We start from the raw sequence: 57,028 nt of genomic DNA, 5'->3' as shown, positions 1-57,028 counted from the left end.
CCTCGCCCGCAGCCTGGCCGCTGCAATCAGCGTCGGTGAAGCCCAACTCGGCCCCGATCACAAAGCCTGGCAGTGGGGCAAACTGCACCAGATCACCTGGACCGCCCAAAGCGCCCAACTTACCGCCGCGCTGGGCGGCAACAAGGCGAGCGTGCTCAAAGGCCCGATCGCCACCGGCGGCGACCACACTACGCTCAACGCGTCGGGCTTCCACTGGGGCCAGGACTTCAACGCCGCCGTCGTCCCGGCCATGCGCATCATCGTCGACTTCGCCCAGCAGGAACCGATGATGGCGCAAAACGCCGCCGGCCAATCCGGCAACCCGGCCAGCCCGTACAACGCCAACGGCATCGAACCCTGGATGAAAGGCCTCTACATGTCCGTGCCGATGCAACCGGAAAACTTCGAAAAAGCCTACGGCAAGCAGCGCCTGACACTGACGCCCGGGAAGTAATGGTCGAGCCATCCATGATGACGCGGAGCGTCGCGGGATGCATTCCCACGCAGAGCGTGGGAACGATCAGGTGGTTGATGCCTGGGAAGAAGTGGCGCCTGAAATGGCCTCTTCCCGGCTGAAGCCGGTCCCACTAAAAGCGATGCGCGCATCCAAGATTGATGGCGTCCAAACCGGCCCCTTCCTGGCTGAAGCCGGTCCCACTAAATAGCACACCGCGTACCCTCAGTGGGACCGGCTTTAGCCGGGAAGCTTTTGATCTGCTTGGACGCGCTTTTGATCTTCATACGCAAAAGGCTCAAACACCACAAATCGCGACTTGGGTGCAGGCTGAACGCAGGTCTCGCTCCGTGGGCCGAGCGGCATGGATGCCGCGAGAGCCGCCCCCCGCCATGGATGGCGGATGGCGGCGGGCCCACGGAGCGAGACCGGAGTGAGGGAACCCGACGAAGGAGGGCCAAACCAGGAGCAAGCACCCTTGGTTACTTGGGGTGCTTTTCCAAGTAACTCGCCGAAGGCGAAACAGTCGAGCCGTTAGGCCGACGCTCTTGACCCTGATCTTGATCTTGATCTTGATCTTGATCCTGATCCTGATCTTGCTTCAAAACCCCGAACTTCTAAGCCCCGCCACCGCTCTACCTGACAAGTCCCCAAACCCGGTCAAACCATGGATCTCGTCATTGCCCGCCCCGAAGGCCTCTACTGCCCGCCCGGTGATTTCTACATCGATCCGTGGCGCCCGGTCGAACGCTCCGTCATCACCCACGCCCACGGCGACCACGCCCGCACCGGCAATGAACACTACCTCGCCGCCGCGCCCGGCGAAGGCATACTGCGCTCCCGACTGGGCCAGGACATCAACCTCCAGACCCTCGCCTATGGTGAAAGCATCACCCACCACGGCGTCAAACTCAGCCTCCACCCGGCGGGCCACGTCCTCGGTTCCGCCCAGGTCCGCCTCGAATACCAGGGCGAGGTCTGGGTTGCCTCTGGCGACTACAAAGTCGAACCCGACGGCACCTGCGAACCCTTCGAACCCGTGCGCTGCCACACCTTCATCACCGAATCCACCTTCGGCCTGCCGATCTACCGCTGGCAGCCCCAAGCGGAAATCTTCGCCGGCGTCAACGAATGGTGGCGCGCCAACGCCGCCGCCGGCAAAGCCAGCGTCCTGTTCGCCTACTCATTCGGCAAAGCCCAACGCATCCTCCACGGCATCGACCCCAGCATCGGCCCGATCCTCGTCCATGGCGCCGTCGAACCGCTGAACCGCGTCTACCGTGAAGCCGGCGTACGCATCCCGGAAACCCACTATGCCGGCGACTTCAAAAAAACCGACCCCGCCTTGCGCAGCGCCCTGATCGTCGCACCGCCCTCCGCCGGCGGCAGCACCTGGATGCGCCGTTTTGGCGAGTTCAGCGACGCCTTCGCCAGCGGCTGGATGATGCTGCGCGGCACCCGGCGTCGGCGTGGTGTCGATCGCGGCTTCGCCCTCTCCGACCACGCTGACTGGCCGGGCTTGCTCTGGGCCATCGAAAACACCGGCGCCGAGCGGGTCATGGTCACCCACGGCTCGGTGGCCGTGCTGGTGCGCTATCTGCGGGAACTCGGCCTCGACGCCCAGGGTTTCAGCACTGAATACGGCGACGAGGAAGACGACGCAGCGGTCAAGACCGAGCCAGCATCCGAATCCGCATCGACAGGCGAGGCCTCCTCATGAAGGCCTTCGCCGAGCTGTATTCCGACCTGGACGCCACCACCTCCAGCAACGCCAAGCTGGCGGCCATGCAAGCCTATTTCAGCACCGCAGCACCTGAAGACGCCGCGTGGGCGGTGTACTTCCTGGCCGGCGGACGCCCACGGCAACTGGTGCCGACGCGGATGTTGCGTGAGCAGGCATTACTGCTGTCCGGCTTGCCGGAATGGCTGTTCGAGGAGAGTTACCAGGCGGTCGGCGATTTGGCAGAAACCCTGTCGCTGCTACTCCCGAAAGCCGAGAACAGCTCCGAAGAAGGCCTGGCCAGCTGGATGGAAAATCATCTGCTGCCCCTGCGTGGTCTGCCTCCGGAAGAATTACTCGAGCGCCTGCCAACATTCTGGTCACAGCTGGACCCGCAAAGCCTGATGGTCTGTCTGAAGCTGATCACCGGCAGTTTCCGGGTCGGTGTCTCGAAGCTGCTGGTGACACGCGCCCTCGCCGCGCTGGCCGATATCGACAGCAAGCGCGTGGCCCAGCGGCTCGTGGGCTACACCGATCTTTCCCATCGCCCCAGCGCCGAGGGCTATCTAAAACTCATCGCCGAAGAATCGGCCGACGAACACGCGCAACGCGGCGGCCAGCCTTACCCCTTCTTCCTTGCCCACGCGCTGCAGCAACCCGTCGATCAGTTCGAGAACCTGCTGGGCGCCGCCGAAAACTGGCAGGTGGAATGGAAGTGGGACGGCATCCGCGCCCAAGTGGTCAAGCGCGAAGGTCGCCTGTGGATCTGGTCGCGAGGTGAAGAACTGGTCACGGATCGCTTCCCGGAGCTGCACAGCCTTATCCAATGCCTGCCCGACGGCACGGTGATCGACGGCGAGATCGTGGTCTGGAAAGCCGCAACCCCTGAGAATCCCGAGGACGGCGAGTTTGCCCTCGACACCCCTGCGCCCGGCACCCCCGGCGAAGCGACACCGTCAGTGCAGCCCTTTGCCCTGCTGCAACAGCGCATCGGCCGAAAAACCCTGGGCAAGAAGATTCTGGAGGATGTACCGGTCGTCGTGCTGGCGTATGACCTGCTGGAATGGGAAGGTCACGACTGGCGCAGCCGCCCGCAACACGAACGGCGCGCGCAGCTGGAAAAGGTCATCGGCGACGCCCAAAGCCCGGTGCTGATGCCCTCTCCGGTACTGACCGGCACTGACTGGCTTGACCTCGGCCGGCAGCGCGAGGCGTCCCGCAGCCTTGGCGTGGAGGGGATGATGCTCAAGGCGCGGGACTCGCTGTACGGCGTTGGACGCACCAAGGACATGGGCGTCTGGTGGAAGTGGAAAATGGACCCGTTCAGCGTCGACGCCGTGTTGATCTACGCCCAGCGCGGTCACGGCCGCCGCGCCAGTCTCTACAGCGACTACACGTTCGCGGTCTGGGACGGCCCGCCGGAATCCAGCGAACGGACATTGGTGCCCTTCGCCAAAGCGTATTCGGGGCTGACCGACGAAGAGATGCGAAAAGTGGATGCAATCATCCGCAAGACCACGGTCGACAAATTCGGCCCGGTCCGAAGTGTTACCCCAACCCTGGTATTCGAGTTGGGCTTTGAAGGCATTGCACTCTCTAAAAGGCACAAGAGCGGCATCGCCGTCCGGTTTCCGAGGATGCTGCGGTGGCGCCTCGACAAACCTGTCGCCGAAGCCGACAGCCTGGCGACGCTGCAGGACCTGCTGGCCTGAGCACCGTCGCGGTGCGCAGGCCTGATGATCGCCCGCCCTATATGCACTGAGTTAGGGCGCTTTGAAACGTCACGGATCTCACGGCAGGCTTGGCCAAGCGTTTCGAATCTCCCCCACGCCGCAAAAACCATCGCTGGCCCTTTCATGGGCTGCAACTTTTTCGCCCACTCTCAACGGGATACCGCTACTCTGCCGGTGCCTGCGAGACCTCAAAAAAAGACAAAAGATGGCGCTGAGTCATCATTGCGACAACTCCGTACATTTAAAACGCGCGTTCGTTTGTTTGGTTCGGAAATTGCTGTCTATTTGCGGTCTGGCTTTTGCCGGTAGCAAGCCTTCGCGTGTTCCCAACGCTCAATTTGGTTTTAAGGACTGAACGATGAAAAAAGCATGGCTGACCCTTTCCGCACTCGCCATCTGTCTGGCCGCCGGTAACGCAATGGCCAAGGAGTACAAGGAGCTGCGTTTCGGCGTCGATCCTTCCTACGCGCCCTTCGAATCCAAAGCCGCTGACGGCAGCCTGGTGGGCTTCGATATCGACTTGGGCAACGCGATCTGTGCTGAACTGAAGGTCAAGTGCAAGTGGGTCGAAAGCGATTTCGACGGCATGATTCCAGGCCTGAAAGCCAAGAAGTTCGACGGCGTGATCTCCTCCATGACCGTGACGCCCGCTCGCGAGAAAGTCATCGACTTCTCCAACGAACTGTTCTCCGGCCCTACCTCGCTGGTCTACAAAAAAGGCTCGGGCTTGAGTGCTGACACTGCGTCGCTTAAAGGCAAAACAGTCGGTTACGAGCAAGGCACCATCCAGGAAGCCTACGCCAAGGCCATCCTGGACAAGGCTGGCGTGAAGACCCAGGCCTACGCCAACCAGGACCAAGTGTATGCCGACCTCGTTTCGGGTCGTCTGGACGCATCGGTTCAAGACATGCTGCAAGCCGAACTGGGCTTCCTGAAATCGCCACAGGGCGGTGATTACGAAGTCAGCCAGCCAATCGACGATCCCCTGCTGCCGGCCAAGACAGCCATCGGCATTTCCAAAGGTGACAAGGAGCTCAAAGCGCTCTTGGACAAGGGTATCAAAGCGTTGCACGATGACGGCAAGTACGCCGAGATCCAGAAGAAGCACTTCGGCGATCTGAATCTGTACAGCGGTAAATAAGCAAACAGACGCCCGTGAATTTCAGCCAGAATCGGCCGCTGAAGTTCACGGGCGTTTTTATTGACTGTATAGGTTGCACATGTTCGAAACTCTCCTGCAAAACCTGGGACTCTCGGCACTCAGCCTGAAAGGCTTCGGCCCGCTGTTGCTGCAAGGCACCTGGATGACCGTCAAATTATCGGTACTGTCGCTGCTGCTGGCCATTGCACTCGGCCTGCTGGGCGCCAGTGCCAAACTCTCGAAAGCCGCCGTGCTGCGCGTTCCGGCCCAGATCTATACCACGCTGATCCGTGGCGTACCTGACCTGGTGCTGATGCTGCTGATCTTCTACAGCCTGCAAACCTGGCTGACCACGCTCACCGAAGCGATGGAATGGGACTACATCGAGATCGACCCTTTCTCTGCCGGCGTCATCACGTTGGGCTTCATCTATGGCGCGTATTTCACCGAGACCTTCCGCGGCGCGATTCTCGCCGTACCGCGCGGTCAAGTCGAAGCCGCTACGGCCTATGGACTCAGCCGTTCGCAACGATTTCGCCTGGTGGTGTTCCCGCAGATGATGCGCTTCGCCCTGCCCGGCATTGGCAACAACTGGCAAGTGGTGCTCAAAGCCACGGCGCTGGTGTCGATCATTGGTCTGGCCGATCTGGTCAAGGCCGCGCAGGACGCGGGTAAAAGCACGTATCAGCTGTTCTATTTCCTGGTACTCGCCGCCCTGATCTATCTGGTCATCACCAGCGTGTCCAACTTCGCCCTGCGCTGGGCCGAACGGCGGTATGCCGCTGGCAGCCGGGAGGCGCAACGATGATCGAATTACTGCAAGAGTATTGGCGCGCCTTCCTTTATACGGACGGCCAGAACATCACCGGCCTGGCCATGACGATGTGGCTGCTCAGTGCCTCCATCGCCATCGGCTTTATCGTGTCGATTCCGCTGTCCATCGCCCGCGTGTCGCGCAATCCGCTGGTGCGCTGGCCAGTGCAGTTCTACACCTACCTGTTCCGTGGAACGCCGCTGTATATCCAGTTACTGATTTGCTACACCGGGATTTACAGCATCGCGGCCGTGCGTGAGCAGCCCATGCTCGGCGCGTTCTTCCGTGACGCGATGAACTGCACGATTCTCGCCTTCGCCCTGAACACCTGTGCCTACACCACCGAAATCTTCGCCGGTGCGATTCGCAGCATGAACCACGGTGAAGTCGAGGCGGCCAAGGCTTACGGCCTGACCGGCTGGCGCTTGTACGCCTATGTGGTCATGCCGTCGGCATTGCGCCGTTCGCTTCCTTATTACAGCAACGAAGTGATCCTGATGCTGCACTCGACCACCGTGGCCTTCACCGCCACTGTGCCGGACGTCCTCAAGGTCGCGCGCGACGCCAACTCGGCCACCTTCCTGACCTTCCAGTCGTTCGGCATCGCGGCGCTGATCTATCTCACGGTCACGTTCATTCTGGTGGGCCTGTTCCGACTGGCTGAACGCCGCTGGCTGGCCTTCCTCGGCCCGACTCACTAGGAACCCTGCATGCGACACCAGACCCATGATCTGCTGGCCCCGGTGCCCGGCACCGCGCGGCAGATCCACAGCTTTCACTACGGCCCGGAAACCGGCGCCTGTAAGGTTTACATCCAGTCGTCCCTGCACGCCGACGAGCTGCCGGGCATGCTGGTGTCCTGGTATTTGAAGCAACGGCTGGCCGAACTCGAAAACGCCGGTCAGCTGCTCGGCGAAGTCGTGGTCGTTCCCGTGGCCAACCCCGTCGGTCTGGAGCAGGTTCTGATGGACATGCCGCTGGGCCGCTACGAGCTAGAGAGCGGGCAGAACTTCAACCGCCGCTTCGTCGACCTCGGTCAGCAGGTGGGCGATGAAGTCGAAGCGCTGCTGACCGATGACCCCGAAGACAACGTCACGCTGATTCGCAAAACCTTGCTCGCCGCACTGAATAACTGCGTCGGCAGCACCCAGCTGGAGTCCCAGCGCCTCACGTTGCAACGGCTGGCCTGTGACGCCGACGTGGTGCTGGACCTGCACTGTGATTTCGAATCCGTCGAGCACCTGTACACCACGCCTGAGGCCTGGCCCCAGGTCGAGCCGCTGTCGCGTTACCTCGGCGCACAGGCGAGCCTGCTGGCAACCGATTCCGGCGGGCAGTCGTTCGACGAATGCTTCACGCTGGTCTGGTGGCAACTGCAGCAGCGTTTTGCCAAACGCTTCCCGATTCCGCTGGGCAGTTTCTCCGTGACCCTGGAGTTGCGTGGTCAGGGGGACGTCAATCACGCCCTGGCCAGCCGCGATTGTCAGGCAATCATCAGCTACCTGATGCACCGCGGCGCCATTGTCGGCGAGCCGGTTGTGCCTCCTGAACTGATTTACCCGGCGACACCGCTGGCGGGCGTCGAACCTGTCGCCACGCCGGTCGGCGGTCTGCTGGTGTTCTGCACACTGCCCGGCGAATACGTCGAGGCGGGGCAGTTGATCGCTGAGGTCATCGACCCGATCAGCGACACAGTGACCCCCATCCACACAGCCAACGCGGGCCTTATGTACGCCCGCTCATTGCGACGCATGGCGACCGCCGGCATGGTCATCGCCCATGTTGCCGGCACCGAAGCCTACCGCAGCGGCTACTTACTTTCTCCTTGAGGACTGCCCTTCATGTACAAACTGACCATCGATGGCCTGCATAAAAGCTACGGTGACCACGAGGTGCTCAAAGGGGTGTCGCTCAAGGCCAGCGTCGGCGACGTGATTTGCCTGATCGGCGCCAGCGGCTCGGGCAAGAGCACGTTCCTGCGCTGCATCAATTTTCTCGAGCAACCCAATGACGGCGCCATGAGCCTGGACGGCCAGCCTGTGCGCATGGTCAGCGACACCGGCGGCATGCGCGTCGCCGATCCGGCCGAGCTGCAGCGGATTCGCACGCGGCTGGCGATGGTGTTTCAGCACTTCAACCTGTGGAGCCACATGACGGTGCTGGAAAACATCACCATGGCCCCGCGCCGGGTGTTGGGCGTATCGAAGGTCGAAGCTGAGGCCCGCGCGCGCAAATACCTGGACAAGGTCGGGCTTCCCGCGCGCGTCGCCGATCAATACCCCGCATTCCTGTCCGGCGGCCAGCAGCAGCGCGTGGCCATCGCCCGCGCCCTGGCGATGGAGCCGGAAATCATGCTGTTCGACGAGCCCACTTCGGCGCTCGACCCTGAACTGGTTGGTGAGGTATTGAAGGTCATTCAAGGCCTCGCCGAAGAAGGCCGGACCATGATTCTCGTGACCCACGAAATGGGTTTCGCCCGCAAGGTCGCCAATCAAGTGGTATTCCTGCACCAGGGCCAGATCGAAGAAATGGGCCACCCGGACGACGTGCTGGGCAGCCCGAAGAGCGAGCGCTTGCAGCAGTTTCTGAGTGGAAATTTGAAATAGTCACTTGCTGTAGAGATACGGGGCTGACACCCCACTCTGGTTCAGCGCACGCGTAACCTGTGAGAGCGAGCTTGCTCGCGAAGGCATTCTGTCAGTCAGCTTCCTTGCTGCTGACCCACCGCATTCGCGAGCAAGCTCGCTCCCACAGGATTTGTCCTCACAGTCGACAACGCGGTCCAAGGGAAAAAACGAGTCACTCAAACCAATCCAAACGGACATCCCATCAAACTAATCCACCCTCCCAGCGGTCTCTGACTTAACCCCTCCCAGAGCCTGCGCATGCCAAAAGCTGTCAATTTCGCCAAGCGCTGGTTCGCCGAGCGTGGCTGGAAACCCTTTCCCTTCCAGAAAGAAGTCTGGGCCGCCGTGGCACGGGGCGAGTCGGGTCTGTTGCACGCCAGCACCGGCGCGGGCAAGACCTACTCGGTGTGGTTTGCCGCCCTCAACCAGTTCGCCCGGCCTGCACCTGAACCGACCGAGCTGAAGCCGCGCAAGCGCAAACCCGTCGCCGCGCCCCTCAGCGTGCTGTGGATTACCCCCATGCGCGCCCTCGCCGCGGACACCGCCCGGGCGCTGGAAGGTCCGTTGCAGGATTTGCAGATCCCGTGGAGCGTCGGCCTGCGCACCGGTGACACCAGCAGCAGCGAACGCGCCAGGCAGGGCCGCCGCCTGCCCTCCGCGCTGATCACCACGCCAGAGAGCCTGACGTTGCTGCTGACCCGCGCCGACGCCCAGGCGACGATGTCGACGCTGAAAATGGTCGTCGTCGACGAATGGCACGAGTTGATCGGCAACAAGCGCGGGATTCAATTGCAACTGGCGCTGGCCAGGCTGCGCCAATGGAATCCCGAGCTGGTCATCTGGGGCCTTTCCGCGACCCTCGGCAATCAAGATCACGCGCAACAGGTGCTGGTGGGCGATCACGGCACCACTGTTCACGGCAAAGTGGTCAAGGAATTGATCGTCGACACGCTCCTGCCGCCGTCCATCGAGCGCTTCCCCTGGGCCGGTCACATGGGGTTGCGCATGCTGCCTCAAGTGCTGGCCGAAGTGGACAGCAGTTCCAGTTGCCTGCTGTTCACCAATACCCGCGCGCAGTCGGAAGTCTGGTATCAGGCGCTGCTGGAAGCGCGGCCGGACTGGGCCGGGCTGATCGCGCTGCATCACGGCTCGCTGTCCCGCGAAGTCCGCGACTGGGTTGAACGCGCGCTGAAAGAAGGCCACCTGAAAGCCGTGGTCTGCACCTCCAGCCTCGACTTGGGCGTAGATTTTCTGCCGGTCGAGCGAGTGTTGCAGATCGGCTCGGCCAAGGGCGTCGCGCGGTTGATGCAGCGTGCGGGACGTTCGGGTCACGCGCCAGGCCGGCCGTCTCGGGTCACGCTGGTGCCGACCCATAGCCTGGAACTGGTCGAGGCTGCCGCGGCCCGCGACGCCGTCAACGCGCGTCTGATCGAACCCCGGGAATCACCCCACAAGCCGCTGGATGTCCTCGTACAACATCTGGTGAGCATGGCGCTCGGTGGCGGCTTTACCCCCGACGCGCTATTAGCCGAAGTTCGCACCGCATGGGCCTACCGCGATCTGACCGACGAAGAATGGGAATGGGCGCTGGCGTTCGTGCGCTATGGCGGCCTGTCGCTGACAGCGTACCCGGATTATCGTCGCGTCGAGCCGGACGAAGACGGTATCTGGCGCGTCCCTGATGCACGCCTCGCCCGCCGCCACCGCATGAGCGTGGGCACCATCGTCAGCGACGCCAGCATTAACGTGAAATATTGGAGCAAGGGCGGCGGAGGCGGATCCCTCGGCAGCGTCGAAGAAGGTTTCATCGCCCGACTGAAACCAGGAGACGGCTTTTTGTTCAGCGGCCGTTTGCTGGAACTGGTGCGCGTGGAGAACATGACCGCGTACGTGAAAAAGGCTACGGGCAAAAAAGCCGCCGTCCCACGCTGGAATGGCGGACGGATGCCGCTCTCAAACGAACTGGCCGACGCCGTTGTCGAGAAATTCGATGCGGCAGCGCGAGGTGATTTCAGCAGCCCCGAGATGCACATCGTCAGCCCGCTGCTGGAAGTGCAACGGCAATGGTCAGCGTTGCCGCGCAAGGACACGCTGCTGGCGGAAGTTCTTAAATCCCGGGAAGGCTGGCATTTGTTTCTCTACCCCTTCGCCGGGCGGCATGTGCACTTGGGGTTGGCGAGCCTGCTGGCGTGGCGGCTGAGCCGTGACACGCCGCTGACCTTCTCGATCGCTGTGAACGACTACGGCTTCGAGCTGCTCAGCGCCACCCCGATCGACTGGAATGAGCGCCTGACGACTCAGCTGTTTTCCGAAGACGAGCTGCTCGCCGATATCATCGCCAGCCTGAACGCCGGCGAACTTGCACTGCGCCGCTTTCGCGAGATTGCCCGGATCGCCGGGCTGGTGTTCTCCGGCTACCCCGGCGCTCCGAAGAGCAATCGACAACTGCAAGCCTCAAGCGGACTATTCTTCGAAGTGTTCAAACAGTACGACGCAAGCAACCTGTTGCTGACCCAGGCGCAGGAAGAAGTGCTGCGGCAAGAACTCGATGTAGCCCGGCTCGAACAGACCCTCAGCCGCATCAACAACCGGACCCTGGATTTGCACGTGATCAAACGCCCCACCCCGATGGCCTTCCCGCTGCTGGTAGAACGCATGCGCGAAAGCCTCAGCACTGAAAAACTTTCTGACCGTATCGCGCGCATGGTCAGCGACCTCGAAAAAGCCGCCGGGCCTGAGGTCATGACGTGAGGCCATATCTGTCGATTCAGCTGGCAGGTGCGGAATTGTGGTTGCTGGCAGATAAAGCGATTTATTACCCGGCAGAGCGCGCGCTGTTGATCGCCGACGCCCACTTCGGCAAGGCCGCTGCCTACCGGCGGTTGGGCCAGCCAGTGCCCCATGGCACCACGGATGCCAACCTTCAGCGCCTGGATGCTCTGCTGGCGAGCTATGACTGCGACCGGCTAATCTTTCTGGGGGATTTTTTGCACGCTCCGGAATCCCACGCGGCTGGCACCCTGGCGGCGATTCAGGCATGGCGTGACAGACACCATGACCTGGCGATCACCTTGATTCGGGGGAACCACGACAAGCGTGCAGGCGACCCGCCACCGGAGCTGCGCATGGAGGTCGTCGAGGAACCCATGTTTCTGGGGCCGTATGCGCTGCAGCACGAACCTGATCCCCACCCAGACTTTCACGTTCTGGCGGGGCATGTGCATCCGGCTTATCGACTATACGGACGAGGACGTCAGCGATTACGGCTGCCGTGCTTCTACGTGTTGCCACGGGTAAGCCTGCTGCCAGCGTTCGGCGCGTTTACGGGAGGGATGAATATTGATCGGGCTGAAAACAGCAAGATCTATGTCGTGGGGGATGGAGCGGTGTGGGAGGCGTTTTGAATGGTGAGGGAGGTGCTCCCGCCGATGCCAGGCACCGACGGGACATGAATCAGGCAACCGGCGCGGGTGGCGGCTCGTCCGGGATCGTCGGCACGCCACCTTCGTCAGGTTGAGGGTATTCGTTTGGACTGTCTGGGTCTGGCTGCCCGGGAATGCCCCCGGCGACCATGTTATCAAGATGTGGATGCGCTAACAGCGACCAAGCCAGCAACCCAACCTGATTGGGACTCGGGTCAGTTTGATTGCTGCTGGTGTTGATGTGTCTCTTCATAGGGCACTCCTGAGCGTTGGCCCCATCCGCATGGTGCGGATGGAAACAGTTCAGTCAGTAGAGTGCGGATTTCGAGACAAATTCAGTGAGTGGCAGACAAATGGCGTGATTACGTACGGGGCAGCGTCACGCCGCGTTGGCCTTGATACTTGCCACCACGGTCCTTGTAGGACACCTCGCACTCTTCGTCGGATTCCAGAAACAGCATCTGTGCAACGCCTTCGTTAGCGTAGATTTTCGCCGGCAGCGTGGTGGTGTTGGAGAACTCCAGCGTTACGTGGCCTTCCCATTCAGGCTCAAGCGGCGTTACGTTGACGATGATGCCGCAGCGGGCGTAGGTGCTCTTGCCCAGACAGATAGTCAGCACGTTGCGCGGGATGCGGAAATATTCGACGGTGCGCGCCAGTGCAAACGAGTTCGGCGGGATGATGCAGACATCGCTTTTAACGTCGACAAAACTTTTTTCATCGAAGTTTTTCGGGTCCACAGTGGCCGAATTGATGTTGGTGAAGACCTTGAATTCGTCCGCGCAACGCACGTCGTAGCCATAGCTGGAGACGCCGAAAGAGATCACTCGATCAGCGCCTTCGCCGCGCACCTGACGCTCCACGAACGGCTCGATCATGCCGTGTTCCTGCGCCATGCGGCGAATCCACTTGTCCGATTTGATGCTCATGGCGGTGTCCTGAATAGCGAGGTGAAAAAGATGTCCGGCATCTTACCGGTCGAACGCCCCGGGTTCAAAGATTGCGCACCCGGCGCATTAAAGGCGTTGAGCCACCTCAAGAAAAAATCGTAAGCAGCCCCTTTGCACATCCGAGAAAAAGGGGTAAGGTGGCTCCACTGTGTTGCTTGTGTCACTGAGAATATCTACACGATGTTGAATTTCGATCCAACCATCTCCAAGAATTTTTCCTGCTCTTTGCACTCAGTCTCGGCCAGGGCACTTCCTGAGTCGCAGTTAACTTTGTCCAAGGAGATACACCATGTCTAATCGCCAAACTGGTACCGTTAAGTGGTTCAACGATGAAAAAGGCTTCGGCTTCATCACTCCACAATCCGGTGACGACCTGTTCGTTCACTTCAAAGCTATCCAATCTGACGGCTTCAAAAGCCTGAAAGAAGGCCAACAGGTCTCTTTCATCGCTACCCGCGGTCAGAAAGGCATGCAAGCTGAAGAAGTTCAAGTTATCTAACTTGTCCTGATTCGCTTAAAAGACCCCGCCCTTAAAAGCGGGGTTTTTTTATGCCTGTCAAATAAGCATTTCCGCTCGCCCTACCGGCTCCCTCTACCTTAAATCTCATCACCGCGACATGCCGAGCATCCGGCACATCGCGTCTTCAGGCTTCTGTCTTAGCGCATCAATCGTCGCTCACGGAGATGTTCGGCATCTCTGCAGTCGCGGCTTCCTGCAGCACGATTCGTGCGCCGACATGACGCGCCAGTTCTTGATACACCATTGCAATCTGACTCTCCGGCTCGGCAATCGCCGTGGGCTTACCGCCATCGGCCTGCTCGCGAATCAGCATGGACAACGGCAGCGAGGCCAAGAGCTCAACGCCGTACTGCGTGGCCAACTTCTCCCCCCCACCTTCGCCAAACAAATGCTCGGCGTGCCCGCAGTTCGAGCAGATGTGCACGGCCATGTTCTCAACGACGCCCAGCACCGGGATGTTGACCTTGCGGAACATCTCCACGCCTTTCTTCGCGTCCAGCAACGCGAGGTCCTGCGGGGTTGTAACAATGACTGCGCCTGCAACCGGGACCTTCTGCGCGAGGGTGAGCTGGATATCGCCGGTGCCGGGCGGCATATCGATGACCAGATAATCCAGATCATTCCAGGCGGTCTGGGTCACCAGTTGCAGCAGCGCACCCGACACCATCGGCCCTCTCCAGACCATCGGTGTGTTGTCGTCGGTCAGAAAAGCCATGGACATCACTTCGATGCCATGGGCCTCGATCGGCACGAACCACTTCTGGTCCTTGATCTTCGGACGGGTGCCTTCGGCGATGCCGAACATGACGCCCTGGCTCGGGCCGTAGATATCGGCATCGAGAATGCCCACCCGCGCGCCTTCCCGGGAAAGCGCCAACGCCAGGTTGGCCGCCGTTGTGGATTTACCGACGCCACCCTTGCCCGACGCAACGGCAACGATGTTCTTCACGTTGGCCAGGCCGGGGATCTGGCCGAGGGCTTTGTGAGGGTTAATCACGGAAGTGATCTGGACGCTGGCCGATGCGACGCCATCCAGTCCTTCAATCGCCATCTGCAGCATCTGCGCCCAGCCGTTCTTGAACAGCGCGGCCGCGTAGCCCAGTTCCAGCTGGACACTCACGCGGTCGCCGTCGATCTCGATGGCGCGGACACACCCGGCGCTGACCGGGTCCTGATTCAAGTAAGGATCGGTGTACTGGCGAAGGACGGCTTCCACCGTTGCGCGATTGACAGCGCTCATGGGTGACTCCCTATAAAGACTGACTAAAACAGGCGGCCATCCTACCTTGTATGCCCGATAAAGAACGCAACGACGTTTCCTTTCAAGCACATCGGCAGATTCCGACATGCAGCGCGGGATGAAAAAAAACGCTCAGGCCTTTATAGTGGCCGACCTCCGTTTCACTTCAAGTAGCCGAGCCCAATGTCCGAGCCACGCAAGATTCTCGTCACCAGCGCCCTGCCCTATGCCAATGGTTCCATTCACCTTGGCCACATGCTCGAGTACATCCAGACCGACATGTGGGTGCGCTTTCAAAAGCACCGTGGCAATCAGTGCATTTACGTGTGCGCGGATGACGCCCATGGCTCGGCCATCATGCTGCGCGCCGAGAAAGAAGGCATCACGCCCGAGCAGTTGATCGCCAACGTGCAGGCCGAGCACAGTGCCGACTTCGCTGACTTCCTGGTGGATTTCGACAACTTCCACTCGACCCATGCCGAAGAAAATCGTGAGCTGTCGAGCGAGATCTACAAACGCCTTCGCGACGCCGGCCACATCGCCACGCGCTCCGTGACGCAATATTTCGACCCGGAAAAGAAGATGTTCCTGGCCGACCGCTTCATCAAAGGCACCTGCCCGAAATGCGGTACCGAGGATCAGTACGGCGACAACTGCGAAAAGTGCGGCGCGACCTACGCCCCGACTGATCTGAAAGATCCCAAGTCCGCGATTTCCGGTGCGACGCCGGTGCTTCGGGACTCCAAGCATTTCTTCTTCGACCTGCCCGCGTTCGACGCCATGCTGAAAAGCTGGACGCGAAGCGGCACGCTGCAGGACGCCGTGGCGAACAAAATCGCCGAATGGCTCGATTCCGGCCTGCAGCAGTGGGACATCTCCCGCGATGCGCCGTATTTCGGCTTCGAAATCCCCGACGAGCCGGGCAAATATTTCTACGTGTGGCTGGATGCTCCCATCGGCTACATGGCGAGCTTCAAGAACCTCTGTGCGCGCCGTCCGGAACTGGACTTCGATGCGTTCTGGCGCAAGGACTCGACCACCGAGCTTTACCACTTCATCGGCAAAGACATCGTCAACTTCCATGCGCTGTTCTGGCCGGCAATGCTCGAAGGTTCGGGATTCCGCAAGCCTACAGGCATCAACGTGCACGGCTACCTGACCGTCAACGGCCAGAAGATGTCGAAATCCCGCGGCACCTTCATCAAGGCACGCACGTACCTTGAGCACCTGTCGCCGGAATACCTGCGTTACTACTACGCGGCCAAACTGGGCCGTGGCGTCGACGATCTCGACCTGAACCTTGAAGACTTTGTGCAGAAGGTTAACTCTGACCTGATCGGCAAGGTGGTAAACATCGCCAGCCGTTGCGCGGGGTTCATTCAGAAAGGCAACGCAGGCTTGCTGGTGGCCGGCAATGCCGAGCCCGAATTGACCGACGCTTTTCATGCCGCAGCGCCAAGCATTGCCGATGCCTACGAGGCGCGTGACTTTGCCCGTGCGATGCGCGAAATCATGGCGCTGGCGGACCGCGCCAACGCCTGGATCGCCGACAAGGCGCCCTGGTCGCTGGCCAAGCAGGAAGGTAAACAAGACGAGGTTCAGGCGATCTGCGCCCTGGGCATCAATCTGTTCCGCCAGTTGGTGATCTTCCTCAAGCCTGTGCTGCCGAACCTGGCCGCAGACGCCGAGCAGTTCCTCAACGTTCCGCCATTGACCTGGAATGATCACCAGACGCTGTTGAGCAATCATCAGCTCAACCCGTTCCAGCCGCTGATGACCCGTATCGACCCCGTAAAAGTGGAAGCCATGACGCACGCATCGAAAGAAGACCTGGCCGCCAGCGCCACCGACACAGGTGCGGCGCCGCAGGGCAATGGCGAGCTGACGAAAGACCCGCTCTCCCCTGAGATCGACTTCGACGCCTTCGCGGCCATTGACCTGCGTGTCGCGCTGATCGAGAAAGCCGAGCACGTTGAAGGCGCCGACAAGCTGCTGCGCCTGACGCTGGACATCGGCGACGAGAAGCGCAACGTCTTCTCCGGCATCAAGAGCGCTTACCCGAACCCGGCGGAGCTGGAGGGTCGATTGACCATGATGATCGCCAACCTGAAGCCGCGGAAAATGCGTTTTGGTATTTCCGAAGGCATGGTGATGGCCGCAGGTCCTGGCGGTGAAGAAATTTACCTGCTGAGCCCTGACAGCGGCGCCATCCCCGGTCAGCGCATCAAGTAACCCGACCCCAACCGTCACATTCTGCACGTTATCGACGGCCCGCCCGGGTCGTCGATCTGGTCCAAGCATGAGCCTGATTCAGCGCATCGACGCCCTGCTGCCGCAAACCCAATGCGGAAAGTGTGGCCATCCAGGCTGCCAACCCTACGCCGAAGGCATTGCGAGCGGCGAAGCCATCAACAAGTGTCCACCCGGTGGCGACGAGACCATCGCGGCACTGGCTCGACTGCTGAACGTGCCGGTGCTGCAACTGGACATCGAACGGGGCATCGCGCCGGCGCAGGTTGCGTTTATTCGAGAGGCCGAGTGCATCGGTTGCACCAAATGCATCCAGGCCTGTCCCGTGGACGCGATCGTCGGCGCTGCCAAACTGATGCACACCGTCATCATTGAGGAATGCACCGGATGCGACCTGTGCGTTGCGCCCTGTCCGGTCGACTGCATCGACATGCTGCCGCTGCCGACGACCTCAGTGCCGTTTATTGGTGATTGCGCGATGGATGAAGCGCAACAACTAGTCAGAGCCGTCAAACGCGGTCGGGCACGGCAACGCTTTGACGCGCGCTCGGCTCGCCTGCAGCGCGATGAACAGCGACGCCAGGTCGAGCGCCAGACTCGCCAGTTGCGATCTGCCACCCCCACTGTTATCCAGCCAGACCCGGCGCAGGCCGCACTGGCGCGGCTTCGTTCCAGCCCTTCCACTGGCGGTGACGCGGCGTTGAAACGGGCCCGCGCCCAAGTCGCGATGAGCAGAGCCCAATTGCTGAAATCGTTGAAGGCCTTTGGTCACCCGCCGATTGCCGAACAAGCCGCACAACTCGTGCAGTTGCAGCGCGGCCTCGACGAGGCAGAGCATGCGCTCGCCCAGTTGCAGGAACTGGCGCTCTCGGCACCGTCTTCTCAGGAAACGCCTACCCCATGAACGCCGTCAAACGCCTTGAGATCTTTCGTCGCCTGCACGAAGACAATCCCGATCCAAAAACGGAACTGGCCTACACCACGCCATTCGAGCTCCTGATCGCCGTGATTCTCTCGGCGCAAGCCACAGATGTCAGCGTCAACAAGGCTACGGCGCGTCTCTACCCCGTCGCCAATACGCCTCAGGCGATTTACGCGTTGGGTGTCGAGGGTTTGTCTGCATATATCAGGACCATTGGCCTTTACAACAGCAAGGCGCGAAACGTGATCGAAACGTGCCGTCTGCTGATTGAACGGCACGGAGGGGAAGTGCCGCAAAACCGAGAGGCCCTTGAAGCACTGCCCGGCGTAGGCCGCAAGACCGCCAACGTCGTCTTGAACACGGCGTTTCGCCAGTTGGCAATGGCGGTCGACACGCATATCTTCCGGGTCAGCAACCGCACCGGCATCGCGCCCGGGAAGAATGTGGTGGAAGTTGAAAACAAACTGATGAAATTCGTGCCCAGGGATTACCTCATGGATGCGCATCACTGGCTGATCCTTCACGGACGTTATGTGTGTGTTGCGCGCAAGCCCAGGTGTGGCAGTTGCAGAATCGAGGACCTTTGCGAGTACAAGGCCAAGACCTCTGACGATTGAACGATAGCGTCTCCGGGCTTTGATCGATTAAAAAAATCTTTTTTACCCAAGCGAGGTTTGTCGCTATAAGAGGCGCCAACGACTGTTCACGCCTGAGGCTGCATCATGAGCGATGAAAAAGACACCATCGAAGTCGACGACGACTTCGTGATCGAAGAGCCGGAGGAAGTCCCAGCCGTACCGGTAGAGACCGCCAAGACCAATCTTGGCAAGCGCCGCACCATCGATAACCTGCTCGAAGAGCGTCGGTTGCAGAGGCAGCTTGCAGACTACGATTTCGATTTCTGACTGTGCCTCGCCACGCTTGCCTGAAGGCCTCTCCTGCTGAGAGGCTGGGCAAAAAAATCAAGCCGATAACGCACCTCAATACGACAAGGTTCCACGGCCATCAAACCAGCCCGTTACGTTGCGCGAGCTCGATGAGGTCCACCAGCGAATGCGCATTGAGCTTGAGCAACAGACGCGTTTTGTAGGTGCTGACGGTCTTGTTGCTTAGAAACATGCCGTCGGCAATCTCCTTGTTGGTCTTGCCACGGGCCAACTGCTGCAACACCATCATTTCCCTTCCCGATAAACGATCCACCATCTCCGCCTCGCTGGCATTGCCGAGACTGGAGCGCACCGTATGCAGTGCCTGGTTGGGGAAATAACTGTAACCGGACAACACGGCCTTGATGGCGCTGAGCAATTCGGTCAGATCCTGCTGCTTGCAGACATACCCCGCCGCACCTGCCTGCATGCAGCGCATTGAAAAATGCCCTGGCGCTTGAGAGGTAAGGATCAGCACTTTGAAGGCCAGCGTCATGGCCGACAATCGGGCGATGACCTCCAGACCGTCGAGCTTGGGGATGCCGATGTCCAGAATGACAATGTCCGGCAGGTGCTCCCGCGCCAGTTGTAACGCATCCACGCCGTTGTCCGTCTCGGCAATGACTTCGTAGCCATGGCGTTCCATCAACATGCGCACGGCGAGCCTAATGACAGGGTGATCATCCACGATCAACACTTTATTCATGAGCAGTCCATTCTTCGCTGTTCGAATTTTCAGAGCCCGCACAATAGCTTAGTCGTTTAGTGCTTTGCATGGCGCTCCTCCCTGCAGATCAGCAGGCAAAGACCTTTCTCACTCAACCAACAGAAAAATCCTACAAAACCTGCCCTATCCGCACTATTTTTAACGATGGTCAATCCAGTCTCGGTACGTGACCGCATAATGTCCAAGACCGCAAGTGATAATTTTTGAAGCCTGAATTCGCTGAGCATTTATCGCTATATAAATGGCGGTTGATGCGTCGAGTTGTCCTAAGGTCTATCGACGACCTGCTGGCGCCGCCGCCCGGTTTGAACAGGCGCAAACCCATGGCTTACCGTGACGCTCGCGATAACAGGTTCCTCTTTAACATTTTGCCTCGGGCCCATGGCGTACAACTCTTTACCCCGAGCGTTATGGCCTCAGCATATGCCCATCTGCCCGGGGTGCCAGCAAACAAAAATCATAAAATATTGCAGGCCATGAACAGCCTTGGCGAACGTACACACCTCGTTAAATGACAGACGGGTGCTTGACGAGTTTGATTACATATTAAAAGCTCGAAAGGACCTACGACGCGTTCAGAAATTTCCGAACAACCAGGATTAACTTTCAACCCGTCACTCCGTGCTCACGGGATCAGGAATGGGACAAAGTTACGCCACTTAACCGTCGCCGGTTCAGTACCACTTAGCAAACAGCGATTGCATTACACCACGCCTTTGGAACAACGGGGCTGCCCCGCCTCTCACGTAATACTATTCAGCCCACAACTTCCAGCACCCTCAAGCCATTCCAGAAAAATACTACATAACTAACGGATTATTATTACCGCCGAGAAAATTACGTTAAGCGCTTAAAAAGCAAACCAGAGATTTTTAAGATTTTTACTTGCCAAATCTATTACCAGTCGTTACTTTTTGATGAGCGAAAGGTTCAATCCGCCGTTAATTAGTGGCACTTATCACGATATAAAATTATTGCGCATATAAAGGCTGATGCTTCATTAGGCAGAAGGCCGGGCGCAGGCCACTCATCGGCATGAATAAGCCATTCAGTATTTAAACGCTGTTAAGCATGAACGTCCCGGCAGTAAAGGCTGTTTAGTTGATATGTTCAAAGGAACCTACCATGACCAAGAAAATAAAATACTCCATTGGCGCAAGCAGTGACCCTATCAAACTGGCGGAGGCGGTTGAGCAGTACGTTTCCCAGGGCGGCGTGATCAACGTCATCGCAGAAGGTGAGTCACGGGAGAGCGAGGCATCCAGACAAACCCGGGAGGCCGACCCGGAGGCGGAACTGTGCACCAAGGTCGATCTGCTCAAGGGGCTTGTGGCCAAGGGAGCCGGGGTTGCCGCGTTGCAGTACTCGCTGCGCATGAACCAGAAGGACATCAAGCGCCTGGCGAGCGAGAACGGCCTGAAGATCCGCTATTGCCAACCTGTTCGCCGGTCACGTACGTCTCGGCAAAGAGAGCCCGCCACGATAAACGATGCTACTGCCGGACATGCCATGCATTACTCGGCTTTGGGCTATACCGTTCCGGAAATCGCTCAACTATTGGGCGTCGGGATACGCGATATCTGGGACATCGGCAAAGCCTATCGTTTTGAGTTTCGAACAACTTCCCAGGGGGAAATGGCTGAGAAAATCATCGACGACGAGACCGATTTACCAACATGACTCAGGCGTAATGGAAAGCGAGAGGGCGTATTTCACCGTCCGTAAGCGCGGCAAATAATCGGCCGAAGTAGGGATCAGGAAGGTTTGCAGGTGAACCACCAACGACACACGGGTGGACGCTTAATGAGTGCAGCCCCGAAACAAGGGCTGCACTCCAGTCACGACAGCGATCAGAACAACTTGCGGCCCTTGTTCGCCGCAATACGCATGCGCAGCGCGTTGAGCTTGATGAAGCCAGCAGCGTCTGCCTGGTTATACGCGCCGCCGTCTTCTTCGAACGTCGCGATGTTGGCATCGAACAGCGACTCGTCGGACTTGCGACCGGTCACGATTACATTGCCCTTATAAAGCTTCAAGCGCACGACGCCATTCACGTGGGCCTGCGACGCATCGATCATTTGCTGCAGCATCAGACGCTCAGGGCTCCACCAGTAACCGGTGTAGATCAGGCTGGCGTACTTGGGCATCAGCTCGTCTTTCAGGTGAGCGACTTCGCGGTCCAGGGTGATCGATTCGATCGCACGGTGACCACGCAGCATGATAGTGCCGCCCGGGGTCTCGTAGCAGCCGCGGGATTTCATACCGACGTAGCGGTTTTCGACGATGTCCAGACGACCGATGCCGTGCTCGCCGCCAATGCGGTTCAAGGTGGCGAGTACGGTGGCCGGAGTCATTTCAACGCCGTCCAGTGCCACGATGTCGCCGTTGCGGTAGGTCAGTTCCAGGTACTGCGGCTTGTCCGGCGCGTTTTCCGGCGACACTGTCCACCGCCACATGTCTTCTTCGTGCTCGGTCCAGGTGTCTTCCAGCACGCCACCCTCATAAGAGATGTGCAGCAGGTTGGCGTCCATGGAGTACGGTGATTTTTTCTTGCCGTGACGCTCGATCGGGATGGCGTGCTTCTCGGCGTAGTCCATCAGCTTCTCGCGGGACAGCAGGTCCCACTCACGCCATGGCGCAATGACTTTCACACCAGGCTTGAGCGCATAAGCACCCAGCTCGAAGCGGACCTGGTCGTTGCCTTTGCCGGTGGCGCCGTGAGAAATGGCGTCAGCGCCAGTTTCGTTGGCGATTTCGATGAGGCGCTTGGCGATCAGGGGACGCGCGATGGAAGTACCCAGCAGGTACTCGCCTTCGTAGACGGTGTTGGCGCGGAACATCGGGAACACGAAATCACGCACGAATTCTTCGCGCAGGTCGTCGATGTAGATTTCCTTGACGCCCATGGCTTGCGCCTTGGCGCGTGCTGGCTCGACTTCTTCGCCCTGACCCAGGTCAGCGGTGAAGGTCACCACCTCGCAGTTGTACGTATCTTGCAGCCACTTGAGGATTACCGAAGTATCCAGGCCACCGGAATACGCGAGAACTACCTTGTTTACGTCCGCCATGCCATCACTCCAACGCGTTGTACGGAAAACCGACGAGTCTACCGATCACGCGCGGGAATTTACAGTGTCGCGACAGCTTCTGACGGCAAAGCGACAGATTCTGTCAGTCAGACGACTTTACCGCCCTTGGTCAAGAGGCCTTGGCGGGGGCCGCACTTGCCGCTGTAACAGGCGCAGCGCCAGGGGTTGGGGTTGCGGCAGGCGCAGGCACCGGGGCCGGTATCGGAGCAGGTGCAGCAGCCGGCGGCACGGCTGGAGTCTGCTGCGCCACACGCTCCAGGTGGATATTCACTCGGCGGTTGCGCGCGCGGTTGGCGTTGTTGGTGTTAGGCGCCAGCGGGTACTGCTCGCCGTGGAAGCGCAAGGTGATCTGTTCTTCCGGGATGCCCTGGGCTTTAAGGTAGTCCATGACCGACAGCGCACGGCGCCGCGACAGATCGCGGTTGGTCAACCGGTTGCCGCTGTTATCGGAGTGACCGTCCAGTTCGACGTGATTGACCGTCGGATCGGCTTTCATATAAGCCAGCACGGTGTCCAGCTTGCGCTTGGCGGAGGCATCCAACTCGATGCCGCCGCCGGGGAAGCCGATCTCGGATTGCCGCACCTGTTCGAAATTCATCGGCAACAGCTTCGCCGTACACACTTGAAAATCGCCGTAGGCCTTGCTGAATTTGACCGGCAGCAGACGGACTTCCATGGCGCCCCCGCCATCACGCAGTGAGTGACGAATCACCGGACTGCGCCCTTCCATCAGGCCCGCGATCAACCGCGTGGCCTGGGCCTGATTGGTATTGAAAGGAATCTCGCCGCTGCTGACTTTTACCGCGCCAAGATTGAGATCGCTGCGCCCCGGCTGCCACGGCGCCGCCGCGGCAATCAACATGGCCGACCCGGATGCCAGACTGTAGCCATTTGCTTTCAAGCGAAACGTCGGCTGTTCGCCCGCGCGCCGCACGAACTCGCCCGCACCGAAATCGGCGATAGGTTGAGTCAGTCTGCATTCGAACTGATCGCCTTCCACCTTCCACTCAATATTCTCCAGACGCGTCTGGAAAGTGAGCGCCATGGCCGGCAGGCTGGCAAACGCGCTGAGCAGGGCTAGATATCGCTGGCGCACGGGAGGCTCCACTAAATTCACGTGTAACAAGATTTATGACTTACACGTGGCTATCGGTAACTTCCCGCAAAACTTGATAGCGAGTGCCTGGAGGAGTCTTTTCCGGTAGCATTCCCAGCGAGTTTGACCCGCCTGGAATCCCCAATGTCCGAACGCCTGACCCTCCTGCGCCCCGACGACTGGCACATCCATCTTCGAGATGGCGCTGTTTTGCCTCACACCGTCGCCGACGTAGCGCGCACTTTTGGCCGCGCGATCATCATGCCGAACCTCGTGCCGCCGGTACGCAACGCAGAGCAAGCAGACGCCTATCGTCAGCGCATCCTCGCCGCGCGCCCGCAAGGCAGCCGTTTCGAGCCGCTGATGGTGCTTTACCTCACCGACCTGACGCAGCCCGAAGAAATTCGCGCCGCGAAGGCCAGTGGTTTCGTCTACGCCGCCAAGTTGTACCCGGCAGGCGCCACCACTAATTCCGATTCGGGCGTGACCAGCGTCGACAAGATATTCCCGGTGCTTGAGGCGATGGCCGAAGTGGGCATGCCGCTGCTCATCCACGGCGAAGTGACCCGCGGCGACATCGACGTGTTCGACCGCGAAAAGATTTTTATCGACGAGCACATGCGTCGTGTCGTCGAGCGTTTTCCGACGCTGAAAGTGGTGTTCGAACACATCACTACCGCAGACGCCGTGCAGTTCGTCAATGAAGCGTCGGCCAATGTGGGCGCAACCATCACTGCCCACCATTTGCTGTACAACCGCAACCATATGCTGGTGGGCGGCATTCGCCCTCACTTCTACTGCCTGCCGATTCTCAAGCGCAATACCCACCAGGTCGCCCTGCTGGATGCCGCCACCAGCGGCAACAGCAAGTTCTTCCTCGGCACGGACTCCGCGCCCCATGCGCAGCACGCGAAAGAAGCGGCGTGCGGTTGCGCCGGCTGCTATACCGCGTTTGCCGCCATCGAGCTTTACGCCGAGGCATTTGAATCACGCAATGCGCTGGACAAGCTGGAAGGTTTTGCCAGTCTGCACGGCCCGGCGTTCTATGGCCTGCCGACCAATACCGACACTATTACCCTGGTTCGTGACGAGTGGACGGCCCCCGCCAGCCTGCCGTTTGGCGAGCTTTCTGTCATCCCGCTGCGCGCCGGTGAAAGACTGCGCTGGCGTCTGCTGGAGCAACACGCGTGAGTGAAGAACATTATGAAGACGAGCAAGAAGGCTCCGGTGGCGGTACAGGGTCCCGGCACCCGATGGCTGCCCGTTTTCGCGGTTACCTGCCTGTGGTCGTTGACGTAGAAACAGGCGGATTCAACTGCGCCACCGATGCGTTGCTGGAAATCGCAGCCACGACCATTGGCATGGACGAGAAAGGCTTTGTCTTTCCGGACCACACGTATTTCTTCCGTGTTGAGCCCTTCGAAGGCGCCAATGTTGAAGCGGCGGCGCTGGAGTTCACCGGCATCAAACTGGATCACCCGCTGCGCATGGCCGTGAGTGAAGAAACGGCGCTGACGGACATCTTCCGCGGCATCCGCAAGGCACTGAAGGCCAACGGCTGCAAGCGCGCCATTCTGGTCGGTCACAATGCCAGCTTCGACCTCGGCTTTCTCAACGCAGCGGTTGCGCGACTGGACATGAAGCGCAATCCGTTCCACCCGTTCTCCAGCTTCGACACCGCGACGCTGGCGGGCCTGGCGTACGGTCAGACTGTTTTGGCCAAAGCCTGCCAGTCGGCGGACATTGATTTCGACGGTCGCGAGGCCCATTCGGCCCGTTACGACACCGAGAAAACCGCCGAGCTGTTCTGCGGCATCGTCAACCGCTGGAAAGAAATGGGCGGCTGGCACGACTTCAACGACTGAGTCGATGTTGCTGTGCAATGAATGAATGAACCGGCCTAAGTGGCCGGTTTTTTTATGGGACGGAGATCGAAAGGCAGTGATCGGCTCAAACTCCGTCAGTGCCCGGACTGGCCCCTTCCCGGCTAAAGCCGGTCCCAGTAAAAGCAGCGCGTGCATTCAGCGGGAACGGCTACAGGTGACGCGGAGCGTCACAGGATGCATGCCCACGCAGAGCGCGGGAACGATCAAACGACGTTCAGCGTCCCGACTGGCCCCTTCCCGGCTGAAGCCGGTCCCACTAAAAAGCACGTCGCGTACGACCCGTTGGATCGGCTTCAGCCGGGAAGCTCTTGTACTGCTTCTGATCTGCTCTTGATCTTCTTACGCAAAAGGCTCAGTCACCGCAGAACGCGACTTGGGTGCAGGCTGAACGCAGGTCTCGCGGAGTGGGTCGAGCCGCATGGATGCGGCGAGAGCGCCGTCAGGACATGGATGTCCGTTCGGCGCGGGCCCACGGAGCGAGACCGGAGTGAAGGCATTCCGACGAAGGAGGAACCCAACCAGGAGCAGGGCCTTTTTGGTTACTTTTTCTGGGCCGGCAATCCGGGCTCTTGGAAAAAGTGACCCGCCGTAAGGGCGGAACCATAATCAGCACCACCGCCGAAAATGGATATACACACAAACCTCCTACGCCTGAAACCCACCTAACCACTCATCGACAGTCACATAAAAAAGCCTGAGTAGTTTTGACAAGCATTCTCATTAACATTAGTATCCCTCGCATTGAGCCAATCACTCAGCGACGGTTTCTTATATGTATGTCTGCCTCTGCCAAGGTGTTACCGACGGACAAATCCGTGAAGCAATCATGGAAGGATGCTGCAGCTATCGTGACGTCCGCGAGACTCTGGGTGTCGCCAGCAAGTGTGGGAAATGTGCCTGCCTGGCGAAGGAAGTGGTGCGTGAAACCCTCACCGAGCTGCAAACCAGCCATGCCGCCCTCGCCTATCCCGCAGAATTTTCAGCTGCCTGAATAACCGCTTTCAAACAAAACCGGACAGTGTCCGGTTTTTTTATGCCTTTAATTCAATCGCTTAGCAACAAGATGCGGAACACAAACATTCTTATTCCTATTTATTTTCACTTATTATTCAATAACTTAGGTTTGACAGAGTTATAGAGGGGGCTCAGACTTGCCGCCTGTATTACCTATACCTTCGACAGGACCCGATCATGAAAGGCGACATCACAGTCATCCAGCATCTCAACAAGATCCTCGGTAACGAGCTGGTCGCGATCAATCAATACTTCCTGCATGCGCGCATGTATGAGGACTGGGGCCTGAACAAGTTGGGCAAACACGAGTACCACGAATCCATCGACGAGATGAAACACGCTGACAAACTGATCAAGCGCATCCTGTTTCTGGAAGGCCTCCCGAACCTCCAGGACCTGGGCAAGATCCTGATCGGCGAACACACCAAGGAAATGCTCGAGTGTGACCTGCGCATCGAGCGCAAGGGCCACGCCGACCTTAAAGCCGCGATCGCGCACTGCGAAACCGTGGGTGACTTCGGCAGCCGCGAGATGCTGGAAGACATTCTGGAATCGGAAGAAGAACACATCGACTGGCTGGAAACCCAGCTGGGCCTGATCGACAAGGTCGGCATCGAGAACTACCTGCAATCGCAGATGGGCGAAGAGGGCTGATTCCAGCCCCTAACACCGCCCAATAAAAAGCCCCGCGTCTCGGCAGAGAGCGGGGCTTTTTTACGACCGCCGAAAATCAGGCAGTGGCGTTTTTCGCAACAGCGGCTTTCACCAGTTCCTGCAGGGAACCGTCAGCCTGCATTTCAGTGATGATGTCGCTACCGCCGACCAGCTCACCACCGACCCACAGCTGCGGGAAAGTCGGCCAGTTGGCGTACTTCGGCAGGTTGGCGCGGATTTCCGGGTTCTGCAGGATATCGACGTACGCGAACTTTTCGCCACACGCCATCAGTGCCTGAGAAGCCTTGGCCGAGAAGCCGCACTGCGGGGCATTCGGAGCGCCTTTCATGTAGAGCAGAACGGTGTTGCTGGCAATCTGGTCTTTAATCGTTTCGATAATATCCATGGAGCACCTCGGCTAAACTTTACGACTGTATGTGTCGACACGGTGGCGCATTCTAAACGATTCCCGAGCATAACGCTCGGTCTTGGCCTTGAACGCCCCAATGACCGTTATGCCGCCGCAACCGTAACCGGCACCCCGTTCAACACCGCGTTCCCGGAAATCCCGTCCAGCGCCCGCTCGTCAGTCAGGTCATTCGCGCTCTCACCGGGCTGGGCCGTCGCGATGTCCATCTTCACGCCCGGACGACCGTGGCCCCAGCCATGGGGGAGGCTGACGACCCCACGCATCATGTCGACGCTGCCCATGACTTCGACCTCGATTACGCCGACCCGCGAGCTGACCCTGACCCGCTGACCGTCCATCAACCCTCGGCTGAGCAAGTCGTCGGGGTGCATCAACAACTGATGCCGCGGCTTGCCCTTCACCAAGCGATGGAAGTTGTGCATCCATGAATTATTGCTGCGCACATGACGCCTGCCGATGAGCATGAGGCCATCGGCCTGCGCCTCAGGCTGCGCGGCAAAACGGGCCAGGTCTGCCAGAATAACTGGCGGCGCGGCCTGCACCCTGTGGTTCACGGTCTTCAGCCGCGCAGCGAGGTTGGGCTTGAGCGGCCCGAGGTCCAGACCATGGGGATACTGCGCCAGCGTCTCCAGCGACAGCTTCAGCGGGGACGCATCACCGTACAACCCGGCGCGCAAACCGCGATCGACCATCTGCGCCGGCGGCATCGTCGGTTTGAGGTCGCGGCCGGTTTTCAGCGCAAACGCCTGGGCGAGGCCGACAAAGATTTCCCAGTCGTGCAGCGCGCCCTCGGGTTTGGCGAGGATCGCGCGGTTGAAACGGGTAACGTTGCGCACGGCGAACATATTGAACGTAGTGTCGTAGTGGTCGTTTTCCAGCGCGGACGTCGACGGCAGGATGAGGTCCGCGTGCCGCGTGGTCTCGTTGATGTACAAGTCGACGCTGACCATGAATTCCAGCCCCTCGAGCGCAGTGTCGAGCTGACGCCCGTTAGGCGTCGACAGTACCGGGTTGCCCGCGACCGTAATCAGCGCCTTGATCTGCCCCTCCCCCGGGGTCAGCATTTCTTCGGCCAGCGCAGAAACCGGCAGCTCGCCGCCGTACTCCGGCAGTTGCGAGACGCGGCTCTGCCAGCGATTGAAGCTGCCGCCGGAGGTCGACGCCACCAAGTCCAGCGCCGGCTCGGTACACAGCGCACCGCCTGCACGGTCCAGATTGCCGGTGACCAGATTGATCAGTTGCACCAGCCAGTGGCATAGCGTCCCGAACGCCTGGGTGGAAATACCCATACGCCCGTAACACACACCGCTTTTGGCAGCGGCAAAGTCCCGCGCGAGCTGCCTGATTTGCTCGGCAGGCACCCCGCATCGAGGACTCATGGCGTCGGCGTTCATCTCGCTGACGGCCGCGCGAACGTCCTCCAGGCCATCAACGGCAAGATGGCTTTCGCGGGTCAGGCCTTCGGCAAACAGGGTGTGCAGCAAGCCGAACAGGAACGCCGCATCGCCCCCGGGACGGATGAACAGGTGCTGATCGGCAATAGCGGCGGTCTCGCTGCGGCGCGGATCGACCACGACGACTTTACCGCCGCGGGCCTGAATCGCTTTCAGACGCTTCTCGACATCCGGCACGGTCATGATGCTGCCGTTGGACGCCAGTGGATTGCCGCCGAGGATGAGCATGAAATCGGTGTGGTCAATGTCGGCGATGGGCAGCAGCAGGCCGTGGCCGTACATCAAATGACTCGTCAGGTGGTGCGGCAGTTGGTCCACGGACGTTGCGGAATAGCGGTTACGGGTTTTCAGCAGCCCGAGAAAATAATTGCTGTGGGTCATCAGCCCATAGTTATGCACGCTGGGATTGCCTTGATACACCGCCACCGCGTTCTGCCCGTGACGCGCCTGAATGTCGGCCAGGCGCTCTGCGACCAGGTCAAACGCATCCTGCCACTTGATCGGCTGCCAGTCGTTGCCAATGCGCTGCATGGGCTGGCGAAGGCGATCGGGGTCGTTCTGGATATCCTGCAGCGCGACGGCCTTGGGACAGATATGCCCGCGACTGAACGTGTCCTGCGCATCGCCCTTGATTGAGGTGATCAGGAGGGTGGCATCGTCCTGCAGGGTGGTTTCGAGGGTGAGGCCGCAAATCGCCTCGCACAGGTGACAGGCACGGTGGTGCAGAGTCTTGGTCATCGCCAGCCTCAAGTTTTTATAGGGCGATCAACCTGATCGCGGGTACAAAACTATGGGACTTGTGGGGGTGATGCGCCAGAAATGTCAGTGCCGTGAATCGGGCGGCATCAGGCGAGCCGATAGCTCACCTGATAGAAGGAACGTTGCTCAGGAAGCAGAGCCACCGATGGGCGTGACGACCTTGCGCTGCATCTGCACTTCATGAACCGTTTCGATCTGCTCTTGAGACACCTGAATGCCGGTGAGTTCGCCGATCAGCCGCCAGTGTTCGTCGAGTCCGGCGCTGATGGTTGCCATACGATCGATCATCCGGCGTCCCGCAGAGCGCGTGACCTCGTCTTCGCTGCGCATCAGCTCGAACGACATCGACGTCATGGACGCCGTGAGGTGCGTAAGGGTTCGAGCGGTCAGCCCGAGCAGTTCCGTCAGTTGTTGCTCTTTTGAATCCATTCCCCACCTCTTCTGGAGGACATAAGCGGCCTTTATAACCCACGCCGATGGTTTAAGAAACGTCCGGGTTTCCGCGGCGTGAAGCATGTCGCATAAGGCTGCACAGTGGTTTGCGACTATTACAGATCAGACAGCAGTTGCGGGGACGCCAAAAGGCGTCACAAGCGGCCAGCCTTATCGGGACTAATGCGATGGCGAATGGCCTGCGCAGAAACATGACTGTAGCACTTCGTTACATGAAAAGCGTCCTGTGAGCGCCGCTTTCAGGCTACCGAACGTCCGACGAGGATTTTCCGTCACGGCGGCCCTTGGCATCAGGCGACATTTTCTTATACCCTCGCGCCTTCCCTATTCGTCGCCCCGTGCGGCTTTCGCCGCAGGTCTCGCCCGTTTTTCAGAAAAACCTGGCTTTGAGGATCTGCGGTCTGTTGCAGACAAGGTAGTTAATGATGAGCGCAAGGCACTTTCTCTCGATGATGGACTACACCCCCGCTGAGCTGGTCGGGGTGATTCGTCGCGGCATTGAGCTGAAAGATCTGCGAAATCGAGGCGTGCTCTTCGAACCGTTGAAGGGCCGCATCCTGGCGATGATCTTCGAGAAATCCTCGACACGGACACGTGTTTCGTTCGAAGCCGGGATGATCCAGCTCGGCGGCCAGGCCATCTTTCTCTCGCCCAGAGACACCCAGCTGGGCCGTGGCGAGCCGATTGCCGATGGCGCGCGGGTCATGTCGCGGATGGTCGACGCCGTGATGATTCGTACGTTCGCCCACAGCAACCTCACCGAGTTTGCCGCCCATTCCCGCGTGCCGGTGATCAACGGCCTCTCCGATGACCTTCATCCCTGCCAACTGCTGGCCGACATGCAAACGTTCCTTGAGCACCGCGGCTCCATTCAGGGCAAGACCGTTGCATGGATCGGCGATGGCAACAACATGTGCAACAGCTATATAGAAGCAGCCATTCAGTTCGACTTTAATTTGCGGGTCGCCTGCCCGGAAGGCTACGAACCCAGTGCGCAGTACCTGGCCCTGGCGGGCGATCGCGTGACCCTGACCCGTGATCCCCAAGAAGCGGTAAAAGGTGCGCATCTGGTCTCCACCGATGTGTGGACGTCCATGGGCCAGGAAGAAGAAGCCGCCAGGCGTCTGGCCCTGTTCAAGCCGTTCCAGGTCACTCGCGCGATGCTCGACCGTGCGGCTGGCGACGTGATTTTCATGCACTGCCTGCCGGCGCACCGTGGCGAAGAAATCAGCGAAGACTTGCTTGATGACCCGCGCTCGGTGGCGTGGGATCAGGCGGAGAACCGGCTGCATGCGCAGAAAGCCCTGCTCGAATTCCTCGTCGCCCCTGCCTTGACCACTCCATGAGTCAGCCCCTTCTGCTGACCCTGCATAACCTGGCCTGTGGTTATCAGGACCAACGGGTGGTGCAAAAACTCAATTTGCACCTGAATGCAGGCGACATCGGTTGCCTGCTGGGTTCGTCCGGCTGCGGCAAAACCACCACCCTGCGCGCCATCGCCGGTTTCGAGCCGGTGCACGAGGGCGAGATCACGCTGGCAGGCGAAGTCATTTCACGGGCCGGGTTTACCCTGGCCCCGGAGAAGCGCCGGATCGGCATGGTCTTTCAGGACTACGCCCTGTTCCCGCACCTCACGGTCGCCGACAATATTGCCTTCGGCATCCGCAACCATCCGCGCCAGAAGCAGGTGGTTCAGGAGATGCTGGAGCTGGTCAATCTCGGCGCGCTGGGCACCCGTCATCCCCATGAGCTTTCCGGTGGACAGCAGCAACGTGTGGCGCTGGCCCGTGCGCTCGCCCCCGAGCCGCAGTTGTTGCTGCTCGATGAACCGTTCTCAAATCTGGATGGCGAGCTGCGCCGGCGCCTGAGCCACGAAGTGCGCGACATCCTCAAAGCCCGTGGCACCAGCGCGATTCTGGTCACCCACGACCAGGAAGAAGCCTTTGCCGTAAGCGATCACGTCGGCGTGTTCAAGGACGGTCGGCTGGAGCAGTGGGACACGCCCTACAACCTGTATCACGAGCCGGCGACGCCTTATGTCGCCAGCTTCGTCGGTCAGGGGTATTTCATTCGCGGGCAACTGATCGACGCCGAATCGGTGCAGACCGAGTTGGGGGTTCTGCGGGGCAATCGAGCCTATGCCGGCGCGAAGGGGACGCCGATGGAGGTGCTGCTGCGCCCTGATGACCTCATTTATGCGCCCGACAGCCCGATCAAGGCCCGCGTTGCGAGCCTGACGTTTCAGGGCGCGGCCACCCTGTATCGCCTGCAGTTGTCGACCGGTACACAGCTGGAAGCGTTGTTCCCCAGCCACGTGGATCTGCGCGCCGGGGATCAGGTCGGCTTCGAAGTCTCGGCCGAGCATCTGGTACTGTTTCCAACGTCGGGCAGCGTGCCGGTGCATCGGAGCGTTCCCGTGCATCGTGACGTGGCGGTCTGACGGCCTGTCATTCTCGGTCAGGCGCTCTCAGGCGAATATCTATTAGCTCAGTATCAACGCGCCGCTGGCCACCAGCGTCGCGTGCCCGCCGATCTTCACGCGTTCACCTTCCAGCCGGCAGAACAGCTCCCCTCCCCGCGCAGACGCCTGATAACCCGTCAGGCTGAATTTGTTGAGACGGGCCGACCAGTAGGGAATCAGGCTGCAGTGCGTCGAGCCCGTGACCGGGTCTTCATTGACGCCGATGCTCGGCGCAAAGTAGCGCGAGACAAAATCGTAGCGTTCGCCGTCACCCTTGGCGGTCACGATCACACCAGGCCACGGCAAACGCGCGATGGCGGCGAAGTCGGGCTTGCAATCGCGAACAGCCTGCTCGGACTCCAGCACCACGAGCAATTCCGCAGCGCTCAGCACGTCGACAACTTCCATGCCGAGGGCACGCTCGATTTCCACCGTCACGCCCTGCTCCGCAGGCGGCATCGAGGGGAAGTCCAGAACCAGACGGCTGTTTTCACGGCTCACACTCAACGGCCCGGATTTGCCAGTGAAGTGGATGACTTCGGCCTTCTCGGCGTACTTCTCGAACAACACAAACGCGCTGGCCAGGGTCGCGTGCCCGCACAGTGGTACTTCATGGGTCGGGGTAAACCAGCGGATATGCCAGCCCGGGGGTTCGCGGACCAGAAACGCGGTCTCCGACAAATTGTGCTCTGCAGCAATTTGCTGCATCAGTTGATCGGAAAGCCAGGCGTCGAGGCGGTAGACCATCGCCGGGTTGCCTGCGAAGGCGCGGTCGGTGAAGGCGTCGACCTGATGGAATTCAAGCTGCATGGAAGGCATCCCCGAGTGAATAGGCGCGGCAACCCGGTTCGGGCGCAGCGGGTCTGCGGTCAGTTTCACCGCATGAAAGGGTCAGGCATTTCTGACAAGCCCTACGAATCATTCCCGGCCTATCCGGGCAAAGGTCGCACTGGTGTGTTGTGCAAGCACAGCGGCGGGCAGTTCGACTTCAAGCCCGCGCCGACCTGCGCTGACAAAAATCGTCGCGAACGGTTGAGCGGACTCATCGATGAAAGTACGCAGCCTTTTCTTCTGCCCCAGCGGGCTGATTCCGCCCAGTAGGTAGCCAGTGGCCCGTTGGGCAGCCGTCGGATCAGCCATCTCAGCCTTCTTGGCGCCTGCGGCGTGGGCAAGGGCTTTTAAATCCAGCGAGCCCACGACGGGAACTACAGCCACCAGCAGCTCGCCTTTTTCGGTGCTGGCCAGCAGCGTCTTGAACACCTGAGCGGGGGCCAGATCGAGCTTTTCTGCCGCTTCCAGGCCATAGGAAGCGGCTTTGGGGTCGTGCTCATAACTGTGGACGCGATGTTCGGCGCGAACCTTTTTCAGTAAATCCAATGCAGGGGTCATGCAGCACTCCAGACAGCCAGACACTTTCTTGTTTGCTGCCGATACTTTAGGCCATTGGTTATCGAAATGCCTGCGTTTGAGCACGACTTATCCACTAATATCGGCGGCTCGGAACATTCATCGATAACGTTCGCTTTCGACCTTTGACAAGGTTCGTTTACGTCTATATTTTTTCGAATACGAATATCCAGCTTGCTTCCTTGGTGCCATCCCGGTATTCAGTGCGCAAAGGCAATTCGCGCAGGCATTCATACGGACGGCAGTTTCCGGACACTCGTTTTACTATCAGGCATTCACCATGACCGACAACGAAAACAAGAATTACATCATCGCTCTGGATCAAGGCACCACCAGTTCTCGCGCCATCATTTTTGACCGTGACGCCAACGTGGTGAGCAGCGCCCAGAGCGAGTTCGTTCAGCATTACCCCCAGCCTGGTTGGGTCGAGCACGATCCGATGGAGATTTTCGCGACCCAGACGGCGTGCATGACCAAAGTTCTGGCCCAGGCCAACCTGCACCACAATCAGATCGCCGCGATCGGTATTACCAATCAGCGTGAAACCACGGTGGTGTGGGAGAAAGACACCGGCCGGCCTATCTACAACGCCGTGGTCTGGCAATGCCGTCGCAGCACCGAGATCTGCCAGCAGCTCAAGCGTGACGGTCTGGAAGACTACATCCGGGACACCACCGGTCTGGTCATCGACCCGTACTTTTCCGGCAGCAAACTGAAGTGGATTCTTGACCACGTTGAGGGGAGCCGCGAGCGCGCCCGTCGTGGTGAGTTGCTGTTCGGCACCGTCGATAGCTGGCTGATCTGGAAATTTACCGGCGGCAAGGTCCACGTTACCGACTACACCAACGCCTCGCGCACGATGATGTTCAACATCCATACCCTGGAGTGGGATCAGCGCATGCTCGACGTGCTCGACGTGCCCCGGGAGATGTTGCCGGAGGTCAAGTCGTCATCCGAAGTCTATGGCCACAGCAAAAGCGGCATTCCCATCGCCGGGATCGCCGGTGATCAGCAATCGGCGCTGTTCGGCCAGATGTGCGTTGAACCGGGTCAGGCGAAGAACACCTACGGCACGGGCTGCTTCCTGCTGATGAACACGGGCAAAAAAGCCGTGAAATCCAGCCACGGCATGCTCACCACCATCGGCTGCGGTCCGCGCGGTGAAGTGGCGTATGCGCTGGAGGGCGCGGTGTTCAATGGCGGCTCCACCGTGCAGTGGCTGCGCGACGAGCTGAAAATCGTCAACGATTCCATGGACACCGAATACTTCGCCACCAAAGTGAAGAACAGCAATGGCGTCTATCTGGTGCCTGCGTTCACCGGTCTGGGCGCACCCTACTGGGACCCGTACGCACGGGGCGCCTTGTTCGGCCTCACCCGTGGCGTGAAGGTCGACCACATCATTCGTGCCGCACTGGAGTCCATCGCCTACCAGACCCGTGACGTGCTTGACGCCATGCAACAGGATGCCGGCGAGCCGCTCAAGGCGCTGCGCGTTGACGGCGGCGCAGTGGCGAACAACTTCCTCATGCAATTCCAGGCCGACATTCTCGGCACGCCGGTGGAGCGTCCGAAGATGCGCGAAACCACCGCATTGGGCGCAGCGTATCTGGCTGGCCTGGCGATCGGGTTCTGGAGCGGACTGGACGAACTGAGGGGCAAAGCCGTCATCGAGCGCAAGTTCGAGCCGCAATGCGATGACGCCGAGAAGGAAAAACTCTACGCCGGCTGGCGCAAGGCGGTGGACCGCACCCGCGACTGGGAACCCCACGAAGAGGTCGAATAAGCGCGATCCTGAACGAAGGGGCAGAGGCATTTTTTGCGGCTGACAGGTAATGGCTGCCTGCGGCATCATGGGCGCCCGTGCCCGAAGGATAAAAAATGAATCTGCCACCCCGTCAACAGCAGATCCTCGAGCTGGTCCGTGAGCGCGGCTACGTCAGCATCGAGGAAATGGCGCAGCTGTTCGTCGTGACCCCGCAAACCATCCGCCGTGACATCAATCAGCTCGCGGAAATGAACCTCCTGCGTCGCTACCACGGTGGCGCGGCCTACGACTCCAGCATTGAAAACACGGCCTACGCCATGCGTGCCGATCAGATGCGCGATGAGAAGCAACGCATCGCCGAGGCCATTGCCGCGCAGATCCCGGACCACGCGTCGCTGTTCATCAACATCGGCACCACCACCGAATCCATCGCCCGCGCGCTGCTTAATCACAATCACCTGAAGATCATCACCAACAATCTTCACGTGGCGTCGATTCTCAGCGGCAAGGATGATTTCGAAGTGCTGCTGGCGGGCGGTAATGTGCGCCGGGATGGCGGCGTGGTCGGTCAGGCAAGCGTGGATTTCATCACGCAGTTCAAGGTCGATTTCGCCCTTGTGGGCATCAGCGGAATCGATGAGGACGGCAGTCTGCTGGATTTCGATTATCAGGAAGTGCGCGTTTCTCAGGCGATCATCGCCAACGCGCGTCAGGTCATTCTGGCAGCGGACTCCAGCAAGTTCGGTCGTAACGCGATGGTTCGACTGGGGCCGATCACGCTGATCGACTGCCTTGTGACGGACCAGACGCCCGTGCCTGCGTTGGCGCAACTGCTGACGCAGAACAAGATTCGGCTGGAAGTCGTTTAACCCTCGATCCATGAACGAGCGCAGTGACCGCGCTCGCTTCACCTGGATGTTCGCTTTTGTTCCTTTCTCATCTCTCCCATCAGTATTTTCAATGAATACTCAGTGGCTGCGTTCGCGTTATTGCGCTACTATTTTCGGAAATGAACATAAATGTTCGAATTCGCCCTCCCTGTGGCGCAGAATTCGAACGCGATCGAACACTCAGGAGGCCCCGATGGCCCAGTCCACTTTGCCGACCCCACCCCTTTCCGAGGTCTACGACGTTGCCGTGATCGGTGGTGGCATCAATGGTGTCGGCATTGCGGCAGACGCATCGGGCCGGGGCCTTTCGGTCTTTCTCTGCGAGAAGGACGACCTCGCCAGCCACACCTCTTCAGCCAGCAGCAAGCTGATCCACGGTGGCCTGCGTTACCTGGAACACTATGAATTCCGTCTGGTTCGCGAAGCGCTGGCAGAACGTGAGGTGCTGCTCGAAAAAGCGCCGCACATCGTCAAGCCGATGCGTTTCGTGCTGCCTCACCGCCCGCACCTGCGCCCTGCGTGGATGATCCGCGCCGGGCTGTTCTTGTATGACCACCTTGGTAAACGCGAGAAGCTGGCAGCGTCGAAGACCATTCGCTTTGGCGCCGACAGCCCACTGAACAGCTCGATCACCAAGGGTTTTGAATACTCCGATTGCTGGGTCGACGATGCTCGTCTGGTGGTCCTCAACGCCATGGCCGCCCGTGAAAAAGGCGCGCACATTCATACCCAGACCCGCTGCCTGGGCGCCCATCGCAGCGGCGGCGTGTGGCACATGAACATGGAGCGTGCGGACGGCAGCCTGTTTTCCATTCGCGCCAAGGCGCTGGTCAACGCAGCCGGTCCATGGGTCGCCAAGTTCATTCGTGAAGACCTGAAGCTCGAATCGCAGTACGGCATTCGCCTCATTCAGGGCAGCCACTTGATCGTGCCGAAGCTGTATGAAGGCGAAAACGCGTTCATTCTGCAGAACGAAGATCAGCGAATCGTGTTCGCCATTCCGTACCTGGAACGCTTCACCATCATCGGTACGACCGACCGCGAATATTCTGACGATCCCGGCAAAGTAGCGATCACCGAAGGCGAGACCGATTACCTGCTGAAAATCGTCAACGATCACTTCAAGAAGCAACTCAGCCGCGCCGACATTCTGAGCACGTGGTCAGGCGTGCGTCCGCTGTGCAATGACGAGTCGGACAACCCGTCGGCGATCACCCGCGACTACACCTTGTCGCTGTCGGGCGGTGCTCAAGAAGCGCCGATTCTTTCCGTATTCGGCGGCAAGCTGACGACTTATCGGAAGCTGGCGGAATCGGCGATGCAGCAACTGGCGCCGTTCTTCCCGCAGATGAAGCCAAGCTGGACCGCAAAAGCCAGCCTGCCGGGCGGTGAAAGCATGACCACGCCAGCGTTGCTGGCGGCGCAACTGGAGCAGCGTTGCAGCTGGCTGCCAGCGGATATCGCCAAGCGCTGGTCGATTACTTATGGCTCACGCAGCTGGCGCATCGTCGAGGGCGTTCAAAGTCTCAGCGAAATGGGCGAACACTTGGGCGGCGGTCTGTACAGCCGCGAAGTGGATTACCTGTGCAGCGAAGAATGGGCGACCAAGGCCGAAGACATTCTGTGGCGCCGGACCAAGCTGGGTTTGTTCACCACTGATGAAGAGCACCAGAAGGTTCAGGCGTACCTGGACAAAGTGGCAGGCAGCAACGGTTCTATCGAGCGGCTTGAATGGCCAGTGCCCGCACCAAAGATCCACGCATAAATTGCCAGCCCCAATTCCCGGTTAAAGCCAGTCCTACGGAAGCACCACGATCCGGAGGGACCGGCCAGAACCGGTCCGGCGGAATCATCGCGATCCTGTGGGACCGGCTTTAGCCGGGAAAGCGTCAGACAGCACACCGCAAAACCATAAGTCGCAACACGCGCCACCCCGCCTTTATCATTCGGATTCCCGAACACACTGCCCCATCCGATTCGGAATCCCGGACGGCCGGCCCGCCACGCTCGATCCCTTCCTCCATAAATAACCAACACTTTCACGCCCTTAGCGTCGGTCACCTCTCTGGCACGACTCATGCTCTACACTCTTGCACGATTGCTTCGATGTAGCGTGTCGCCTGACTGGGCCGCCGTTGAAGCGCTCTGAAACGATAGGGCCGTCCAACACCGGTCCAATAAAAAAAACAATGTCGAGGAAAACCAGATGCGCATCGTTCCCCATATCCTGGGCGCAGCCATTGCTGCCGCTTTGATCACCACCCCTGTTTTCGCCGCCGAACTGACCGGCACTCTGAAGAAAATCAAAGAGTCCGGCACCATTACCCTCGGTCACCGCGACTCCTCCATTCCTTTTTCCTACATCGCTGACGCTTCCGGCGTGCCAGTGGGCTACTCCGCTGACATCCAGCTGAAGATCGTTGAAGCAATCAAAAAAGACCTGGACATGCCTGACCTGAAGGTCAAGTACAACCTGGTCACTTCCCAGACCCGTATCCCGCTGGTGCAGAACGGCACCGTCGACGTTGAATGCGGTTCGACCACCAATAACGCCGAGCGCGCCCAGCAAGTCGACTTCTCCGTCGGCATCTTCGAAATCGGCACCCGTCTGCTGAGCAAGGCTGACTCGTCCTACAAAGACTTCGACGACCTCAAAGGCAAGAACGTCGTGACCACGGCGGGCACCACGTCCGAGCGCATCCTCAAGGCGATGAACGCCGACAAGCAGATGGGCATGAACGTCATCTCTGCCAAAGACCACGGCGAGTCGTTCCAGATGCTGGAATCGGGCCGCGCCGTCGCCTTCATGATGGACGATGCCCTGCTCGCCGGCGAAATGGCCAAGGCCAAGAAGCCGACCGACTGGGCCGTTACCGGCACTCCTCAGTCCTACGAAATCTACGGCTGCATGGTTCGCAAGGAAGACCCAGCGTTCAAGAAAGCCGTGGATGACGCCATCGTTGCGACCTACAAATCGGGCGAGATCAACAAGATCTACGACAAGTGGTTCACCCAGCCGATTCCACCAAAAGGCTTGAACCTGATGTTCCCGATGAGCGAAGAGTTCAAAGCGCTGATCGCCAATCCGAATGACAAGCCGGCGCGGGACAAGAAGGCCTGAGTCCTTCGCTCCACCATCTTGAAACCGTGAAAAGCCTGACTTCCGGAGACGCCCTGCGTCTTCGGAAGCCGCTACCTGGCGTGTGCGTGCATAACGATCAATAAGGGGGAGACCCTGATGAATTACAACTGGGACTGGGGCGTGTTCTTCAAGTCCACGGGCGTCGGCAGCGAGACCTATCTGGACTGGTACATCACCGGGCTGGGCTGGACCATCGCCATTGCCGTCGCAGCCTGGATCATTGCGTTATTCCTGGGCTCGGTGCTCGGGGTCATGCGCACGGTGCCAAACCGCATCGTGTCTTCCATCGCCGCGATTTACGTGGAAATTTTCCGTAACGTGCCACTGCTGGTGCAGCTGTTCATCTGGTACTTCCTGGTGCCGGATCTGCTGCCTGAGAATCTGCAGGAGTGGTACAAGCAAGACCTCAATCCGACCACCTCGGCGTTCCTGAGCGTTGTCGTGTGCCTGGGCCTGTTCACCGCCGCACGTGTCTGCGAACAGGTGCGCACCGGTATTCAGGCGCTGCCGGTGGGGCAGGAATCCGCCGCCCGCGCCATGGGTTTCAAGCTGCCGCAGATCTACTGGAACGTGCTGCTGCCCCAGGCGTACCGGATCATCATTCCACCGCTTACCTCCGAATTCCTCAACGTGTTCAAGAACTCGTCCGTGGCGTCGCTGATCGGCCTGATGGAGTTGCTCGCGCAAACCAAACAGACCGCCGAGTTTTCCGCGAACCTGTTTGAAGCCTTCACCCTGGCCACGCTGATCTACTTCACGCTGAACATGAGCCTGATGCTGCTCATGCGTCTGGTCGAGAAGAAAGTCGCAGTGCCGGGCCTCATCTCCGTGGGAGGTAAATAATGGACTTCTCTGGAGTGATTCCCGCCATCCCGGGCATGTGGAACGGCATGCTCATGACCTTGCAATTGATGGCCATGGGCATTGTGGGCGGCATCATCATCGGCACGATTCTGGCGCTGATGCGGTTGTCGTCGAACAAGCTGGCGTCACGTGTTGCTGGCGCCTACGTCAACTACTTCCGGTCTATCCCGCTGCTGCTGGTCATCACCTGGTTCTACCTGGCGGTGCCGTTCGTGCTGCGCTGGATCACCGGCGAAGACACGCCGATCGGCGCGTTCACCTCCTGCGTCGTGGCGTTCATGATGTTCGAGGCGGCCTACTTCTGTGAAATCGTGCGGGCCGGTGTGCAGTCGATTTCCCGCGGTCAGATGGGAGCTGCTCAAGCATTGGGCATGACCTACGGCCAGATGATGCGCCTGATCATCCTGCCCCAGGCGTTCCGCAAGATGACCCCGTTGCTGTTGCAGCAGAGCATCATCCTGTTTCAGGACACCTCGCTGGTCTACACGGTCGGTCTGGTCGACTTCCTCAACTCGGCACGCTCCAGCGGCGACATCATCGGCCGCTCCAACGAGTTTCTGATTGTCGCCGGTCTGGTGTACTTCACGATCAGCTTCGCCGCGTCGCGCCTGGTCAAGTTCATGCAAAAAAGGTTAGCCGTATGATTTCCATCAAAAATATCAACAAGTGGTATGGGGACTTCCAGGTGCTGACCGATTGCAGCACGGAGGTCAAAAAAGGCGAAGTGATCGTGGTCTGCGGCCCGTCGGGCTCGGGCAAGTCCACGCTGATCAAATGCGTCAACGCGCTGGAGCCCTTTCAAAAAGGCGACATCGTGGTCGATGGCACCTCGATCGCTGACCCGAAAACCAATCTGCCGAAATTGCGCTCCCGTGTCGGCATGGTGTTCCAGCATTTCGAGCTGTTTCCGCACCTGACCATCACTGAAAACCTGACCATCGCGCAGATCAAGGTGCTGGGCCGCAGCAAGGAAGAGGCCACGAAAAAAGGCCTGCAACTGCTCGAACGTGTCGGCTTGTCGGCCCATGCCCACAAGCACCCGGGGCAACTGTCAGGCGGCCAGCAACAGCGTGTGGCGATTGCCCGCGCGCTGGCGATGGACCCGGTGGTGATGCTGTTCGACGAACCAACCTCCGCGCTCGACCCTGAAATGGTCAACGAAGTGCTCGACGTGATGGTGCAACTGGCCCACGAAGGCATGACCATGATGTGCGTGACCCACGAAATGGGCTTCGCCCGCAAAGTGGCGGATCGGGTGATCTTCATGGACAAGGGCCAGATCGTCGAAGACTGCGAGAAGGAAGAGTTTTTCGGCGACGTCAACGCGCGCTCCGAGCGGGCTCAGCAATTCCTCAACAAAATCCTGCAGCACTAAAAGCATTAGCCCTTAGAGGGCGTAAAAACCACCGGCCGCTCGTTCATCCCTGATGCAACGGGCGGCTGGTCGGTCCAGGACGACTGTGATGAAATGCGACCCCCCTCTCTACCGCGCCGCGCCGCCATCACTCGCCGTGAAACCCCGACTGATTCGCCATCTGTTCGTGCCGCCGCTGATCATCCTGCTGATGATTGCGCTGGGTTACGTCACCTATTTGTACAGCGAGAAAAACGCCATCAAGGCGCTGGGTGAAAACGGTCAGCGTCAGCTGGAGCTGCACGCGCGCACCGTCGAGAGCGAGATCAACAAATACAACTACCTGCCCAGCGTGCTGGAGCTGGAATCCAACGTTTCCGACCTGCTCAACAACCCGTCTGCGGAGCTGCGTTCCAAGGTCAACGATTACCTCGAGGGCCTGAACCGGCGCAGCCGCAGTCGGGCCATCTATGTGCTGGACACCACCGGCCGGGTGCTGGCGACCAGCAACTGGCGTGATGCCGACAGTTACCTCGGTGAGGACCTGTCCTTCCGCGCTTATTATCAGGACGCGATTCGCGGTCTGCCCGGGCGTTTTTACGGCATCGGCAGCACCACCGGCGAACCGGGTTATTACCTGGCCCACGGCCTGGAAGAGAAAGGCAAGATCATCGGCGTCGCGGTGATCAAGGTCCGCCTGGAAGCACTGGAAGAACGCTGGCAGCGCGCGCGACTTGAGGCGTTTGTCAGCGACGAGAACGGCATCATTATCCTTTCCAGCGACCCGGCGCGACGGCTGAAATCAGTCCGGCCGCTGACCGCCGAGATCAAGGAGCGGCTGGCGCGCAGCCTGCAATATTACTGGTGGCCGCTCAACGAGTTGGTGCCGCTGGAACGTGAATCGATCGCCGATGGGGTCGAGAAGCTGACCTTTCCCGCCAACACCAGCGTCGACCATGAGCACACGGTGGTGAGTTATCTGGCGCAGACCCGCGAACTGGCTGACACGCCGTGGCACCTGACCCTGCTGACGCCGCTGGAAGACCTGCGCCGGGAAGCCGCCAATCAAGGAATGCTCGTCGCCGTCGCCTGCGCGCTGGTGGCGTTTCTGCTGATTGCCTGGAACGAGCGGCGCAAGGTGATTTCCACCCGCCTCGCCGCCCGTGAGGCGCTGGAGCAGGCGAACAACGAACTGGAACGGCGCATCACCGACCGCACCGCCGACCTGCGCGCCAGCAACGAACGCCTGAAGGGGCAGATTCGCGAACGCCGCCAGGCCGAAGAAACCCTGCGCCAGGCGCAGGATGAACTGATCCAGGCCGGCAAGCTCGCCGCCATCGGCCAGATGTCCACCAGCATCGCCCACGAGCTGAATCAGCCACTTGCCGCACTGCGTACGTTGTCGGGCAACACCGTTCGGTTTCTCGAACGGGGTGCGCTGGACACGGCGAGTGCGAACCTGCGCACCATCAACGATCTGGTGGATCGCATGGGCCGCATCACTGCCAGCCTGCGCGCCTTCGCCCGACGTGGGGAAGACAAGGGCCAGGCGTCGCTGAGCAAAGCGGTCGACGCTGCGCTTCAATTGCTGGCGGCGCGCCTGGACAATGCGTCACTGGAGCTGCATCAGCAGATCGACGATGTCGAACTGGCGATTGACCAGACCCGGCTTGAGCAGATTCTGGTCAACCTTATCGGCAACGCGCTGGACGCCATGCAGGCGCAGCCGCTGCCGATTCTGTGGCTGGAAGGCGACGTGTTCGAGGGCCGCTACCGGTTGCGCGTGCGGGACAACGGCCACGGCATCGACGCCGAAGCGCGCAAGCATTTATTCGAGCCCTTCTTTACCACCAAGCCCGGCGAACAGGGACTGGGGTTGGGCCTGACGCTGTCCGCCAGCCTCGCTGCGGCGGCAGGCGGCACGCTCAACGCTGAAGACCCGGCCGAGGGGGGCACGATGTTCGTGCTGGTGTTGCCTCTGGTTGATCGCGGGGCGGCGGGTGTATGAGAGATCAACGCATTGCCGGACGTTTTCGGAGCCTATTTGCTCGCGAAAGCACCGGGGCAGTGACCCTGTTCAAAAACCTGACACACCGCTTCGCGGGTACGCACTGGAATACACCATGAACACTGATCTGACGGTACTTATCGTCGAAGACGACCCGCATGTCCTGCTCGGCTGCCAACAGGCGCTGGCGCTGGAAGACATACACAGCCAGGGTGTGGGCAGTGCGGAAGAAGCGCTGGGGTTGGTCAGTGAAAACTTCGCCGGCATCGTCATCAGTGACATTCGCCTGCCGGGCATGGACGGGCTTGAGCTGCTCAAGCGCCTGAAAGAACGCGATCGAACCCTGCCCGTGGTGCTGATCACCGGTCACGGCGACGTGTCGATGGCGGTCGGCGCGATGCGCGATGGCGCTTACGATTTCATGGAAAAGCCCTTCTCTCCCGAGCGCCTGGTCGAGGTTGCGCGCCGCGCGCTGGAGCAACGTGGGCTGGCCCGGGAGGTATGGTCATTGCGTCGGCAACTGGCCGAGCGCGACTCCCTCGAGGGCAAAATCATTGGTCGCTCCCAAGCGATGCAAACCCTGCGCGCGCTGATCGCCAACGTCGCGGACACCTCGGCCAATGTGCTGATCGAAGGCGAAACCGGCACCGGCAAGGAACTGGTCGCCCGTTGCCTGCATGACTTCAGCCGCCGCCATGACCATCAGTTCGTAGCACTTAACTGCGGCGGCCTGCCAGAAAGCCTGTTCGAGAGCGAAATCTTCGGTCACGAGGCGAACGCTTTCACCGGCGCCGGCAAACGTCGCATTGGCAAGATCGAACACGCGCACGACGGCACGCTGTTTCTCGACGAAGTGGAAAGTATGCCGATCAACCTGCAGATCAAACTGCTGCGGGTATTGCAGGAGCGCACGCTGGAGCGACTGGGTTCAAACCAGAGTGTGGCGGTGGACTGCCGGGTGATTGCGGCGACCAAGTCGGAGCTCAATGCGCTGAGTAAAGCGGGCCAGTTTCGCAGCGACCTGTATTACCGGCTCAACGTGGTAACCCTCGAACTGCCGCCCTTGCGAGAGCGTCGCGAAGACATCCTGCAGTTGTTCGAACATTTTCTGCAGCAGTCGTCGCTGCGCTTTGACCGTGAAGCGCCACAGCTGGATGCGCAGACCCGCTCGGCATTGCTGGCCCATGACTGGCCGGGCAATGTGCGTGAGCTGCGCAATGTCGCCGAGCGTTACGCGTTAGGCCTGCCGGCATTCAAAACGGCCGGTGCGGAAGTCGCCACCCAGCGCCTGGATTTCGCCGAAGCCGTGGAGGCGTTCGAGAAGAACCTGCTGGGCGAGGCGTTGCAGCGCAGCGGCGGGAATCTGAGTCAGGCCAGCCAGGAGCTGGGCATGGCCAAGACCACGTTGTTCGACAAGGTGAAGAAATACGGGTTGGGGTGACTGCGTGGGCTCACCCCCAACTGCTGTCATCTAACGTGCCGACAATTCCGATCTTCCCGCAGATGCACGAACCGTGGGAGCGAGCTTGCTCGCGAAGGGGCCGGTACATCCACCCCATATGCAGCGGTTGTAATGACCTCTTCGTGAGCAAGCTCACTCCCACAGGATCCGCGTACATCCTCTGAATCTTCAGCGGCTGAAATACCGCCTTCGTGAGCAAGGTGGAGCGCCACCCCGGTCACTCCCACATGATCGGTGCTGGCAACGCGATAACGCGGTGTCTGGACGACAGGAAATCTTAGAATCAGACACCGGCAACCCATGCATCCACCTCTGCCGCCGTCGGTGCAGTCGCCGGTCCCCAGAGGGTGACGGCGATGGCTGCGGCCGCATTGGCGCGCAGTGCCGCTTGAGCAGCTGTCAGCCCTGACGCCAGCCCGGCCAGCAGCACGCCTGCATGGGCATCGCCGGCGCCATTGGTGTCGATGGCCGTGACCGGGAAGCCGCGCACGTGTCGGGTCTCGGAACCCTGACGAATCCAGCAGCCGTTCGGTCCATCACGCACCACCAATAACGCGTCGTCGCGCAGCCAGTGCGCCAGCCTCTCCATACCCGCTTCGATCGTCTCGCACCCGGTGAAGCGCAGCGCCTCTTCCGCATTGCTCGTCCACAGCGTGATCAATGGCAACACCGCCTGCATGCCAGAGGCCTCCGGCGAATCAATCAGCGGCCCCGGATCGAACACTACGCCCGCCCCTGCCGGCAACCGCGCGAGCCAGTCCAGCAGCGTCGACACCTTGCCTTCGTGCAGCAAGCTGTAGCCGCTGACGAACACGTAATCCTCAGGCTGTACATTGACGCTACCCAGATCGTCAGCCGACAAACCGCCCTCGGCACCAACGTAGGAAATGAACGAGCGCTCGGCTGAGGGCTCTATGAGCGCCACCGACAGGCCGGTGTCCTGGCCCGTCGAGGCCGCAGTCGCGATGTCGATGCCCTCTGTCGCCATGGCCTGCCGCGCCAGATCGCCGAAACGCCCCGCACCGTGGCGACCGAGATACACCGTTGGCAGACCGTTGCGGCGCGCGGCGGCCATCACGTTGAAGCCTCCGCCGGTTTCAAAGGCCGCCGAACGGGCGAGCACATCGCCGCCGGAACGAGGCAAGGCGTCCAGCGCCATGACCAGATCGACCACGACCTGGCCGGTGTAGAGCAATCTAGCGGGCATGAACAACCTCTTCGGCGACAACGCGACGGTCACGGGCGCCGCCGAGCAAAGCATACAGACCGCCCGCCACCACGAACGTGACGATCCAGCCCAGGCCGTTATGGCCGAACCACGAGTCGGACAGCAAGCCCTTGAACAGCACATTCTCCGGTGTGGTTGCGACGGTGGTGAAACTGTAACCGAGCACGATGGCCAGGGCCCATGCACCCAGCGCACGCCACTCGATGCCGCCGCGATACCAATAGGCGCTGCGCGGCGAGACGTCCATCAAATCAGCCGGTGAGTAGTAGTGGCGATGCATGAGGTCGACGATGAAGATCCCCACCCACGCAGTGATCGGAACGGCGAGCATGGAAATGAACGTGATGAACGGGCCGTAAAAACTGTCGGCGATCAGCATGAAGTAAATCGAACCGGCGAAGATCGCCACGATGTCGACAATCACTGCGTGCACGCGCTTGATCCTCAGGCCCAGGGTCAGCGTGGTCAGGCCCGCCGAGTACACCGACAGATTATTGGAGAGCAGCAGCCCGCCGAACGCCGTGATCAGGTACGGCACCGCCATCCAGGTCGGCAGCAGCTCGCGAATCGCGATGATCGGATCGGTGGCCGACGCCAGGTGGTCATTGCCCACCGACAGCAGGCCGCCCAAGGTGATCAGCAACACCAGCGGGATGCCGGCGCCGAAAGCGGCCGACGCCACCAGCCGCGTGGCCTTGACGCTGCGATGCTGATAGCGCGACATGTCGGCGCCCGCGTTGGCCCAGCCGATGCCGGTGCCCGCCGCCATGGTGCCGATGCCGATGATCATCGCGCTCACCGGTGCAGGCGCGGCATTGAAGACGGCGGCCCAGTCGATGTGCGCGATCAGGAAGCCGCCGACGATGACGTTCAACGCGCCGAAGATGTACGTCGCCCATTTCTGGATGACCAGCAAGGTGGCGTGGCCCAGGCCAGAAACGGTCAGTGTCATCAGCACGAAAATGGCGATGAACACGAGGGTCAGGCCCGGCGCGCTCTTGGCCTCCACCGGCGTGGCGAAGAGGATCGAGCACAGCGACAGCAGTACGAACGCGGCGGTCGTGGTGTTCACGGTTTCCCAGCCCAGACGCGACATCAGCGAGACGATAGTCGGACCAATATTCCCGCGCACCCCGAAAATCGCCCGGGACAGCGTAAGACTCGGCGCCCTGCCCCGTCGGCCGGCAATGGAAATGACCCCGACCACCGCAAACGAACCGGCCGCGCCGAGGATGGCGACGATGATCGCCTGCCCGATCGACAGCCCGCGAAAGGCCACGAGCGTCGCCCCCAACGGCAGACCGAGGATGCTGATGTTGGCCGCGAACCACACCCAGAAAAGCTGCAGCGGGTGACCGTTGCATTCGTTTTCCGGAACCGGCTCGATGCCGCGTGTTTCAAGCTGACCTGCGCCTTGAGCGGCGTTGGATGACGTCATGTGAATGCTCCTGTGCCATTTGTTCTGGTTGTGGGCAGTGCGCAAAGCAAACGACATCCGTGTCAGCGTGGGCTTTTGCAGGCTGCAAAAACCCTGGCTCGCCGCTGCATAGAGCCGCGAGGTAGGTCTTGTTCTTTATACGGGCTGGCGTTGGTCGGATCAGACCCCGCGCAGGGACAGCAACTGCTCGACCACGGGATGAAGGTCGAGCGCGTTGACGGTCTGGATCTGTTTGATCAGCGGTGCAGGCCAGGCGCCCATGCCTTCACAGGCGCCGAGCATCGCCCCGAGAATGGCGGCAATAGTGTCGGTGTCGCCGCCCAGGCTGGCGGCCATGCACAGCGCATCGAATGCCGATACCTGCCCGCGAGCCACTTGATGAGCGAGGGCGAAGGCCGCGACTACCGATTCCTGGGAGGCGACGGACGTGCCGATCACGTCATAAATCAATTCGGGAAGTTGTTCATTGCTGCATCCGGCGCACAGCTGTTTGGCCCATCGGATTCGGGCGGCGATGCGGCCGCCGGCGATCCAGTAGCCGTAACGCTCGGCCTCCTGGGCAATGCGCGCGCCGACGTCGAGGGCGTCGCCGAGACTGGCGCCGCTGATGCCCGCCGAGACCACCGCCGCCACCGCCGCTGCGCTGGAGATGCCGAGGTTGGTGTTGTGGGTGACCTGGCAGGCCTGTTTCACCGCCTCGACGAAGCGCGCTTCATCGCGTACGTCGAAGGCAATGCCCACCGGCGTAATGCGCATCGCGGCGCCGTTGGTGGTGCCGAAACGCCCGGCTTCTTCAGGACTGTGCCCGGCCAGAATCATCTCGATGGCGCGCTTGGTCGAGGGGCCCAGCAAGTCTTGCGAACCCTTGGCCTGCATGACCGCCTCCCAGTCGATCAGGTGTTGCGCCAGGTCCGAAGGCTCGATGCGCCCTCTTCCGGCGACCAGCAGTTCGGCGACCAGCACCGCCTGTTCGGTGTCATCGGTGATAGAACCGGCAGGCATGTTCGGCGCGATGGGCTGATCGGCACCGGCGGCCTGCAACGTAGTAATGCGGTCGAATCGCTGCCTGATTTGCTCGCGACTCAGGGATTGCGTCGGCATGCCCAGGGCGTCGCCCAGCGCCAGTCCGTAGAAAGCGCCCAAGCCTCGGTCGCGAGTGTCGATCAGTGCGGTCATGTGGACGATCCAAAAGCCAGATGCAGACGAAAATGCACGGGGTCCAGAAGACTTTCCACGTGCTCCATGAAACGTTCGCGGCGATCAAACGTGGTGCGCGTCGCCTTGAGGAACACCGAGCCCGGCTGGCGCAACATCAGCGCCGCGTCGTCGTTGCTCAGGGGCTCGGCACCGATCCACTGATCGCCGCGATCCCCGACATAGCCGTGGGCGGCCAGCGTGACTGTCAGCGAGTCTTCGATCAGCCCGTCGCGGGGCAGATTTTCCAGGCCGTCGCAGGCCGGGATCAGCACGCGCTCCAACGACACGACGCTGCCATCGCCTGCCGTGCGACGGCGGTCCAGTGCGATGAACTCGGCGGTACCAAACCGGCCCGCCAGATCAGGCCGCTGCACCGCCACCAGACGCAAAATCTCGGTGCTGACCCTGGCACCGGTGTCGGCCAGGGCCTGAGCCCACCCGGCGCGCTGATCCAGCGAGATGCCGTCGTAGGTCACGATCGAGCCGACGCCGGTTTGCGTGGCGATGTAGTTGCGTCGCTTGAGTTCGGACAGCGCTTCGCGCAGCGTGCCCCGGCTGACGTTGAATTCCTGTGCAAGCAGATTCTCGCCGGGCAACAATTCGCCCGAGCCCATCTGGCCGCTTTCGATGCGTCGGGCCAGCTCATCCACTACGCGTTTTTTCTTGTCGAATCGAACCTGTCTAATCATGTACAAATTGATATCCGAAAGTGGCTGTGAGGAGCAAGTGTTTTTTGGAATGCAACGAGCGATGCGTAACAACACATGACAGTAGATAGCGCACCGCCGTTAACCGTCATCCGGGGTCCAGACACCCCGGATAACCGCCTTCGCAATGCGCTTCAGGGTTGCTGACAGGAGTCAGCTGACAGGGTCAACCACGCTCGATTCTTCGCCCACGATCTGACGAATGGCGCTGACGAACACGTCAACCGGTTGCCCACCGGAAACGGCGTACTGGTCGTTAAAAACGATGGTCGGTACCGAACTCACGCCCCGCGACACCCACAATTGTTCCAGTTCGCGAACTTCGCTGGCGTACTGGTCGCTGGCCAGCAAGGCCTCGGCGCGCACCCGGTCCAGCCCGACTTTCTGCGCAATATCTGCCAGCACTTGGTGGCTGGATACGTTGGCATGCTGGCTGAAGTACGCGGTGAACAGCGCGTCTTTCAGCGCATGCTGCTTGCCTTCCAGCTCGGCCCAGTGCAACAGTCGATGGGCATCGAATGTGTTGAAGATGCGTCGCTCGCCCTGCTTGAAAACGAACCCGAGCTCAGCGCCGCGCTCACGAATGTTCTCAGCGTTGGCCTTGAATTGTTCCCGCGTGGAGCCGTACTTTTCGGCGATGTGCTCGAAGATATCCTGGCCTTCCGGCGGCATCTGCGGGTTGAGTTCGAAGGGTTGGAAGTGGATGTCGGCCTGGACTTCATCGCCCAGGTGCTCAAGCGCCTGGTCCAGCGCGCGCAGGCCGACGATGCACCAGGGGCAGGACACGTCGGAGATGAAGTCGATTTTCAGCGGAGTGCTCATGGCAGCCTCGTGCAAGGGAGGGAAAGCGCCACGATACGCCCATCACGCCGGCGCTCAAACCCTACACCGGCGCGACTGTCCTCAACAGGCGGGTCAAGCCCGCCGCTGCATCAGAGCTGGGCGACGTGGGAAGCGTCCTCACGATGCTCGCGCAAATAGGGCAACACGGCCGCCAGCAACGGGGCTTTGAAGGCTTCCTGAAAACGGTGGGCCAGGCCGGGAATGAGCTTCAGTTGACTGCCCTGAATGTGTGCTGCCACATGAATCCCGTGCATCACTGGCAATAGCGGATCCGCCGTGCCGTGCACGACCAGTGTAGGCACCCTCAGGCGGTTCAACAGTTCGACTCGGCTGGGTTCGGCGAGGATCGCCAGAATCTGCCGTTTCACGCCTTCAGGATTGAACGCCCGGTCGTAGGATACCGCCGCCTGATGCAGCAGCATCTGCCGATCATCCTTGACCTCCGGGCTGCCCAGCGCCGCCAGAAGATCAGCCTGTTGCTCAAGGGCAGTCTGCCGGTCCGGCGCGCCGCGACGGGCCAGCAGTTGCAACAACGCCGGGCTGGGCATCGGCAGGCCGGGCGCGCCGGAGCTGGTCATGATCAACGTCAGACTCTCCACGCGCCTGGGCGCCATGTCCGCCAGATGCTGCGCGATCATGCCGCCCATGCTCGCGCCCAACACGTGAAACTGCTGAACGTGCAGCGCGTCCATCAGGCCCAGCGCATCCTGAGCCATGTCGGTGAGCGAGTACGGTGCCGAGACCGGCAGGCCGATTTTGTAGCGCAGCACTTCATAGGTGAGGTTGGAACTCGGCGGCGCCTGGACCCAGGTCGACAAACCCACGTCCCGGTTGTCGTAGCGAATGACGCGAAAGCCCTGCTGACACAGCGCGACGACCACTTCATCCGGCCAATGGATCAGCTGTCCACCGAGGCCCATGACCAGCAACAGCGCCGGATCGGAATCACGACCGATGCTCTGATACGCCAGGTGCACGTCATCGAGCTCGGCCACTTGCGTGGGAACATCAACATCGCATCGAGAGGCCGCAAAAGACGGCAGGCTGCACAAGAGCGCAGCCAGAAAAAGTAAAACCCGCATGGAAAAACACCGACACACAGAACCCCAGTAGGCCGCGAGTCTGATGAAGTTTTCTCAAGCGCGCTGCCACAGTTGCGTGACAGTTTGATGAAGAGGGCTGAGCGGTAGCAAAACGGTCATCTCGACCTGCATTCACGCGGCCGCTGTTGCCTGCGAGCTGATCGAATCTGCGACCCATAGGTTGTCGGCAAAACGCAATTGCGCTTCCTTCACCACCTCAAGCGCGGCCTCAGCGTTCACGCCGGCTGCGTCCAGTTCCCTTGCCACACCCAGCGACAGCACCTTGTAGATCGGCAGGCGGTCCAGCACCAGAGGCATTTGCTCCGTGGCACTCAGCACATCGACATGCAGGCCTTGCACAGGCAAACACACCGCAAGGCCAAGGTTGCTGCCCAGCCCGAGACCGCCGCAAGACACCGCGAGCAGCTTCTTGAGCGGCGAATATTGCAGGGCGTGGTAAGCGCGCTCGAAGGCGTTCTTCCAGTCCTGCGGCAAATCGAGGGTCAGAATGGGCTCGTCGATCTGCACCCACTCGACGCCCTTGCCCGCCAGCCGACCCAGGATCTCGCCGTACACCGGCAGCAGACGGTCAAGCAAGTCAAGCTTGTCGAAGCCTTCGCCCTCCGCCTGCCCCAGCCAGAGGTAGGTCAGCGGCCCGATGATTTCCGGCCGGATCGTTTGGCCCTGCGCGCGGGCTTCATCGACCTCATTGAACAGCGGCGCCCAATTCAGGTTAAAGCGTTGGTCCTGGGTGAACGTTGGCACTGCGTCCACCTCAACGCCGTCACCCAGGGTTTCGAGGATCTGCTTGAAGCCCATGGCCACGCCGATGTGAGGAAAATGAGTGTTGTTGACCTGGCCCATGCTGACTGCTTCCTTCAAACGATGGCGCCATTGTCGACACTTCTCCTTACATGAGACAAACTCATTAAATTCGTGTTGATCACAAAATTTACTCATGGAGCGCTTTCGGTGCTGGAAATTCGTCACCTGAAAACCCTGCACGCCTTACGCGAAGCAGACAGCCTCGTCGACGCGGCCGACCGCCTGCATCTGACGCAGTCGGCGCTGTCCCACCAGTTCAAGGAACTGGAAGAACGCATGGGCATGCCGCTGTTCGTGCGCAAGACCAAACCAGTGCGGTTCACCAGCGCGGGCTTGCGCCTGTTGCAACTGGCCGACTCGGTGCTGCCGCAGCTGCGTCACGCCGAGCGGGATATCTCGCGGCTCGCCGGCGGTGTCGCCGGACGCCTGCACATGGCGATCGAATGCCACAGTTGCTTTCAGTGGCTGATGCCGACGATCGATCAGTTCCGCGATGCGTGGCCGGAGGTGGAGCTTGATCTGGCGTCGGGCTTCGCTTTCGCGCCCCTGCCCGCCCTGGCCCGTGGCGATCTGGATCTGGTGGTGACCTCGGACCCGCTGGAACTGGCAGGCATTACCTATGTGCCGCTGTTCACCTACGAGGCCATGCTCGCAGTCGCCAACCAGCATCCGCTGGCGGCCAGGCCTTATGTGGTGCCGGAAGACCTGATCAATGAAACCCTGATCACCTACCCCGTCGAGCGCGACCGCCTGGACATTTTCACGCGCTTTCTCGAGCCGGCCGACATCGAACCGGCGCAGGTGCGCACGTCCGAGCTGACGGTGATGATGATGCAACTGGTGGCCAGCGGCCGCGGGGTATGTGGGATGCCCCACTGGGCGCTGCATGAATACAGCTCACGCGGGTACGTGAAGGGCAAGCGGCTGGGGGAAAAAGGATTGTTCGCCACGCTGTACGCAGCCATTCGTGCAGACATGCTGGACGCGCCCTACATGCGAGACTTCCTGCTGACGGCGAAGGACACGTCGTTTTCGACACTGGACGGGGTGAGTGCGGTGCGTTAACGCGCCACGCTGCTTACCCCATGCAATGCGGCCCCCTGCAGATCAGGCGTTTTGCAGGCGTCGGTACAGCGGCAGTATCGAATCCCGGGTCAGCGGCGCCAAGTGCAACTGGTCAATGTTCCCGCCGTCGACCCAGATGGCCTCTTCGATCTCGGCCGCGGGACTGACCGGGTCCTCAACCTGAACGCCATACAGCTGGCAGTTCACTTCGAAGCCCGGTTCGTTCGCCGCCACCGCCGAAAACTCACCCAAAAATCGCGCGTGTTCAGGCGCGATGACCAGTCCCAATTCCTCGTTCAGCTCACGGGCCAGCGCATCAAGCGCCGACTCACCGGCGTCGATCTTGCCGCCCGGCTGCATGAACGCCTCGGTCCCGCGTTTGCGCACCAGCAGTGTCTTGCCATCGGCGCGGGTCAGCAGCGCGGCGGCGATGCGGAGCGTTTTCACCGTCACAGCACCACCTCGGTTTTCAGCGCGCGGGTTTCTTCAGCCCGCTCCAGCGCCAGCGTGATCAAGCGGTCGATCAGCTCGGCGTAGCTCAATCCGCTGGCCTGCCAGAGTTTCGGGTACATGCTGATGGAGGTAAAACCGGGGAGCGTGTTGACCTCGTTGATGATGATTTCCCGTGCCTCGGTGACAAAGAAATCCACCCGCGCCAGGCCGGCGCAGCCCAGCACGCGATAGGCCTGCAGCGCCACTTCACGCACGGCCTCGCTCATATCCTCGGACATTTGCGCAGGGATGGCGATGCGGGCCTGACCGTCATTCAGGTACTTGGTGTCGTAGGCGTAGAACTCGTCATTGGCGACGACCTCACCACACACGCTGACCTTCGGTTCGTGGTTGCCCAGCACGGCGCATTCTACTTCACGACCGACGATGCCCTGCTCGATCAGCACCTTGTTGTCGTAGTCGAAAGCCAGTTTCAGGGCGGCGGCGTAACCGGCTTCGTCGGTGACTTTGCTCACGCCGACCGACGACCCCTGGCACGCCGGCTTGACGAAAAGCGGCAGGCCCAGCTGCGCAGAGACGCTGACAAAATCCACCGTCTCGCCACGCTGAAGGACCACGAAGGGCGCGACCGAAATACCCGCATCGCGCAGCAACCGCTTGGTCACGTCTTTGTCCATGCACGCCGCAGAGCTCAGCACATCCGGGCCCACGAACGGAATGTCCAGCAAGCGCAACATGCCTTGCAGGCAGCCGTCCTCCCCGAAACTGCCGTGGATCAGCGGGAACACCACATCGATGCGCGGCACCTTTGCGCCGGTCTGCACTTCCACGAACTGCGGCCCGCTGGCGCCAGGCATCAGCGAAAGCAGGCGGCCGGATTCACTGAGTTTGATATGCGCCGGATCGGTGGGGTTCTGCAGGTAATCCTGCTCGTCGAAGCGCAGCCAATGGGCCTGCTTGTCGACACCGATCAGGGTGATGGAGAAGTTGTTGCGATCAATCGCGTTGATCACGTTGCGCGCCGATTGCAACGACACTTCATGCTCGGAGGATTGCCCACCGAAAACGATGGCGACTGACTTTTTCAAAGGGGGATGCTCCTGAATTTCAGGCCGCAGAGCTAAAAGCAATTTTGCCCGATAGTCCAGTGCCAAGGTGGCCTGCAAGACGGAATACCGTGAAAAAACGGCAAAAAAAATCCCGCGCCCGGGTGATCGACTGGCGATGCCCGGAGCGCGGGAGGTACTGCTGTCATTCTTCTTTCTTGGCGCCGGAGCCAAAGGTGGCGAAACGCTTGTTAAAGCCGGCGATACGGCCTTCGGTGGTGGTTTTGCGCTGTTGACCGGTGTACATGGGATGCGACGCGCTGGACACGTCGAGGGCAACGTAAGGGTAGGAATTGCCATCGGTGTGAGTGTGCGTGCGGTCGGTGTCAACCGTGGAGCCGATCAGAAAAAATACATCGGCTGCGGTGTCGTGGAACAGGACCTGACGGTAGTCGGGATGGATGTCGGCTTTCATCGTCTTTCTCCAGAATGTAAACAATCATGTAATACGTTATACAGTATCAATTCGAGATAGTTCAACCGGAACCCATTTTGTAACGGTTACAACTTTCGCCTTTTCCGACGCCTCCCCTGCCGCTAACGTTCGCGCCCTGACGACCCAGCCCGGTCCTCAACGGGAACGGAATGAACAACAACACCAGGAGGTAGTGCCATGCACTTGATCGATCGTTACGAAATGAGCGTCCCCGCACACATGAAGCTGATCGACGCACGCAGCGCGTTGAATCATCTGCAGCGTCTGGTCCAGGCGACCGACGGCAAGCCTGAATCCAAGGAGCTCGTCAGCCTGATCGAAACGATCGTGGAGGCTTTTCATGAAGCCGCTGACGACGTCATGCCCGTCAACGACCACGACGTGTTCATGCGCCAGGCGTGCGAATGGAACTACATCGGGCTGTCTCCCAAAGAGCGCGAAGTGCTTCACGAGATCCGTTGCTGCAGCGACGATGGCAAGGAAGACATCTATCGAATGATCAGCGAGACACTGGACCGCAAGCCGATGCTGATGCCGGAAGCTCTGTAATCTGCGGTTGAGTTGGGGATCTGCGCGTAAAAAAGGGGCGCGTGTTATTAGCAACCTGATGTGCCGCTCGTCGTATCGCTATGCCGCTTCTTGAAAAATTCGTTTCCGGCGGCTGCTTACCTAAGCCGATACGGAAAAATGCCTTTCGAGGGAGCCTGGCATCGAGCCTGCACGTGGGATTAGCTAACGGTCAGACAGGACGAAGGTCGTCCGTCAGATACTGATCCCATGGAGGACAAGGCGACCAAGTCTCCACAAGCTTATCGATAAAGAGACGGATTTTCGGAGAGAGGTGACGTTTGCTCGGATAGATCACCCGAATAGGCTCCGCCGCCTCTGCGTAATTCGCCAGCAGTTGGACAAGCTTGCCGTTGCGTAAATCGTCGTTAACCACGTACGAAGGCAGGGTCGCAATACCCAAGCCAGCGACAGCTGACTGGTGCAGTGACTCAGCACTGTCCA

At 60.2% G+C, this 57,028-nt stretch carries 54 protein-coding genes and 1 pseudogene (2 of these 55 running past the window's edge); 33 read left to right on the top strand and 22 right to left on the bottom strand.

Annotation, left to right across the window (positions count from 1 at the left end):
* The 10 genes from AC3ISG_RS05750 to pdeM form a co-directional block, all read left to right on the top strand.
* A protein-coding gene (locus AC3ISG_RS05750; RefSeq protein WP_489298703.1) for a penicillin acylase family protein crosses the window boundary here: on the top strand, positions 1 to 454 show its 3' end. Its footprint begins 2,030 nt before the window's first position; only the last 454 of its 2,484 coding nucleotides appear in the window; the start codon falls outside the window, past its left edge; its stop codon occupies positions 452 to 454.
* Positions 455 to 1,121: 667 nt separating this feature from the next.
* Positions 1,122 to 2,174: a ligase-associated DNA damage response exonuclease gene (locus AC3ISG_RS05745; protein ID WP_205486938.1), complete on the top strand. Its 1,053-nt coding sequence runs from the start codon at positions 1,122 to 1,124 to the stop codon at positions 2,172 to 2,174.
* Positions 2,171 to 3,886 carry an ATP-dependent DNA ligase gene (locus AC3ISG_RS05740; RefSeq protein WP_489298702.1) on the top strand — a complete coding sequence of 572 codons (1,716 nt, stop codon included), beginning with the start codon at positions 2,171 to 2,173 and terminating at the stop codon, positions 3,884 to 3,886. Before AC3ISG_RS05745 ends, AC3ISG_RS05740 begins: the two co-directional genes overlap by 4 nt.
* Before the next feature lie 379 nt (positions 3,887 to 4,265).
* Entirely contained in the window at positions 4,266 to 5,048 is a 783-nt protein-coding gene (locus tag AC3ISG_RS05735) for a transporter substrate-binding domain-containing protein (RefSeq protein WP_122536122.1), read from the top strand.
* Positions 5,049 to 5,127: 79 nt separating this feature from the next.
* Complete coding sequence (locus AC3ISG_RS05730; RefSeq protein ID WP_122536121.1) at positions 5,128 to 5,856, top strand: ABC transporter permease; 729 nt, start codon at positions 5,128 to 5,130, stop codon at positions 5,854 to 5,856.
* A complete protein-coding gene (locus AC3ISG_RS05725; protein ID WP_122536120.1) occupies positions 5,853 to 6,563 on the top strand; it encodes an ABC transporter permease in 711 nt (236 codons plus the stop codon). Before AC3ISG_RS05730 ends, AC3ISG_RS05725 begins: the two co-directional genes overlap by 4 nt.
* Before the next feature lie 9 nt (positions 6,564 to 6,572).
* On the top strand, positions 6,573 to 7,691 hold the full coding sequence (locus AC3ISG_RS05720; protein ID WP_489298701.1) for a succinylglutamate desuccinylase/aspartoacylase family protein: 1,119 nt from the start codon (positions 6,573 to 6,575) through the stop codon (positions 7,689 to 7,691).
* Between the two features lie 12 nt (positions 7,692 to 7,703).
* Positions 7,704 to 8,468, top strand: coding sequence for an ABC transporter ATP-binding protein (locus AC3ISG_RS05715; RefSeq protein WP_065992575.1), 765 nt, complete (start codon positions 7,704 to 7,706; stop codon positions 8,466 to 8,468).
* 279 nt (positions 8,469 to 8,747) lie between these two features.
* Entirely contained in the window at positions 8,748 to 11,240 is a 2,493-nt protein-coding gene (locus AC3ISG_RS05710) for a ligase-associated DNA damage response DEXH box helicase (RefSeq protein ID WP_122536118.1), read from the top strand.
* Complete coding sequence (gene pdeM / locus AC3ISG_RS05705) at positions 11,237 to 11,893, top strand: ligase-associated DNA damage response endonuclease PdeM (RefSeq protein WP_489298700.1); 657 nt, start codon at positions 11,237 to 11,239, stop codon at positions 11,891 to 11,893. Before AC3ISG_RS05710 ends, pdeM begins: the two co-directional genes overlap by 4 nt.
* A 49-nt stretch (positions 11,894 to 11,942) precedes the next feature.
* Here pdeM and AC3ISG_RS05700 read toward each other — a convergent pair whose 3' ends face one another.
* Both AC3ISG_RS05700 and dcd read right to left on the bottom strand, forming a co-directional pair.
* Positions 11,943 to 12,164, bottom strand: a complete 222-nt coding sequence (locus tag AC3ISG_RS05700) for a hypothetical protein (RefSeq protein WP_122536116.1) — start codon at positions 12,162 to 12,164, stop codon at positions 11,943 to 11,945.
* A gap of 109 nt (positions 12,165 to 12,273) precedes the next feature.
* On the bottom strand, positions 12,274 to 12,840 hold the full coding sequence (gene dcd, locus AC3ISG_RS05695; RefSeq protein ID WP_074889011.1) for a dCTP deaminase: 567 nt from the start codon (positions 12,838 to 12,840) through the stop codon (positions 12,274 to 12,276).
* A gap of 310 nt (positions 12,841 to 13,150) precedes the next feature.
* Between dcd and AC3ISG_RS05690 the strand changes: the two genes are divergently transcribed.
* Positions 13,151 to 13,360 (top strand): cold-shock protein, encoded by a 210-nt coding sequence (locus AC3ISG_RS05690; RefSeq protein WP_002554837.1) that lies wholly within the window; start codon positions 13,151 to 13,153, stop codon positions 13,358 to 13,360.
* Positions 13,361 to 13,526: 166 nt separating this feature from the next.
* Here AC3ISG_RS05690 and apbC read toward each other — a convergent pair whose 3' ends face one another.
* Positions 13,527 to 14,621 carry an iron-sulfur cluster carrier protein ApbC gene (gene apbC / locus AC3ISG_RS05685; protein ID WP_122622329.1) on the bottom strand — a complete coding sequence of 365 codons (1,095 nt, stop codon included), beginning with the start codon at positions 14,619 to 14,621 and terminating at the stop codon, positions 13,527 to 13,529.
* 183 nt (positions 14,622 to 14,804) lie between these two features.
* Here apbC and metG point away from each other — a divergent pair, with 183 nt between their 5' ends.
* The 4 genes from metG (at position 14,805) to AC3ISG_RS05665 (ending at position 18,698) form a co-directional block, all read left to right on the top strand.
* On the top strand, positions 14,805 to 16,853 hold the full coding sequence (gene metG / locus AC3ISG_RS05680; RefSeq protein ID WP_122622330.1) for a methionine--tRNA ligase: 2,049 nt from the start codon (positions 14,805 to 14,807) through the stop codon (positions 16,851 to 16,853).
* Positions 16,854 to 16,920: 67 nt separating this feature from the next.
* Entirely contained in the window at positions 16,921 to 17,775 is an 855-nt protein-coding gene (gene rsxB / locus AC3ISG_RS05675; protein ID WP_122536113.1) for an electron transport complex subunit RsxB, read from the top strand.
* The gene (nth, locus tag AC3ISG_RS05670; protein ID WP_122622331.1) at positions 17,772 to 18,410 is read left to right on the top strand and encodes an endonuclease III; all 639 of its coding nucleotides are present in this window, start codon (positions 17,772 to 17,774) and stop codon (positions 18,408 to 18,410) included. Before rsxB ends, nth begins: the two co-directional genes overlap by 4 nt.
* A gap of 105 nt (positions 18,411 to 18,515) precedes the next feature.
* Positions 18,516 to 18,698, top strand: coding sequence for a PA3496 family putative envelope integrity protein (locus tag AC3ISG_RS05665; protein WP_122536111.1), 183 nt, complete (start codon positions 18,516 to 18,518; stop codon positions 18,696 to 18,698).
* Positions 18,699 to 18,798: 100 nt separating this feature from the next.
* Here the strand turns inward: AC3ISG_RS05665 and AC3ISG_RS05660 are convergent, their stop codons facing one another.
* Positions 18,799 to 19,425: a response regulator transcription factor gene (locus tag AC3ISG_RS05660; protein ID WP_037012286.1), complete on the bottom strand. Its 627-nt coding sequence runs from the start codon at positions 19,423 to 19,425 to the stop codon at positions 18,799 to 18,801.
* A gap of 1,146 nt (positions 19,426 to 20,571) precedes the next feature.
* On the opposite strand from AC3ISG_RS05660, the gene AC3ISG_RS05655 reads away from it, so the two are divergent.
* On the top strand, positions 20,572 to 21,126 hold the full coding sequence (locus AC3ISG_RS05655) for a hypothetical protein (protein WP_489298699.1): 555 nt from the start codon (positions 20,572 to 20,574) through the stop codon (positions 21,124 to 21,126).
* 170 nt (positions 21,127 to 21,296) lie between these two features.
* Here AC3ISG_RS05655 and AC3ISG_RS05650 read toward each other — a convergent pair whose 3' ends face one another.
* Both AC3ISG_RS05650 and AC3ISG_RS05645 read right to left on the bottom strand, forming a co-directional pair.
* Positions 21,297 to 22,514, bottom strand: coding sequence for an argininosuccinate synthase (locus AC3ISG_RS05650; protein WP_065992560.1), 1,218 nt, complete (start codon positions 22,512 to 22,514; stop codon positions 21,297 to 21,299).
* Between the two features lie 130 nt (positions 22,515 to 22,644).
* A complete protein-coding gene (locus tag AC3ISG_RS05645; protein WP_272630794.1) occupies positions 22,645 to 23,631 on the bottom strand; it encodes a flagellar protein MotY in 987 nt (328 codons plus the stop codon).
* Between the two features lie 144 nt (positions 23,632 to 23,775).
* Between AC3ISG_RS05645 and pyrC the strand changes: the two genes are divergently transcribed.
* The 4 genes from pyrC to bfr all read left to right on the top strand — a co-directional run bounded on the left by pyrC (position 23,776) and on the right by bfr (position 27,185).
* Complete coding sequence (gene pyrC, locus AC3ISG_RS05640) at positions 23,776 to 24,822, top strand: dihydroorotase (RefSeq protein WP_489298698.1); 1,047 nt, start codon at positions 23,776 to 23,778, stop codon at positions 24,820 to 24,822.
* On the top strand, positions 24,819 to 25,496 hold the full coding sequence (gene rnt / locus AC3ISG_RS05635) for a ribonuclease T (RefSeq protein ID WP_122536107.1): 678 nt from the start codon (positions 24,819 to 24,821) through the stop codon (positions 25,494 to 25,496). Before pyrC ends, rnt begins: the two co-directional genes overlap by 4 nt.
* Before the next feature lie 793 nt (positions 25,497 to 26,289).
* Entirely contained in the window at positions 26,290 to 26,508 is a 219-nt protein-coding gene (locus AC3ISG_RS05630; protein WP_065992556.1) for a bacterioferritin-associated ferredoxin, read from the top strand.
* A 200-nt stretch (positions 26,509 to 26,708) separates the two neighbouring features.
* Positions 26,709 to 27,185, top strand: coding sequence for a bacterioferritin (bfr, locus tag AC3ISG_RS05625; protein WP_037012292.1), 477 nt, complete (start codon positions 26,709 to 26,711; stop codon positions 27,183 to 27,185).
* A gap of 76 nt (positions 27,186 to 27,261) precedes the next feature.
* On the opposite strand, the gene grxD is transcribed toward bfr, so the two are convergent.
* From grxD to AC3ISG_RS05610, 3 genes are all read right to left on the bottom strand, one after another.
* Entirely contained in the window at positions 27,262 to 27,591 is a 330-nt protein-coding gene (gene grxD, locus AC3ISG_RS05620; protein ID WP_074888979.1) for a Grx4 family monothiol glutaredoxin, read from the bottom strand.
* A 107-nt stretch (positions 27,592 to 27,698) separates the two neighbouring features.
* Positions 27,699 to 29,807 carry a molybdopterin oxidoreductase family protein gene (locus AC3ISG_RS05615; RefSeq protein WP_489298697.1) on the bottom strand — a complete coding sequence of 703 codons (2,109 nt, stop codon included), beginning with the start codon at positions 29,805 to 29,807 and terminating at the stop codon, positions 27,699 to 27,701.
* Positions 29,808 to 29,954: 147 nt separating this feature from the next.
* Entirely contained in the window at positions 29,955 to 30,257 is a 303-nt protein-coding gene (locus AC3ISG_RS05610) for a hypothetical protein (protein WP_065992547.1), read from the bottom strand.
* A 449-nt stretch (positions 30,258 to 30,706) separates the two neighbouring features.
* On the opposite strand from AC3ISG_RS05610, the gene argF reads away from it, so the two are divergent.
* Both argF and AC3ISG_RS05600 read left to right on the top strand, forming a co-directional pair.
* Positions 30,707 to 31,627 carry an ornithine carbamoyltransferase gene (gene argF, locus AC3ISG_RS05605; protein ID WP_489298696.1) on the top strand — a complete coding sequence of 307 codons (921 nt, stop codon included), beginning with the start codon at positions 30,707 to 30,709 and terminating at the stop codon, positions 31,625 to 31,627.
* Positions 31,624 to 32,721, top strand: a complete 1,098-nt coding sequence (locus AC3ISG_RS05600) for an ABC transporter ATP-binding protein (RefSeq protein ID WP_489298695.1) — start codon at positions 31,624 to 31,626, stop codon at positions 32,719 to 32,721. The genes argF and AC3ISG_RS05600 overlap by 4 nt, the downstream gene beginning before the upstream one ends.
* 42 nt (positions 32,722 to 32,763) lie before the next feature.
* Here the strand turns inward: AC3ISG_RS05600 and AC3ISG_RS05595 are convergent, their stop codons facing one another.
* Positions 32,764 to 33,552 (bottom strand): PhzF family phenazine biosynthesis protein, encoded by a 789-nt coding sequence (locus tag AC3ISG_RS05595; RefSeq protein ID WP_122536102.1) that lies wholly within the window; start codon positions 33,550 to 33,552, stop codon positions 32,764 to 32,766.
* A 108-nt stretch (positions 33,553 to 33,660) separates the two neighbouring features.
* Positions 33,661 to 34,131, bottom strand: a complete 471-nt coding sequence (gene ybaK, locus AC3ISG_RS05590; RefSeq protein WP_122536101.1) for a Cys-tRNA(Pro) deacylase — start codon at positions 34,129 to 34,131, stop codon at positions 33,661 to 33,663.
* A gap of 298 nt (positions 34,132 to 34,429) precedes the next feature.
* On the opposite strand from ybaK, the gene glpK reads away from it, so the two are divergent.
* The 9 genes from glpK (at position 34,430) to aauR (ending at position 45,616) form a co-directional block, all read left to right on the top strand.
* Positions 34,430 to 35,935, top strand: a complete 1,506-nt coding sequence (glpK, locus tag AC3ISG_RS05585; protein WP_122536100.1) for a glycerol kinase GlpK — start codon at positions 34,430 to 34,432, stop codon at positions 35,933 to 35,935.
* A 95-nt stretch (positions 35,936 to 36,030) separates the two neighbouring features.
* Positions 36,031 to 36,786, top strand: coding sequence for a DeoR/GlpR family transcriptional regulator (locus AC3ISG_RS05580; RefSeq protein WP_074888955.1), 756 nt, complete (start codon positions 36,031 to 36,033; stop codon positions 36,784 to 36,786).
* A gap of 214 nt (positions 36,787 to 37,000) precedes the next feature.
* A complete protein-coding gene (gene glpD, locus AC3ISG_RS05575) occupies positions 37,001 to 38,572 on the top strand; it encodes a glycerol-3-phosphate dehydrogenase (protein ID WP_489298694.1) in 1,572 nt (523 codons plus the stop codon).
* A 441-nt stretch (positions 38,573 to 39,013) separates the two neighbouring features.
* Positions 39,014 to 39,928: a glutamate/aspartate ABC transporter substrate-binding protein gene (locus AC3ISG_RS05570; protein ID WP_489298693.1), complete on the top strand. Its 915-nt coding sequence runs from the start codon at positions 39,014 to 39,016 to the stop codon at positions 39,926 to 39,928.
* 117 nt (positions 39,929 to 40,045) lie between these two features.
* Positions 40,046 to 40,792 (top strand): amino acid ABC transporter permease, encoded by a 747-nt coding sequence (locus tag AC3ISG_RS05565; RefSeq protein ID WP_489298692.1) that lies wholly within the window; start codon positions 40,046 to 40,048, stop codon positions 40,790 to 40,792.
* Positions 40,789 to 41,457 carry an amino acid ABC transporter permease gene (locus tag AC3ISG_RS05560; protein WP_172612954.1) on the top strand — a complete coding sequence of 223 codons (669 nt, stop codon included), beginning with the start codon at positions 40,789 to 40,791 and terminating at the stop codon, positions 41,455 to 41,457. The genes AC3ISG_RS05565 and AC3ISG_RS05560 overlap by 4 nt, the downstream gene beginning before the upstream one ends.
* Positions 41,454 to 42,188 carry an amino acid ABC transporter ATP-binding protein gene (locus AC3ISG_RS05555; RefSeq protein WP_037012313.1) on the top strand — a complete coding sequence of 245 codons (735 nt, stop codon included), beginning with the start codon at positions 41,454 to 41,456 and terminating at the stop codon, positions 42,186 to 42,188. The genes AC3ISG_RS05560 and AC3ISG_RS05555 overlap by 4 nt, the downstream gene beginning before the upstream one ends.
* 88 nt (positions 42,189 to 42,276) lie before the next feature.
* On the top strand, positions 42,277 to 44,175 hold the full coding sequence (gene aauS, locus AC3ISG_RS05550) for a two-component sensor histidine kinase AauS (RefSeq protein ID WP_485617427.1): 1,899 nt from the start codon (positions 42,277 to 42,279) through the stop codon (positions 44,173 to 44,175).
* Between the two features lie 115 nt (positions 44,176 to 44,290).
* Positions 44,291 to 45,616 (top strand): two-component response regulator AauR, encoded by a 1,326-nt coding sequence (gene aauR / locus AC3ISG_RS05545; RefSeq protein ID WP_485617428.1) that lies wholly within the window; start codon positions 44,291 to 44,293, stop codon positions 45,614 to 45,616.
* 304 nt (positions 45,617 to 45,920) lie between these two features.
* Here aauR and AC3ISG_RS05540 read toward each other — a convergent pair whose 3' ends face one another.
* The 7 genes and pseudogenes from AC3ISG_RS05540 to AC3ISG_RS05510 form a co-directional block, all read right to left on the bottom strand.
* Entirely contained in the window at positions 45,921 to 46,844 is a 924-nt protein-coding gene (locus tag AC3ISG_RS05540; RefSeq protein WP_489298691.1) for a PfkB family carbohydrate kinase, read from the bottom strand.
* A complete protein-coding gene (locus AC3ISG_RS05535; protein WP_122622345.1) occupies positions 46,834 to 48,303 on the bottom strand; it encodes a purine-cytosine permease family protein in 1,470 nt (489 codons plus the stop codon). Before AC3ISG_RS05535 ends, AC3ISG_RS05540 begins: the two co-directional genes overlap by 11 nt.
* A gap of 159 nt (positions 48,304 to 48,462) precedes the next feature.
* Complete coding sequence (locus tag AC3ISG_RS05530) at positions 48,463 to 49,479, bottom strand: ADP-ribosylglycohydrolase family protein (RefSeq protein WP_489298690.1); 1,017 nt, start codon at positions 49,477 to 49,479, stop codon at positions 48,463 to 48,465.
* Positions 49,476 to 50,189, bottom strand: a complete 714-nt coding sequence (locus tag AC3ISG_RS05525) for a GntR family transcriptional regulator (RefSeq protein WP_163023094.1) — start codon at positions 50,187 to 50,189, stop codon at positions 49,476 to 49,478. Before AC3ISG_RS05525 ends, AC3ISG_RS05530 begins: the two co-directional genes overlap by 4 nt.
* 171 nt (positions 50,190 to 50,360) lie before the next feature.
* Positions 50,361 to 51,029, bottom strand: coding sequence for a DsbA family oxidoreductase (locus tag AC3ISG_RS05520; protein WP_272629952.1), 669 nt, complete (start codon positions 51,027 to 51,029; stop codon positions 50,361 to 50,363).
* A 110-nt stretch (positions 51,030 to 51,139) separates the two neighbouring features.
* A complete protein-coding gene (locus tag AC3ISG_RS05515) occupies positions 51,140 to 52,132 on the bottom strand; it encodes an alpha/beta fold hydrolase (protein WP_272629955.1) in 993 nt (330 codons plus the stop codon).
* A 156-nt stretch (positions 52,133 to 52,288) separates the two neighbouring features.
* Positions 52,289 to 52,897, bottom strand: a pseudogene (locus tag AC3ISG_RS05510) (uroporphyrinogen decarboxylase/cobalamine-independent methonine synthase family protein); the annotation flags it as partial.
* Positions 52,898 to 53,104: 207 nt separating this feature from the next.
* Here AC3ISG_RS05510 and metR point away from each other — a divergent pair.
* Positions 53,105 to 54,022, top strand: a complete 918-nt coding sequence (gene metR / locus AC3ISG_RS05505; protein WP_065992512.1) for a transcriptional regulator MetR — start codon at positions 53,105 to 53,107, stop codon at positions 54,020 to 54,022.
* A gap of 42 nt (positions 54,023 to 54,064) precedes the next feature.
* Here the strand turns inward: metR and AC3ISG_RS05500 are convergent, their stop codons facing one another.
* The 3 genes from AC3ISG_RS05500 to AC3ISG_RS05490 form a co-directional block, all read right to left on the bottom strand.
* The gene (locus AC3ISG_RS05500; protein ID WP_489298689.1) at positions 54,065 to 54,469 is read right to left on the bottom strand and encodes an NUDIX hydrolase; all 405 of its coding nucleotides are present in this window, start codon (positions 54,467 to 54,469) and stop codon (positions 54,065 to 54,067) included.
* 2 nt (positions 54,470 to 54,471) lie between these two features.
* Complete coding sequence (ddlA, locus tag AC3ISG_RS05495) at positions 54,472 to 55,563, bottom strand: D-alanine--D-alanine ligase (RefSeq protein ID WP_489298688.1); 1,092 nt, start codon at positions 55,561 to 55,563, stop codon at positions 54,472 to 54,474.
* Between the two features lie 163 nt (positions 55,564 to 55,726).
* Positions 55,727 to 55,996: a type B 50S ribosomal protein L31 gene (locus AC3ISG_RS05490; protein ID WP_122536087.1), complete on the bottom strand. Its 270-nt coding sequence runs from the start codon at positions 55,994 to 55,996 to the stop codon at positions 55,727 to 55,729.
* A gap of 198 nt (positions 55,997 to 56,194) precedes the next feature.
* On the opposite strand from AC3ISG_RS05490, the gene AC3ISG_RS05485 reads away from it, so the two are divergent.
* The gene (locus AC3ISG_RS05485) at positions 56,195 to 56,566 is read left to right on the top strand and encodes a hypothetical protein (protein ID WP_122536086.1); all 372 of its coding nucleotides are present in this window, start codon (positions 56,195 to 56,197) and stop codon (positions 56,564 to 56,566) included.
* Between the two features lie 190 nt (positions 56,567 to 56,756).
* Here the strand turns inward: AC3ISG_RS05485 and AC3ISG_RS05480 are convergent, their stop codons facing one another.
* A protein-coding gene (locus tag AC3ISG_RS05480; protein ID WP_122536085.1) for a LysR family transcriptional regulator crosses the window boundary here: on the bottom strand, positions 56,757 to 57,028 show its end. It continues 667 nt past the right edge of the window; 272 of the gene's 939 nt are visible here — the last part of the coding sequence; the start codon falls outside the window, past its right edge; its stop codon occupies positions 56,757 to 56,759.

Source organism: Pseudomonas sp. GL_135 (genome assembly GCF_057834665.1).
This window is presented reverse-complemented; position numbering and strand designations above follow the sequence as displayed.

Bases quoted from the DNA above. Each gene is read 5' to 3' on its own strand.
- AC3ISG_RS05745 (WP_205486938.1), top strand. From the start codon at position 1,122: ATGGATCTCGTCATTGCCCGCCCCGAAGGCCTCTACTGCCCGCCCGGT.
- AC3ISG_RS05740 (WP_489298702.1), top strand. From the start codon at position 2,171: ATGAAGGCCTTCGCCGAGCTGTATTCCGACCTGGACGCCACCACCTCC.
- AC3ISG_RS05735 (WP_122536122.1), top strand. From the start codon at position 4,266: ATGAAAAAAGCATGGCTGACCCTTTCCGCACTCGCCATCTGTCTGGCC.
- AC3ISG_RS05730 (WP_122536121.1), top strand. From the start codon at position 5,128: ATGTTCGAAACTCTCCTGCAAAACCTGGGACTCTCGGCACTCAGCCTG.
- AC3ISG_RS05725 (WP_122536120.1), top strand. From the start codon at position 5,853: ATGATCGAATTACTGCAAGAGTATTGGCGCGCCTTCCTTTATACGGAC.
- AC3ISG_RS05720 (WP_489298701.1), top strand. From the start codon at position 6,573: ATGCGACACCAGACCCATGATCTGCTGGCCCCGGTGCCCGGCACCGCG.
- AC3ISG_RS05715 (WP_065992575.1), top strand. From the start codon at position 7,704: ATGTACAAACTGACCATCGATGGCCTGCATAAAAGCTACGGTGACCAC.
- AC3ISG_RS05710 (WP_122536118.1), top strand. From the start codon at position 8,748: ATGCCAAAAGCTGTCAATTTCGCCAAGCGCTGGTTCGCCGAGCGTGGC.
- AC3ISG_RS05700 (WP_122536116.1), bottom strand. From the start codon at position 12,164: ATGAAGAGACACATCAACACCAGCAGCAATCAAACTGACCCGAGTCCC.
- dcd (WP_074889011.1), bottom strand. From the start codon at position 12,840: ATGAGCATCAAATCGGACAAGTGGATTCGCCGCATGGCGCAGGAACAC.
- AC3ISG_RS05690 (WP_002554837.1), top strand. From the start codon at position 13,151: ATGTCTAATCGCCAAACTGGTACCGTTAAGTGGTTCAACGATGAAAAA.
- apbC (WP_122622329.1), bottom strand. From the start codon at position 14,621: ATGAGCGCTGTCAATCGCGCAACGGTGGAAGCCGTCCTTCGCCAGTAC.
- metG (WP_122622330.1), top strand. From the start codon at position 14,805: ATGTCCGAGCCACGCAAGATTCTCGTCACCAGCGCCCTGCCCTATGCC.
- rsxB (WP_122536113.1), top strand. From the start codon at position 16,921: ATGAGCCTGATTCAGCGCATCGACGCCCTGCTGCCGCAAACCCAATGC.
- nth (WP_122622331.1), top strand. From the start codon at position 17,772: ATGAACGCCGTCAAACGCCTTGAGATCTTTCGTCGCCTGCACGAAGAC.
- AC3ISG_RS05665 (WP_122536111.1), top strand. From the start codon at position 18,516: ATGAGCGATGAAAAAGACACCATCGAAGTCGACGACGACTTCGTGATC.
- AC3ISG_RS05660 (WP_037012286.1), bottom strand. From the start codon at position 19,425: ATGAATAAAGTGTTGATCGTGGATGATCACCCTGTCATTAGGCTCGCC.
- AC3ISG_RS05655 (WP_489298699.1), top strand. From the start codon at position 20,572: ATGACCAAGAAAATAAAATACTCCATTGGCGCAAGCAGTGACCCTATC.
- AC3ISG_RS05650 (WP_065992560.1), bottom strand. From the start codon at position 22,514: ATGGCGGACGTAAACAAGGTAGTTCTCGCGTATTCCGGTGGCCTGGAT.
- pyrC (WP_489298698.1), top strand. From the start codon at position 23,776: ATGTCCGAACGCCTGACCCTCCTGCGCCCCGACGACTGGCACATCCAT.
- AC3ISG_RS05630 (WP_065992556.1), top strand. From the start codon at position 26,290: ATGTATGTCTGCCTCTGCCAAGGTGTTACCGACGGACAAATCCGTGAA.
- bfr (WP_037012292.1), top strand. From the start codon at position 26,709: ATGAAAGGCGACATCACAGTCATCCAGCATCTCAACAAGATCCTCGGT.
- grxD (WP_074888979.1), bottom strand. From the start codon at position 27,591: ATGGATATTATCGAAACGATTAAAGACCAGATTGCCAGCAACACCGTT.
- AC3ISG_RS05615 (WP_489298697.1), bottom strand. From the start codon at position 29,807: ATGACCAAGACTCTGCACCACCGTGCCTGTCACCTGTGCGAGGCGATT.
- AC3ISG_RS05610 (WP_065992547.1), bottom strand. From the start codon at position 30,257: ATGGATTCAAAAGAGCAACAACTGACGGAACTGCTCGGGCTGACCGCT.
- argF (WP_489298696.1), top strand. From the start codon at position 30,707: ATGAGCGCAAGGCACTTTCTCTCGATGATGGACTACACCCCCGCTGAG.
- AC3ISG_RS05600 (WP_489298695.1), top strand. From the start codon at position 31,624: ATGAGTCAGCCCCTTCTGCTGACCCTGCATAACCTGGCCTGTGGTTAT.
- AC3ISG_RS05595 (WP_122536102.1), bottom strand. From the start codon at position 33,552: ATGCAGCTTGAATTCCATCAGGTCGACGCCTTCACCGACCGCGCCTTC.
- ybaK (WP_122536101.1), bottom strand. From the start codon at position 34,131: ATGACCCCTGCATTGGATTTACTGAAAAAGGTTCGCGCCGAACATCGC.
- glpK (WP_122536100.1), top strand. From the start codon at position 34,430: ATGACCGACAACGAAAACAAGAATTACATCATCGCTCTGGATCAAGGC.
- AC3ISG_RS05580 (WP_074888955.1), top strand. From the start codon at position 36,031: ATGAATCTGCCACCCCGTCAACAGCAGATCCTCGAGCTGGTCCGTGAG.
- glpD (WP_489298694.1), top strand. From the start codon at position 37,001: ATGGCCCAGTCCACTTTGCCGACCCCACCCCTTTCCGAGGTCTACGAC.
- AC3ISG_RS05570 (WP_489298693.1), top strand. From the start codon at position 39,014: ATGCGCATCGTTCCCCATATCCTGGGCGCAGCCATTGCTGCCGCTTTG.
- AC3ISG_RS05565 (WP_489298692.1), top strand. From the start codon at position 40,046: ATGAATTACAACTGGGACTGGGGCGTGTTCTTCAAGTCCACGGGCGTC.
- AC3ISG_RS05555 (WP_037012313.1), top strand. From the start codon at position 41,454: ATGATTTCCATCAAAAATATCAACAAGTGGTATGGGGACTTCCAGGTG.
- aauS (WP_485617427.1), top strand. From the start codon at position 42,277: ATGAAATGCGACCCCCCTCTCTACCGCGCCGCGCCGCCATCACTCGCC.
- aauR (WP_485617428.1), top strand. From the start codon at position 44,291: ATGAACACTGATCTGACGGTACTTATCGTCGAAGACGACCCGCATGTC.
- AC3ISG_RS05540 (WP_489298691.1), bottom strand. From the start codon at position 46,844: ATGCCCGCTAGATTGCTCTACACCGGCCAGGTCGTGGTCGATCTGGTC.
- AC3ISG_RS05535 (WP_122622345.1), bottom strand. From the start codon at position 48,303: ATGACGTCATCCAACGCCGCTCAAGGCGCAGGTCAGCTTGAAACACGC.
- AC3ISG_RS05530 (WP_489298690.1), bottom strand. From the start codon at position 49,479: ATGACCGCACTGATCGACACTCGCGACCGAGGCTTGGGCGCTTTCTAC.
- AC3ISG_RS05525 (WP_163023094.1), bottom strand. From the start codon at position 50,189: ATGATTAGACAGGTTCGATTCGACAAGAAAAAACGCGTAGTGGATGAG.
- AC3ISG_RS05520 (WP_272629952.1), bottom strand. From the start codon at position 51,029: ATGAGCACTCCGCTGAAAATCGACTTCATCTCCGACGTGTCCTGCCCC.
- AC3ISG_RS05515 (WP_272629955.1), bottom strand. From the start codon at position 52,132: ATGCGGGTTTTACTTTTTCTGGCTGCGCTCTTGTGCAGCCTGCCGTCT.
- AC3ISG_RS05490 (WP_122536087.1), bottom strand. From the start codon at position 55,996: ATGAAAGCCGACATCCATCCCGACTACCGTCAGGTCCTGTTCCACGAC.
- AC3ISG_RS05485 (WP_122536086.1), top strand. From the start codon at position 56,195: ATGCACTTGATCGATCGTTACGAAATGAGCGTCCCCGCACACATGAAG.